General features: G+C 39.9%; 43 protein-coding genes (1 of these 43 running past the window's edge). 24 read left to right on the forward strand and 19 right to left on the reverse strand.

The genetic code is table 11. The annotated features are described in order from the left end of the window. Positions 1-132: 132 nt before the first annotated feature. Positions 133-564, reverse strand: coding sequence for a fimbrial protein (locus tag PR809_RS05610; RefSeq protein WP_336298713.1), 432 nt, complete (start codon positions 562-564; stop codon positions 133-135). 770 nt (positions 565-1,334) lie between these two features. Here PR809_RS05610 and PR809_RS05615 point away from each other — a divergent pair. The 4 genes from PR809_RS05615 (at position 1,335) to yjiA (ending at position 5,668) form a co-directional block, all read left to right on the forward strand. Then, positions 1,335-1,787, forward strand: coding sequence for a WG repeat-containing protein (locus tag PR809_RS05615; RefSeq protein WP_166265755.1), 453 nt, complete (start codon positions 1,335-1,337; stop codon positions 1,785-1,787). A 431-nt stretch (positions 1,788-2,218) separates the two neighbouring features. Continuing rightward, positions 2,219-4,372: a carbon starvation CstA family protein gene (locus PR809_RS05620; RefSeq protein ID WP_102139446.1), complete on the forward strand. Its 2,154-nt coding sequence runs from the start codon at positions 2,219-2,221 to the stop codon at positions 4,370-4,372. A gap of 101 nt (positions 4,373-4,473) precedes the next feature. Then, on the forward strand, positions 4,474-4,677 hold the full coding sequence (locus tag PR809_RS05625; RefSeq protein WP_004260586.1) for a YbdD/YjiX family protein: 204 nt from the start codon (positions 4,474-4,476) through the stop codon (positions 4,675-4,677). 22 nt (positions 4,678-4,699) lie between these two features. Beyond that, a complete protein-coding gene (gene yjiA, locus PR809_RS05630) occupies positions 4,700-5,668 on the forward strand; it encodes a GTPase (protein WP_102139437.1) in 969 nt (322 codons plus the stop codon). A 233-nt stretch (positions 5,669-5,901) separates the two neighbouring features. On the opposite strand, the gene PR809_RS05635 is transcribed toward yjiA, so the two are convergent. Both PR809_RS05635 and PR809_RS05640 read right to left on the reverse strand, forming a co-directional pair. Then, positions 5,902-7,224: an L-cysteine desulfidase family protein gene (locus PR809_RS05635; protein ID WP_206276231.1), complete on the reverse strand. Its 1,323-nt coding sequence runs from the start codon at positions 7,222-7,224 to the stop codon at positions 5,902-5,904. 208 nt (positions 7,225-7,432) lie between these two features. Further along, positions 7,433-8,779, reverse strand: coding sequence for an MATE family efflux transporter (locus PR809_RS05640; protein ID WP_102139434.1), 1,347 nt, complete (start codon positions 8,777-8,779; stop codon positions 7,433-7,435). Between the two features lie 199 nt (positions 8,780-8,978). Here PR809_RS05640 and PR809_RS05645 point away from each other — a divergent pair, with 199 nt between their 5' ends. The 3 genes from PR809_RS05645 (at position 8,979) to PR809_RS05655 (ending at position 11,472) form a co-directional block, all read left to right on the forward strand. Then, entirely contained in the window at positions 8,979-9,875 is an 897-nt protein-coding gene (locus tag PR809_RS05645; protein ID WP_102139433.1) for a diaminopimelate dehydrogenase, read from the forward strand. Between the two features lie 171 nt (positions 9,876-10,046). Continuing rightward, the gene (locus PR809_RS05650; RefSeq protein WP_102139432.1) at positions 10,047-10,769 is read left to right on the forward strand and encodes a hypothetical protein; all 723 of its coding nucleotides are present in this window, start codon (positions 10,047-10,049) and stop codon (positions 10,767-10,769) included. Between the two features lie 4 nt (positions 10,770-10,773). Next, a complete protein-coding gene (locus PR809_RS05655; RefSeq protein WP_195697629.1) occupies positions 10,774-11,472 on the forward strand; it encodes a hypothetical protein in 699 nt (232 codons plus the stop codon). 55 nt (positions 11,473-11,527) lie between these two features. Here PR809_RS05655 and PR809_RS05660 read toward each other — a convergent pair whose 3' ends face one another. Both PR809_RS05660 and PR809_RS05665 read right to left on the reverse strand, forming a co-directional pair. Beyond that, entirely contained in the window at positions 11,528-12,355 is an 828-nt protein-coding gene (locus PR809_RS05660) for a phosphoenolpyruvate hydrolase family protein (protein WP_206276232.1), read from the reverse strand. Positions 12,356-12,367: 12 nt separating this feature from the next. Beyond that, positions 12,368-13,585: a Tm-1-like ATP-binding domain-containing protein gene (locus PR809_RS05665; RefSeq protein ID WP_195697628.1), complete on the reverse strand. Its 1,218-nt coding sequence runs from the start codon at positions 13,583-13,585 to the stop codon at positions 12,368-12,370. Between the two features lie 376 nt (positions 13,586-13,961). Here PR809_RS05665 and PR809_RS05670 point away from each other — a divergent pair, with 376 nt between their 5' ends. Together PR809_RS05670 and PR809_RS05675 are read left to right on the forward strand one after the other, a co-directional pair. Continuing rightward, on the forward strand, positions 13,962-14,585 hold the full coding sequence (locus tag PR809_RS05670; protein ID WP_102139428.1) for a TetR/AcrR family transcriptional regulator: 624 nt from the start codon (positions 13,962-13,964) through the stop codon (positions 14,583-14,585). A 221-nt stretch (positions 14,586-14,806) separates the two neighbouring features. Further along, positions 14,807-15,856, forward strand: a complete 1,050-nt coding sequence (locus PR809_RS05675; RefSeq protein ID WP_102139427.1) for an AbrB family transcriptional regulator — start codon at positions 14,807-14,809, stop codon at positions 15,854-15,856. Between the two features lie 59 nt (positions 15,857-15,915). Here the strand turns inward: PR809_RS05675 and PR809_RS05680 are convergent, their stop codons facing one another. Further along, the gene (locus PR809_RS05680; RefSeq protein WP_102139426.1) at positions 15,916-16,263 is read right to left on the reverse strand and encodes a YacC family pilotin-like protein; all 348 of its coding nucleotides are present in this window, start codon (positions 16,261-16,263) and stop codon (positions 15,916-15,918) included. A 240-nt stretch (positions 16,264-16,503) separates the two neighbouring features. Here PR809_RS05680 and cueO point away from each other — a divergent pair, with 240 nt between their 5' ends. Together cueO and hpt are read left to right on the forward strand one after the other, a co-directional pair. Further along, positions 16,504-18,135 carry a multicopper oxidase CueO gene (gene cueO / locus PR809_RS05685; RefSeq protein WP_206276233.1) on the forward strand — a complete coding sequence of 544 codons (1,632 nt, stop codon included), beginning with the start codon at positions 16,504-16,506 and terminating at the stop codon, positions 18,133-18,135. 126 nt (positions 18,136-18,261) lie between these two features. Then, complete coding sequence (gene hpt / locus PR809_RS05690) at positions 18,262-18,798, forward strand: hypoxanthine phosphoribosyltransferase (protein ID WP_102139424.1); 537 nt, start codon at positions 18,262-18,264, stop codon at positions 18,796-18,798. A 99-nt stretch (positions 18,799-18,897) separates the two neighbouring features. Here hpt and can read toward each other — a convergent pair whose 3' ends face one another. Continuing rightward, positions 18,898-19,551 carry a carbonate dehydratase gene (gene can / locus PR809_RS05695; protein ID WP_102139423.1) on the reverse strand — a complete coding sequence of 218 codons (654 nt, stop codon included), beginning with the start codon at positions 19,549-19,551 and terminating at the stop codon, positions 18,898-18,900. A 257-nt stretch (positions 19,552-19,808) separates the two neighbouring features. Here can and PR809_RS05700 point away from each other — a divergent pair, with 257 nt between their 5' ends. Then, the gene (locus PR809_RS05700; protein ID WP_004913716.1) at positions 19,809-20,750 is read left to right on the forward strand and encodes an ABC transporter ATP-binding protein; all 942 of its coding nucleotides are present in this window, start codon (positions 19,809-19,811) and stop codon (positions 20,748-20,750) included. Next, positions 20,747-21,517, forward strand: coding sequence for an ABC transporter permease (locus PR809_RS05705; protein WP_004913713.1), 771 nt, complete (start codon positions 20,747-20,749; stop codon positions 21,515-21,517). Before PR809_RS05700 ends, PR809_RS05705 begins: the two co-directional genes overlap by 4 nt. A gap of 125 nt (positions 21,518-21,642) precedes the next feature. Here the strand turns inward: PR809_RS05705 and panD are convergent, their stop codons facing one another. The 7 genes from panD to sfsA all read right to left on the reverse strand — a co-directional run bounded on the left by panD (position 21,643) and on the right by sfsA (position 27,928). Next, positions 21,643-22,023, reverse strand: a complete 381-nt coding sequence (gene panD / locus PR809_RS05710) for an aspartate 1-decarboxylase (RefSeq protein WP_102139422.1) — start codon at positions 22,021-22,023, stop codon at positions 21,643-21,645. A 215-nt stretch (positions 22,024-22,238) separates the two neighbouring features. Then, a complete protein-coding gene (gene panC / locus PR809_RS05715) occupies positions 22,239-23,102 on the reverse strand; it encodes a pantoate--beta-alanine ligase (RefSeq protein WP_206276234.1) in 864 nt (287 codons plus the stop codon). A gap of 30 nt (positions 23,103-23,132) precedes the next feature. Further along, complete coding sequence (gene panB, locus PR809_RS05720; protein WP_206276235.1) at positions 23,133-23,924, reverse strand: 3-methyl-2-oxobutanoate hydroxymethyltransferase; 792 nt, start codon at positions 23,922-23,924, stop codon at positions 23,133-23,135. A gap of 58 nt (positions 23,925-23,982) precedes the next feature. Next, positions 23,983-24,474, reverse strand: coding sequence for a 2-amino-4-hydroxy-6-hydroxymethyldihydropteridine diphosphokinase (gene folK, locus PR809_RS05725; RefSeq protein ID WP_102139419.1), 492 nt, complete (start codon positions 24,472-24,474; stop codon positions 23,983-23,985). A 17-nt stretch (positions 24,475-24,491) separates the two neighbouring features. Continuing rightward, the gene (gene pcnB / locus PR809_RS05730) at positions 24,492-25,838 is read right to left on the reverse strand and encodes a polynucleotide adenylyltransferase PcnB (RefSeq protein WP_206276241.1); all 1,347 of its coding nucleotides are present in this window, start codon (positions 25,836-25,838) and stop codon (positions 24,492-24,494) included. A gap of 728 nt (positions 25,839-26,566) precedes the next feature. After that, the gene (dksA, locus tag PR809_RS05735) at positions 26,567-27,022 is read right to left on the reverse strand and encodes an RNA polymerase-binding protein DksA (RefSeq protein ID WP_004260494.1); all 456 of its coding nucleotides are present in this window, start codon (positions 27,020-27,022) and stop codon (positions 26,567-26,569) included. Positions 27,023-27,217: 195 nt separating this feature from the next. Continuing rightward, positions 27,218-27,928, reverse strand: coding sequence for a DNA/RNA nuclease SfsA (sfsA, locus tag PR809_RS05740; protein WP_166265731.1), 711 nt, complete (start codon positions 27,926-27,928; stop codon positions 27,218-27,220). Between the two features lie 99 nt (positions 27,929-28,027). On the opposite strand from sfsA, the gene hrpB reads away from it, so the two are divergent. After that, entirely contained in the window at positions 28,028-30,487 is a 2,460-nt protein-coding gene (gene hrpB, locus PR809_RS05745; protein ID WP_166265728.1) for an ATP-dependent helicase HrpB, read from the forward strand. Positions 30,488-30,669: 182 nt separating this feature from the next. Further along, the gene (mrcB, locus tag PR809_RS05750) at positions 30,670-33,195 is read left to right on the forward strand and encodes a bifunctional glycosyl transferase/transpeptidase (RefSeq protein ID WP_206276236.1); all 2,526 of its coding nucleotides are present in this window, start codon (positions 30,670-30,672) and stop codon (positions 33,193-33,195) included. A 456-nt stretch (positions 33,196-33,651) separates the two neighbouring features. Here mrcB and hemL read toward each other — a convergent pair whose 3' ends face one another. After that, complete coding sequence (gene hemL, locus PR809_RS05755; protein ID WP_102139445.1) at positions 33,652-34,941, reverse strand: glutamate-1-semialdehyde 2,1-aminomutase; 1,290 nt, start codon at positions 34,939-34,941, stop codon at positions 33,652-33,654. Positions 34,942-35,154: 213 nt separating this feature from the next. On the opposite strand from hemL, the gene erpA reads away from it, so the two are divergent. Further along, positions 35,155-35,499 carry an iron-sulfur cluster insertion protein ErpA gene (erpA, locus tag PR809_RS05760; RefSeq protein WP_004260480.1) on the forward strand — a complete coding sequence of 115 codons (345 nt, stop codon included), beginning with the start codon at positions 35,155-35,157 and terminating at the stop codon, positions 35,497-35,499. Between the two features lie 314 nt (positions 35,500-35,813). Here the strand turns inward: erpA and btuF are convergent, their stop codons facing one another. Together btuF and mtnN are read right to left on the reverse strand one after the other, a co-directional pair. Next, on the reverse strand, positions 35,814-36,644 hold the full coding sequence (btuF, locus tag PR809_RS05765; RefSeq protein ID WP_241098661.1) for a vitamin B12 ABC transporter substrate-binding protein BtuF: 831 nt from the start codon (positions 36,642-36,644) through the stop codon (positions 35,814-35,816). 68 nt (positions 36,645-36,712) lie between these two features. Continuing rightward, positions 36,713-37,405 (reverse strand): 5'-methylthioadenosine/S-adenosylhomocysteine nucleosidase, encoded by a 693-nt coding sequence (gene mtnN, locus PR809_RS05770; RefSeq protein WP_102139413.1) that lies wholly within the window; start codon positions 37,403-37,405, stop codon positions 36,713-36,715. Positions 37,406-37,662: 257 nt separating this feature from the next. On the opposite strand from mtnN, the gene dgt reads away from it, so the two are divergent. The 8 genes from dgt (at position 37,663) to PR809_RS05810 (ending at position 55,786) form a co-directional block, all read left to right on the forward strand. Continuing rightward, positions 37,663-39,189: a dGTPase gene (gene dgt, locus PR809_RS05775; protein ID WP_166265719.1), complete on the forward strand. Its 1,527-nt coding sequence runs from the start codon at positions 37,663-37,665 to the stop codon at positions 39,187-39,189. Between the two features lie 174 nt (positions 39,190-39,363). Beyond that, a complete protein-coding gene (gene rlmD, locus PR809_RS05780; RefSeq protein WP_272524483.1) occupies positions 39,364-40,695 on the forward strand; it encodes a 23S rRNA (uracil(1939)-C(5))-methyltransferase RlmD in 1,332 nt (443 codons plus the stop codon). A gap of 16 nt (positions 40,696-40,711) precedes the next feature. Beyond that, positions 40,712-42,943, forward strand: coding sequence for a GTP diphosphokinase (gene relA / locus PR809_RS05785; RefSeq protein WP_206276240.1), 2,232 nt, complete (start codon positions 40,712-40,714; stop codon positions 42,941-42,943). A 444-nt stretch (positions 42,944-43,387) separates the two neighbouring features. Then, the gene (gene mazG, locus PR809_RS05790; RefSeq protein WP_166265710.1) at positions 43,388-44,182 is read left to right on the forward strand and encodes a nucleoside triphosphate pyrophosphohydrolase; all 795 of its coding nucleotides are present in this window, start codon (positions 43,388-43,390) and stop codon (positions 44,180-44,182) included. Between the two features lie 690 nt (positions 44,183-44,872). Next, positions 44,873-46,510, forward strand: a complete 1,638-nt coding sequence (gene pyrG / locus PR809_RS05795; protein ID WP_102139408.1) for a glutamine hydrolyzing CTP synthase — start codon at positions 44,873-44,875, stop codon at positions 46,508-46,510. A 65-nt stretch (positions 46,511-46,575) separates the two neighbouring features. After that, positions 46,576-47,877, forward strand: a complete 1,302-nt coding sequence (eno, locus tag PR809_RS05800; RefSeq protein ID WP_102139407.1) for a phosphopyruvate hydratase — start codon at positions 46,576-46,578, stop codon at positions 47,875-47,877. Positions 47,878-48,097: 220 nt separating this feature from the next. Beyond that, positions 48,098-54,019, forward strand: coding sequence for a TcdA/TcdB pore-forming domain-containing protein (locus PR809_RS05805; RefSeq protein ID WP_272524484.1), 5,922 nt, complete (start codon positions 48,098-48,100; stop codon positions 54,017-54,019). Positions 54,020-54,400: 381 nt separating this feature from the next. Continuing rightward, complete coding sequence (locus PR809_RS05810; protein ID WP_102139405.1) at positions 54,401-55,786, forward strand: SLC13 family permease; 1,386 nt, start codon at positions 54,401-54,403, stop codon at positions 55,784-55,786. A gap of 70 nt (positions 55,787-55,856) precedes the next feature. Here the strand turns inward: PR809_RS05810 and PR809_RS05815 are convergent, their stop codons facing one another. Then, entirely contained in the window at positions 55,857-56,792 is a 936-nt protein-coding gene (locus PR809_RS05815; protein ID WP_206275915.1) for a two-partner secretion domain-containing protein, read from the reverse strand. A 327-nt stretch (positions 56,793-57,119) separates the two neighbouring features. Next, positions 57,120-57,671, reverse strand: the final stretch of a protein-coding gene (locus PR809_RS05820) for an efflux RND transporter permease subunit (RefSeq protein ID WP_102139403.1). Its footprint extends 2,607 nt past the window's final position; only the last 552 of its 3,159 coding nucleotides appear in the window; its start codon lies beyond the right edge, outside the window — the gene reads right to left on this strand; the stop codon is at positions 57,120-57,122.

Below are 57,671 nucleotides of genomic sequence, written 5' to 3' on the forward strand. Positions count from 1 at the left end.
GGCTAATGGTGTTTGATTGATACTAATAACTCGAGTCCCATCTAATAATTGGACACCAATCACTCCGTTAGGGTCATCATTAAAGAAATTATTACTGCCTGCATTACTAGCTAAACTAACGGACGACTGTTATTAGTCGTAAGCAACACTGAAGGTTACTGGTACGTTTAAGTTTTGAGCGACAGCATCAGTTGTTGTTGCATAAAGACCTGCAACTATTGGGATGATGTAATCACTTTGACCAGTAACTTTCAGGTCTGCAACTTCAGTTGTTGTGTTAGGCTTAACCGCAACTTTATCTTTACCAGCTGCTAACTTAACACTGATTTGTGATGCTTGAGCATCTGCAAACATGTCTGAATGGCCAGTTAATGCTTCACCTGTTGCTAAGATAGAAACAGTAGTTGCTTTTCCAGCTTCGTTATCGCTACCAGTGGCAGCGTCATAGACTTTAGTACAGTTATTTAAAACTAAATTAAAGTTTGCTTCTGATAATGCTTTAGCTGTATCAATTTTTTCGTTTGAGTGAGTTCCTAAGCTGATTAAGTCTTTAGAAGCGCTAATATTACAAGTTGCAGCAACTAAACGTGCATTAAAGTTAACAGTTGCATCTTGAGCAGCAAAAGCTTGAGAAGAAAGAGTTGCAACAGTGAAGCACCAATCAGAGCAAGTTTATTTAATTTCATAATCATAGTTCCTAAGTATATGGGAAAATTTTAATTTTGTTTTTAAATTAATATATATTTAAAGTTTCATATTTCAGATTAGGTTTTTATTCTATTAATAAATATTAACAACCCGACAATCATTATTTAAGAATCTATTAATAAAACGAGTTTATTAATATTAGATATTTAATAAATAATTTACTTCTTCATAAAAACTTAATTTTAAATGTCTTAGTATTTATTTAGTGAACACAGGTTCACCGGAGAACGTGATTAACATTAATTCTACTCACGTAGGTTGCCAAACAGGCAGAAAATGCATTTTTCTGTTTTTTTAATTGATTTATAATTGTTAATTCTTATTTGTTTCAATTGGTTATGTGGTTTTTCATTGTCTTAAGTGATATCGATAGTTGGTTTTTGGTCTTATATGTTATATGGGTGAATAGGTTTGATAAATAAGCATGGTATGTTACCCCATCATTTCTAGTTGATGACTCAATTTCAGTCTTGAGATTATTCTTATATAAGACTTTGTTTACCGTTATTCCTAGTTTCATTGAAAGGGATATCAGCTATCTTTATTAAGTGAGTATTCAATAGAACAAATCAGATAAGCTTGGTTTCTTATCACCTATTAGGCGTAAAAGTAGAGCAAGGAAAGTTATGAAGATTCATTATGTAGTGGGTTTAATGTCTCTAGGATTAATATCTGTTTTATCAACAGCGCAAAATCTTGAACAACAATTTAGTTTATGGGTAGAGAACGAAAAAGATAAAATTGCGTGTTTTGAGCAACAATCTTCATTTAAGTATTGCTTAGGAAAATCACCTAATAAAGGTTTGGCTGTTTTTAACCAAAAAGGAGAAGAGATTTACCAACTTTACTATTTTGATAATTGGCCTGATGAAGCACAAGACGGGGTATATCGAATACGCAAAGAAGATAAAATTGGTTTTGCAGACGCAATAACAGGAGAAATTGTGATTGATGCAATTTATGATTGCGCGTATCCATTTGAAGCAGGAAAAGCAAAAGTCGGTATCGGATGTGAAACACAAACAGACGGTGAACACAGTTGGTGGGTTGGTGGTAAATGGACAACGATTACACGCTAATAGTAAATAGGTATTATACAGTTTTAGATAAACCACTTTTGAATTTTACGTTATTAATGAGATTTATTTACAATAACTCTCATTTTACTCACATTAAATTTATTTTTTAACTTATTGAAAACAAAATAAAATAGTTATATAGATCACACTTTTGGCCGTATCTAGCCCCCCTAAAAACCATTCAAAGTAAAAAACAAACCGCTTAATTCCTTATGTCACCACTTAGCCTAACTTTAGTCATTTGCAGAGTGTAATTTCATACCATATAGACCATGGCAGAGCTCAATTTTTTAATGTAATACAGTTCAACCACTGCCAATTAAAAAGCCATCAACGATAAATGATAAGCAATGAAAACACAGCGATATCGTTTTTTATGGTGGTTAATACAAAATCAATGGCATGTTCGTTTTACCTCAGAAGGGTGTTCTATGAACAAAAATGGTATTTTAAAGCACATTCCGTGGATGATCCTAGGAATAATCGGTGCGGTCTGCTTGGGGGTAGTCGCACTCAGACGTGGTGAGCACATCAGTGCTCTGTGGATTGTCGTCGCTTCTGTGGCGGTGTATCTCATCGCATATCGGTATTACAGCTTATATATTGCTAAGAAAGTGATGAAGCTGGACGAAACACGTGCGACTCCAGCCGTCATTAATAATGATGGGTTAAACTATGTTCCGACAAATAAAAATGTTCTATTTGGTCACCACTTTGCCGCGATTGCAGGGGCAGGGCCATTAGTCGGACCGGTTCTTGCGGCTCAAGTCGGCTATTTACCCGGCACCTTATGGTTGCTTGCGGGGGTTGTGTTAGCCGGTGCGGTGCAAGATTTCATGGTGTTATTTATTTCATCACGCCGTAATGGTGCATCATTAGGGGAAATCGTTAAAGAGGAGCTTGGCCCAATTCCGGGAACGCTGGCGCTCTTTGGGTGCTTCCTAATTATGATCATTATCCTTGCTGTATTAGCATTGATAGTGGTGAAAGCCTTGGCAGAAAGCCCATGGGGTGTCTTCACCGTTGTGTCAACGGTGCCTATCGCATTGTTTATGGGGATATATATGCGATATATCCGGCCGGGACGCGTAGGTGAAGTTTCTGTTATCGGTATTGTTCTGTTAGTGGCTTCTATTTGGTTTGGTGGCGTGATTGCTCACGACCCATACTGGGGCCCAGCACTGACATTCAAAGACACGACAATTACTTATGCATTAGTGGGTTATGCGTTTATCTCAGCATTATTACCTGTATGGTTGATTTTAGCGCCTCGTGACTACTTAGCGACCTTCCTGAAAATTGGGGTTATCGTTGGTTTAGCGATTGGTATCGTTATTCTAAACCCTGAATTAAAAATGCCAGCAGTCACACAATTTGTTGATGGCTCCGGCCCTGTTTGGAAAGGTACTCTATTCCCATTCTTATTTATTACCATCGCTTGTGGTGCGGTATCCGGTTTCCATGCGTTAATTTCTTCAGGTACTACACCTAAGTTATTAGCAAACGAAAAAGATGCGCGTTACATCGGTTATGGTGCAATGTTAATGGAGTCATTTGTTGCGATTATGGCACTGGTAGCGGCTTCTATTATCGAACCAGGTCTGTATTTTGCAATGAATACACCACCGGCAGCGTTGGGTATTACAATGCCTAACTTGCATGAGTTGGGTGGCCCAGATGGCGCAGCTATCATGGCTCAGCTCAAAGATGTATCTGTTCATGCAGCTGCTACAGTGAGTTCATGGGGCTTTGTGATTTCACCTGAACAAATCATGCAAACAGCTAAAGATATTGGTGAGCCGTCGGTGTTAAACCGTGCAGGTGGTGCGCCGACATTAGCAGTAGGTATTGCGTATGTTTTCCATGAAATCATGCCTGCGGCAAATATGGGCTTCTGGTATCACTTTGGTATTCTGTTTGAAGCTCTGTTTATCTTAACTGCATTGGATGCAGGAACCCGTTCTGGCCGCTTTATGCTGCAAGATTTATTAGGTAACTTTGTTCCGTTCTTGAAGAAAACTGATTCACTGGTTGCGGGTATCATCGGTACAGCGGGATGTGTTGGCCTGTGGGGTTACTTATTGTATCAAGGCGTTGTTGACCCACTGGGCGGTGTTAAGAGCCTATGGCCTCTGTTCGGTATCTCGAACCAAATGTTAGCCGCTGTTGCTTTAATCTTAAGTACAGTTGTATTGATTAAGATGAAACGCAGTAAATACATTATGGTGACCGTCTTACCTGCGGTATGGCTATTAATCTGTACAACTTGGGCATTAGGACTGAAATTATTCAGTGATAACCCACAACTGGAAGGGTTCCTATACTTAGCGAAATCTTATAAAGATAAGATTGCGGCAGGTGGTGCAGAATTAACTGCACAAGAAATTACTAATATGAATCACATTATTATTAATAACTACACCAACGCAGGCCTGAGTATTCTATTCTTAGTGGTTGTCTACGGTATCATTTTCTACGGTATCCGTGTTGGGATGAAAGCATACAAAAACCCAGAGCGTACAGACAAAGAAACACCTTATGTTCCTGTACCTGAAGAGGGCGTGAAAGTTTCATCTTCACATTAAGTTACCCTTCAACGAATTTGAACATCGAAAGGTGTTTGATAAATGAAAGGTCGCCCTACATTGTGTACTCATGATGTAGGGCATTTGTATTGGAGAGGCTGATGTTTGGAAATCTCGGCAAAACAGGAAAATACCTCGGGCAAGCCGCACGAATGTTAATTGGTATTCCTGATTATGATACCTATGTACAGCATATGAGTGATAATCACCCAGATAAACCCGTGATGACATATAAAGAGTTTTTTCGCGAAAGACAAGATGCACGGTATGGTGGTAGTGGTAAAGGCGGATTTCGCTGCTGTTAATCAATGAAGTGTGAGGGCAATAATGAAACCTATTAGCGTAACAATTTTAACCGGTTTTCTCGGTGCAGGTAAGACGACTCTCCTTAGCCATATTCTTCATGCTGAGCATGGTCATAAAATCGCAGTGATTGAAAATGAGTTCGGTGAAGTCCCCATTGATAACGCAATAATTGGTGATCGTGCGACACAAATTACTACATTAAGTAATGGGTGTATTTGTTGTAGCCGTTCGAATGAATTAGAAAATGCCTTATTAGACCTATTAGATGGCCTTGATAGTGGAAAATTAGACTTTGACCGTCTAGTCATCGAGTGCACTGGCATGGCAGATCCAGGCCCGATCACTCAAACTTTTTTTTCCCATGAAGTCTTATGTGAACGTTATGTATTAGACGGCATTATTACCTTAGTGGATGCTGTCCACGCTGATAAACAATTGAATGATTTCGCCATTGCCCAAGCGCAGATTGGCTATGCAGACCGTATTTTATTGACCAAAACCGATATTGAGCCAAATAATGAGGCTTTAATTGAACGTTTACAACGTATTAATGCGAGGGCACCGATTTACCCCGTTATTCACGGTGATATCGACCTGAATTTATTATTGGACATCGAAGGCTTTTTATTGGATTCACAATTGAATGTCAAACAACCGACATTCCGTTTCGCCCCTAAACAACAAAATGAAGTGGGCTCGATTGTCCTTGAATTTAATTACCCTGTTGAACTGATGGCAGTTTCTCAGGTAATGGAAGAATTATTACTTGGTTTTGCTGATAATTTACTGCGTTATAAAGGAATACTTTCCATTGTGGATGAGCCAAAGCGGTTGCTATTCCAAGGTGTTCAGCGCCTTTACAGTGCGGATTGGGATAGAGACTGGGACGTTGATGAACAACGCCGCAGTGTATTAGTGTTTATTGGTATTGACCTACCAGAAGAGATGATCCGCGAAAAATTCGCAGCCCTAGAAGTTAATTCTAAATAGAACAATTCAAAAAAAGAAATTCAAAGTCATTAGCGGCGTAGCAAGGCGGCAAAAGAGCCAATTCCTAGGAGCATACACAAGTATGTGACTAGGGTTGGCGAATGTAGCCAACAACGCTACGGCGTTAAGGACGAAGAATTAGCGACGTAGCAAGACGGCAAAAGAAATAATCCCTAGGGGCATACACAAGTATGTGACTAGGGTTGGCGAATGCAGCCAACAACGCTACGGCGTTAAGGGCGCGCTTTAGCGGCCATAATTTCAATAATCTGCACGTCAGTATGCTTCATAGACCCCGCTGCTAGAGAACATAAGTTGGCAATGGACTGGTCGACATCATCAGAAACGATACCATCCGACCCTCTAACACAGCTATTATCTAATGCCATCAACACGGCTTTATAAGCGGCACTCGCACTGGTTGACACCTTCATGGCACAACTGTTTGACGCACCATCACAAATCATACCGCTAACATCACCAATCATACTGGAAATTGCCATTGCAACGACTTCATATCGGGACTCGAGTAACCAGGCGATGCCTGCCGCAGCCCCCATCGCTGCGGTTGTCGCGGCACACAGTGCCGATAATGCAGGGAGCTGATTATGAATATAAATCGCCATTAGGTGCGACAACATTAAGGCGCGAGCCAGTTGTTCTTCGGAAGATTGTAAATAATCAGCCGTGACAACCACTGGCATGGTTGCAGCGATACCTTGGTTACCTGATCCTGAATTACTCATGGCTGGCAATACAGCCCCTCCCATTCGAGCATCAGAGGCCGCAGAGGTACGGATCATAATTTCTGACATTAAGTCTTTTGAAAGCAGGCCACGATCTCGCTGGGTTTGCAATGTTTTACCAATATGTAAACCATAAACATTGCGTAAACCTTCTTGAGATAAGGCTTCGTTTAAATGGGCCGCTTCAAGAATAAAACGAATATCTTCTAATGGCGCTTCGGTAGCAAATTGATAAACAGATTTAGCGGTGACTGGCGGCAGTGGGATGTCTGCCGCACAGTCAACAGGAGATTCATGATGAGGTTGAGCTGTCGTGGCATCAAATACGGTATGATTGTTGTGGATCATTTTAACAATATTCGTATGAGACCCCGCAATGATAACGGTTGCGGATCCAGTTTGTGTGTATACCGTGGCTTCGGAGTATATGACATCATCACAAGGGTGCTTGATATTAACGGTAATAGCCCCTTGAGCTAACATGCTTTTACTCAATGCAATAGCATCCGTAGATGCTGATTTTAATACTTCTAAACCCGCTTCAGGATCACCGCCAATTGCGCCAAGGGCTGCGGCAATAGGTAAACCAACCATACCTGTTCCGGGTACAGTTACACCCATGCCATTTTTCATGAGGTTAGGGGAGACAAAAGCACAGACACGGATCACGGCTCCATCAAGTAATGAAGCGGCTTTGGCGGCAGCATATGCCAATGAAATCGGCTCAGTACAACCTAAGGCAGGTTTTACTTCTTGTTTTACTGCGTTGATAAAATATTGCCAAAGTAGTGGTTGTGATTGAGCATGCATGGCAAATCCCCTTAATAAAATCTTTTTCAATTTTATTATTTTAAACAACAGTCTGGAGAAAAACTTCACTAAGTTAGGGGATTTAAAGAGAGTGGGGAGAAATATTATCTCTAATTTGAACTATAAAAATGAAATATTTCTAACTTTGAGCTTTGTCACAAAAGTCCTGCCTATGAAATTCGACAGGACCAAGTGATAATTGAAAAGGTTAGTTTTCTACATCAAGGCGTTTACTTTGCCACTTACGTGAGCGCCAGCGCCATGCATTGGTTAAGCCGCGCAGCCATTCATCAGCAAAGAAACCTAGCCAAATGCCTAAGAGACCCATCTCCATTTTTATGCCTAAGAAGTAGCCTAATGGGATAGCAACGCCCCACATAAAAATAATGGCAGTACATAGCGGAAAGCGAGCATCGCCAGAAGCACGCAAGGCATTTACCATCACGATATTAATTGTCCTGCCAGGCTCTAAGAACACCGAAAGTAAAAATAATGGCAGCAGTACCTTAATAATACCTTGGTCATCCGTAATATTATTTAAGATAGGATCGCGGAATAACCAAAAGGCGATAACGACACCAATTGTTACGTAAAAACCCATTTTAAGGCTTTTTACACCGCGCCTATAGGCATCTTCAAAGCGCTTTGCGCCAACAAGGTGACCAACCATAATTTCATTACCAATGCTGATAGAGATCCCAAACAACATGATAAACAATGACAATTGGAAATAGAGCGTTTGTGCCGCGAGGGACGTTTCCCCCATTAAACCGATAAATGCAGATGCGGTCATGAAATGGAGGATCCACACGAGATTTTCCCCCGCAGAGGGTAATCCAATGTGTAAAATTTTCCCCAATATTTTCCGTGACCAGTGTATTAACATCATTGGGACAAATTTAATTCTCAGCCCATAAAACAGTAGGCAGAAAAGTAAAATAACGGCAACAATACGCCCTACGACAGTTGACCAAGCAACGCCTTCCAGCCCATATTGAGGTAAGCCGAAGAAACCATAAAGCACAATGATGTTACCAAATACGGTAATTACATTAGCGATTAATGTGACCCACATTGCAGGCTGCGCTTTACCATAAACCCGCAAGCATGCTGCTAAAATAATTGAGATTGCTTCTGGAATTAAACAAATCCCTAATATACGTAAATAAGTATAACCATCAGCCATTAAATGTGATGGCATATTCATGATAGTTAGAATGCTATAGCCAAAAAATAACGCAACTAATGCGCTGGAAAAGCCAAGAATAAAGTTAAAAGCGATTGAAATATGAATTGCTTGGCTGGCTTTTTCTCTACGCCCTGCCCCAAGGTACTGGGCAATAACAACGCTACACCCCACACTAATAAAGTTAAAAATAGTGATAAATAGATCAAATACTTGGTTTCCCACCCCCATAGCAGCAAGGTAGGCAGTAGAAACGTGACTGACCATATAGGTATTAATTAATAATGTGGCCAAATGAAGAAAAATATCGATAAAAATTGGCCAGCTGAGCGAAAAGAGTGACCGCTCAGTCACATCGGATTGATGCATTGAGAACCTTTATATATTCATGAATGTTAGGGAAAGCTTTCTGAGTGGCTAATTCTACATGGATTTCAATAATGAAAATAGGGTTAAAATGCGTCTGATTTAATTAGGCTAATGTTTTGTTTACTTTTAATTATTCTGTTAAATTCAATTTCGCTATAAATAATTTAATAAGCAACATCAGAACTGTATAGGAGCAAAAATGACAAAAATTAAAGCAGCAATAGTGGGCTACGGTAACATTGGTCGCTATGCACTAGAAGCTGTTCTGGCCGCTGAAGATTTTGAGTTAGTCGGGGTAGTTCGTCGTAATACACAAGATATTCCTGCAGAACTTTCAGCCTACAAAGTGGTTGATGATATTGAAAAATTAGGAAAAGTTGATGTTGCGCTACTCTGTTCACCTACGCGTGCAATCGGCCCATTAGCAGCAAAAATTTTAAGTTTGGGAATTAATACGGTTGATAGCTTTGACGTACATTCGGATATTGTGGCTTTAAAACGTAGCTTAGATGATATCGCGAAGCAGCATAATAGCGTGGCGGTTGTTTCTGCCGGATGGGATCCCGGTTCTGATTCGATTATGCGTACATTGATGTTAGCAATGGCACCAAAAGGGGTAACTTATACGAATTTTGGTCCGGGGATGAGTATGGGGCACAGTGTGGCCGCTAAGGCTATCAATGGCGTAAAAGATGCACTTTCTGTCACAATTCCATTAGGAACAGGGGTTCATCGTCGTATGGTTTATGTTGAATTAGACGGTGGCGCTAAGTTCGATGAAGTGGCTCAAGCGATTAAAGCAGACAGCTACTTTTCTTCTGATGAAACACATATTCGTCAGGTGGATAGCATTGATGCACTAAAAGATGTTGGGCACGGTGTGCACATGACTCATAAAGGCGTTTCAGGGGCAACACATAACCAGTTGTTCGAATATTCAATGCGCATTAATAACCCTGCACTGACGTCTCAATTTATGGTTTCTGCCGCACGAGCGACGATGAAACAAGCCGCAGGCGCCTATACTGTGATTGAAATTCCACCGGTAAATTTCTTACAAGGTGACTTAGATACGCTGATCGCCAAACTGGTTTAATTTCCATTTAGTCTATCTGTGGCATGGCGTTTCTACGTTCATGCCATCTTGTCGATATTTTTTACACTTTATCCTGTCTCGAGTCTATCATTCAGACTTTAACCACTGTTTATTTTTTGTATTATCAAGTAGCTTATTAATAAAGTGGTATTGATGGCATGGAGTGAGGTAATGGTAAAGCCACCAAGGAGTGGGAAAGATAAAAGCCAAGGTTTTTTCCCAAAACAATCTTCAGTAAAAAGTGTGAAGGAGAATTCGCACTCTTTCAGTATTCTTCGTGCTTTTTCTAAAATAATAAACTACGGTTTTTCATTATTTTATGTTGGTTTTATTTTATCGGTATGGTTTTTTCCTGAATACTATACGGTAGAAATTATTTATAACCTGACATTGATCCTGATTTTTGAATTTATTTTAGTTCACTCGGGCGTCTTTATGGCGGTATTTCGTGATTGGAGAATATTAACGTTATTTGCTCTTTTCTATGGTCTTTTTGCACTGGCCATTAATATGTCAGTATTAGGTGATTCCCCATTAATTTTATATTTATACAGTGCCACTGTTGCAAATCGAATGCTTTTTGGTTTAACCAGCCGAACAGAGCAAGAACGTTCAGAAAATATGGGCTATTCAGCATTAATGGCACTTAATTTTATGTTCTGTATTTTCTCAGTGTTAATTTTATCTTTCCTCGTGCCTTATGGCGGGTTAACGCCTGAATATTTAAGGTCTATTGGCTATTATTCGAGTATCTCTAGCGGTGGTGAATTCCCAGATAAACCCCATGTGGCTTTTGCCTTTGGCGTGCTCTACTTTGGTATGCCTGTATTTATGGCTTGCTTAATGCATTTTTTATGCAAAGGGCATTCTATTTACCAGGAAAAAGGGAAATAACTTTGTGGCTAGAAAGATAAAAAAAAGGAAAACTCCTCGCAAAAATACGTCGACTATAGGGACGAACAAAAAACATTATTTTCTTGAATCAGAAGAACCGCAAGGAATAATGGGGACGTTGCCAACATTGGTTGAGCACGGGCTCACTATTTTTTATATTGTATTTTTGTTGTCACTTTGGTTTTCACCTCAATGGTCTGGGGTGGCTGTTATTTACAACATGGTATTGATTTTATTATTTGAATTTATTTTGATTCATATGAGCACCATGATGGCTGTTGTGGCGAAAGGTTTTTTCTTTATTGTGATTGCCGCGATTTTAGGTTGCGTTGCGTATATTTTTCATACCACACAAATTAACTCCTCTGCGATCCTCTATATTTATGCCGCAACATTAATTAATCGTATTATTATTGGACGAAAACAGGCTAATGATATGAATAGCCATTTTAATGCTTTTGATGAAGGCATTGCCAAATTACGTCATTATGTCGCGTGTTTTATTATTATCATGCTGCTTGGTCGTTATTTACCGCAAGGTGGGTTAACGGAACAGTATTTGGAGCAAAATAACTATTATGGCATGCTCAAGATGACTGGAGCGACAGAAAACCCATTAATGGTTATCCAATTTGGGGTTTTATATTATTCGACATCATTACTCTGGGTGTTATGGCGCTATTTAAACCCAGCTAAAAAATAAAAAAAACGCCTACCGAAGTAGGCGCCTGGTGTTGGCAAAACATAAAGTAAAAAAACTAACGTGTAATTGATTTAAATTTTTGTGTGGTGGCAGTTAATGCTACTTCTGTTGGTAAACGCTCCATTGAGCTGGCACCATAGAAACCATGGCAATCAGGGCAGTTGGCTAAAATGTATTCAGCATCTTCAGGGGTGGCTATCGGGCCACCGTGGCACAGAACAATCACATCTTCGCGTACTGCTTTTGCCGCTTTTGCCCATTCATTGATTAGTGGAACGCAATCCTTGAGCGTCAGTGCGGTTTCAGCTCCAATATTTCCCCCGGTCGTTAACCCCATATGTGGCACAATAATGTCAGCCCCGGCTTTAGTCATTGCAATTGCATCTTCAGCACTAAAAACGTAAGGCGTAGTGAGTAAATCTTTCTCATGAGCGAGGCGGATCATCTCAACTTCTAACCCATAGCCCATTCCTGTTTCTTCTAAATTGGCGCGGAAGTTACCATCAATTAGCCCGACGGTAGGGAAATTTTGTACCCCTGCGAAGCCTGTTGCTTTGATGTCATCGAGGAATTTATCGAATTGGCAGAATGGGTCTGTTCCATTCACACCGGCAAGGACAGGAGTATGTTTCACTACGGGCAAAACTTCTTTTGCCATATCCATAACGATTTCATTTGCATTGCCATAGGCTAATAAGCCTGCAAGTGAACCTCTACCTGCCATGCGATAACGGCCTGAGTTATAGATAACGATTAAATCGATACCGCCCGCTTCTTCACACTTAGCTGATAGCCCTGTTCCTGCGCCACCACCGATGATTGGTTCTCCCCGAGCAATCATGTCTCTAAATTTTTTTAATAAATCTGCGCGGTTATGTTTCATAGTTAACCTCTATTATTTGTTCAAAATTTCCTGGTGAAGCTGAATAACCTGGTCACAAAACTCGGAGGAGTTAATATGATAAGGACTCAAAATAAGCTGTCTTTTCTCTGTTATGATTAGATTTTCGGTTAAAGCATCAATGAAGGCTTGGTCTGCGATAGGATCCCAAAATGGAGCACCGTCAATATCTAATGCCGAAAACCCTGCTGTTGGAATAATAAAGCGCACTTCACCGTGACAACGATTTAATTTTTCTGCAATCCAACGACCCATTTGTTGGTTTTCTTCTTTGGTCGTTCTCATTAAAGTGACTTGAGCATTGTGGTGATAAAACAAGCGATCTTGACAGTGTTCAGGCACGCTGGAAGGACGGCCGAAATTCACCATATCCAAGGCTCCACAAGACATCACACAAGGGGTCTGAGTACGCTCAATAGCACCGAAACGGTCTTCATCACAAGCCAATACGCCACCAAATAAGTGGTCACACACTTCGGTGGTTGTAATGTCTAAAACTGAATGCAGTAATTGGCTATCAATCAGTTTTTCCATGGCTTTACCACCACTGCCTGTCGCATGGAAAACTAGACAGTCATATTGCGCCTCTAACTGTGTTGTAAGTTGTTGTACGCATGGGGTCGTTACCCCGAACATGGTGAGTGCAATTGCTGGTTTTAAGTCATGCGGTTGTTCTTCGTCATCAAACCAAACAGCTCCTGCGATTTGATTGGCTGCATTTTTTAATACTTTGCGAGAAATGATATTCAAACCTGATACATCAGTGACGGAATACATCATTGAAATATCACTCGCACCGATATAACCAGAAATGTCCCCTGAAGCCATAGTGGAAACCATTAATTTTGGAATACCCACAGGCAATACTTGCATGGCCGGTGTGATGAGAGCTGTTCCTCCTGACCCGCCTAAGCCAAGAATAGCGGCAACATCTGTTTGTGCGGCAAGATAAAGGCTGAAAGCATGTGCCATGGCTTCAATGGCTTTACCACGGTCACCGCAGAAAACGGCTTCAGTGCCGAGCGGATGAAAACTTGCAACGGTATGTGCGCTGATATCTGCGTTTTTTTCTAATTGCGTTGGCTGTGTTGTCAGGTCAACGGTACGTACCGCTAATCCGGCGTTTTTGATTAATTCACTGACATAAAATAGTTCAGCACTTTTAGTGTCAAGCGTCGTTACAACATAAATAAAACCCGGATGTTTTTTCATAGAACAACCCTTTCAGAGTAAAACGAGCGTTGAATTTTCCATCATAATGAGACCATGGTATCATTTGGTTTAGTTTTAAAATGAGACCGCAGTCTCATTTTTTGTTTTATTGTGAAAGACATTGGTTGCTAGTATTCATATCCTATTGATAAAATGTAATAAATACTTATTAATAATCTTGAATTACTTCGAATACATGTAGAAGATTAAAAGATTTAAATGTGATTGTTATGATTTTTGCTATTATCGTTGAAATCACCTCCATAGATAAATCTTTTCAAATTATCAATTAAGTATATTTACCTGTTTACACTTATGTGTTTTCATTAACGCTAACTGGCCTTATAGTAAGTGACAGTATTTTAAGGATAAATTAATGTCTAAAACTCACTCACTCTCAGAATACAAAGGGACACGAAAACGGACCTATGTATTATTGGTTACGACAGCTTTAGATTTATTTGAAAAAGGGGCGATGCCTTCTGTTTCTGAATTGGCAGTTGAGGCGGGAGTTTCTCGTGCGACAGCATATCGTTATTTTCCGACACAAGCCGATTTAATTACCGCAACGGTTAATGAAAGTTTAGGTCCTATTTTAACTTGGCGGCCACAAAGTGAGCAAACCGAAGAGCGTATTGGCGAGCTATTAACCTATGCTTTTCCACGTATGTTTGAACATGAAGGTGTTTTGCGCGCCGCGCTGCAAGTATCACTACAGCAATGGGCACAGGGGCGAGCTGCTCCACAAAATATTAAAGATAAGCCTCTAGAACGCGGAAATCGTAAAGAAATTCTTGCGATGGTGACATCGCCAATGAAATCAGAATATCCGCAAGAAATTATAGACAGAGTCATTCGAGCCTTTTCTGTTATTTATGGTTCTGAAATATTTTTAGTATTAAAAGATATTTGGAAAATGGATGATGCTCAAGTAACAGAATTAGCCCAATGGATGTCCAAAGCGATTATGAATCAAGCTCGCGCTGATAATATAAAATGAAGAAAACAGTTAAAGTGAAAAATAGTTTTGTTACTATGCTATGTTAATTTGTGTTAGAGAGATTTTTTCAGACTAAGTTAAAATAACTAGATCAAAACCTAATAAATGAATAAATACTGGTAGATGTCACTAAGGGGATAAATAATTAAAAACTAAAGCCATATTGCTTAAATAATGTGATATAAATTAGGGCTATAAAAAGACTTAATGGTTAATACCATATGATGAAATTATTAAAAATGATAGGTGGAATTTCCATCTGTGCTTTAATCGGTGGTGGGCTTACTTATCTTGGAATTCCCCTTGCATTGATGTTTGGCCCGATCATTGCGATTATCATTTTTCATCGTTTTGGTATTTCGTTCGCAATTCCTAAACATACCATTACCTTTGTTCAAGTCACACTGGGAACCTCTGTCGGCTTGATGTTCAATCAAGTATCTCTTAATGAAGCAGACAATTTATTTCTTTTACTATTAATGCTAGTTGTCTGTTTGGCCGTGCAATTTTCGTTCAGCTTTTTTTGGTTTTACCGAAAAGTCGGTTGGACAAAACAAGAGGCAATGCTAGGCTCTGTCCCCGGTGCGATGGCTGCAATTCTCGCATTAACTGACCATACCCATACACCACCCCAAAAAATTGTTATTTCCCATACAATTCGCTTAATTATTCTTATTTTATTAGCAGGTATTGTTGTTGGTAGTGATGGTGATCCGCAACCGATAATCGAATTTCCAGAACTCACATTAGTTTCAACGGGATGGCTACTGCTTATTATTGTTGTTGGTGTTATTTCAGGGATAATTTTACAGCGTTTAAGAGTCCCTGCGCCTTTTATGTTAACGTCATTAGCAGCGGCAACACTCATTCAAGGTTGGGTTGATATCCCATTGAATTTCCCACTGATGTTGACTGAACTCAGTATGGTATTGATCGGGATGAATATTGGTAACCATTTCATTGTTTTTCCACTTTCATCGTTGATTAAAAATATATATTCTTCAGCCCAAGTTGTGGTGGTAAATATCGTGCTGACTTTTCTTATCACGGTATTTGCATCTTGGATGACAGGCTATGATATTTCAGTATTATTGTTAGCTTGGGCGCCGGGGAGTATGGAAGCAATGACATTCGCAGCAATTACCATGAATTTAGATGCGGGCTTTGTGATGTCAAATCATATTATCAGAATGGTGATTATTCAAAGTATTCCATCGATAGCCCTGTTTTGGCAAGAACGAAGGCAAAAAAGGAATAATAATTTAGAGTAAAGAAAGAAAACATGCAGACTATATTTGGGCATGTTTTCTTGATGGGCTTTATCCTCCGCTTATTTTACGTAAGCAAAAAGGCCTAGCGAATCGCGAGCAAGGGACTGACATTTAAACTCGGTGGTAAGTGGTATTCCTTTTAGGTCACTATAACTTTCTTTGTTAAGAGCGGTCATTTTTTCCGCATTATAGTTACTAAGATCCCATTTGTTGCTTTTAGCAAAGTAAACGATAGCACGTTCAATTTCTCTATCAGGGATTTGTGAATACCCACAATCATATTTTAGATAAATAAAAACGGCCGTAAGATCAGCAAGATCTTCAGCTTCGTTGGTAGAAAGAGCTCTGGCAGAATTGGTTATCCCTAACAGAGTCATTAAGCATGACATCAATATAAATTTGCGCATTCGTTATTCTATCTGTTTTCTATGTCAAGTTACGTTAGCATAAGAATAGAATTGTTAGTCAACTATATTTTTCTTAAATCCATGTAATAAACCCACATTTATAGAGTGGCTTTATTGACCTTCCTGTAAGGGGAGGCTTTATCATACCTTCATTAAACCATGTTTTGCTTCGAAAGTGTAATTTGCCATAAATTACCCCTCTGATGATTATTAATTTGATAAATAAAAGGAAGGTTATCAATGCTACGTCGCGATTTTTTGAAATTAAGTGCTATCACATATGCTGCAAGTGCGCTGCCTATTTGGAGCCGCATCGCGGTCGCAGCGGGAAACTACCCTGAACTGGCAATCCCTCCGCTAGTTGAGCCAGATGCACAAGGCAATATTCAGCTAGCTATCCAACAAGGTATTTCGCAGTTTATTCCAGGAAAGAAAACAACGACATGGGGTTATAACGGAAATTTATTGGGCCCTGCGATTAGCTTAAAGAATGGGCAAAGCGTTAATATCAATATTGTGAATCAATTGGCTGAAGATACAACCGTTCACTGGCATGGCTTAGAAATTTCAGGTGAACAAGATGGTGGGCCTCAAGCGATAATTCAGCCGGGAGCAAGCCGTAAAGTGAATTTTACGGTAAACCAAAGTGAAGCGACATGTTGGTTTCATCCACATACTCATGGAAAAACGGGTTATCAAGTCGCAATGGGCTTAGCTGGTCTTGTATTAATTAAAGATGAAGACAGCACAAAGCACGGCTTACCAAGTGATTGGGGCGTTGATGATATTCCTGTCATTTTGCAGGACAAACGCTTAAAAGATGATGGTCAAATTGACTACCAGCTTGATGTGATGAGCGCGGCAGTGGGGTGGTTCGGAGACATCATGTTGACGAACGGAGCTGTTTACCCTAAACATGTTGCCCCAAAAGGTTGGCTACGCTTAAGGTTATTAAATGGCTGCAATGCGAGAAGTTTAAACATTTCCACCAGTGATGGACGTAAAATGTATGTCGTTGCGAGTGATGGTGGTTTACTAGCCGAGCCAGTTGCCGTAACAGAATTACCTATCTTGATGGGAGAGCGCTTTGAAGTCTTAATTGATGCCTCCGATGGTCGCGCATTCGATTTGGTTACGCTACCCGTCGGGCAAATGGGCATGACGATCGCACCATTTGACCAGCCTTTGCCTGTATTGCGTATCGAAACAACGTTGACGAAGGGAGAAGGTGACTTACCATCAACACTTGCAGCAATGTCTGCTATTCCTTCTCTTGCTGGCTTAAACCGTCGTCGTTTCCACTTAATGATGGATATGCGTTTGGACATGCAAGGCATGATGATGTTACGTGAAAAATATGGCGACCAGGCCATGGGTAATATGGGCGGTCATGGTGCAATGATGGGCAATATGAACCACGGTAACATGAATGCAGGCAATATGAACCATGGAAATATGAACCATGGAAATATGAATGGCAAAATGGGAAGTGGCGGCCACTGTGGTTCAGGTTCTGATGGTTTAGATATTCATAACGCGAATACCATTAATGGACAGGTTTTTTCAATGACTCATCCTGCATTCAATGCTCCTATGAATCAACAAGAAATATGGGTCGTTTCAGGGCGTGGCGATATGATGTTGCACCCATTCCACGTTCATGGAACACGTTTTCGTATCCTAAAAGAAAATGGCCAAGCCGTAGAGCCTCATCGCCAAGGTTGGAAAGATATTGTTAAAGTGGAAGGGCAGGTGAGTGAAATTTTAGTCGAATTTAAACACCCTGCAACTCAACAACATCCTTATATGGCTCACTGCCATCTCTTAGAGCATGAAGATACCGGAATGATGTTGGGCTTCACTGTAAGTTAACAGCCACATTTATTTTCAGATAAAATGCAGTGTGAAATTTTAGCACTGCATTTTCCTTTATTAGTATATGCGTGCTGCCTATGTTAAAATTACGTGCTTTCCATTCCCATAGATGCGTAATAGACGATGAAACATACCCTTGAAGTAATGATCTCTGAAGAAGAGATTGCTCAACGAATCAGTGAATTAGCCGATAAAATTAGCGCTCATTATCAAACACTTGATGGTGAATTAGTCCTTGTTGGTTTGCTGAAAGGTTCATTTATTTTTATGGCTGATTTATGTCGTAAGATTGATGTTCCTCATGAAGTCGATTTTATGACCGTTTCAAGCTACGGCAATGCGATGACATCAAGCCGTGATGTTAAAATTGTCAAAGACTTGGACGAAGATATCCGTGATAAACACGTATTAATCGTTGAAGATATTATCGACTCTGGCAATACCTTAAATAAAGTTCGTGAAATTTTCGAATTACGCGGCCCTAAATCTGTTGCTATTTGTACATTGCTGGATAAACCTTCACGCCGAGAAGTACAGGTTCCTGTTGAATGGATTGGTTATTCGATTGAAGACAAATTTGTGGTGGGTTACGGTATTGACTACGCTCAGCAATATCGTCATCTGCCTTATATTGGGCACGTAACGTTATTAGAAGACTAGATCTTCTGAATAAAACGACCAAAAAAGGACAGCATTGCTGTCCTTTTTTGTTGTGCATAGAAGCTCTTATGTCTAAGAGCTTCGAATTAATAATTTAATTTATTTTTTTTGAGTTAATGTTGAAATAGCTTCACGGTAACATAACTCAAGTTTTTCTCGGCTGTCAGCAGTAATATGTAAGTCGTGTAACCGGCCATTATTAATCCCATATACCCAACCGTGGATCATCACTTTCTGGCCTCGTTTCCATGCAGATTGCATGATGGTTGAATGCCCTAAATTATAAACTTGCTCAACGACATTTAATTCGCATAAACGGTTAAGACGCTCGCAAGGTTTTAGCTCACCTAACATAGAGCTATGTCTGTACCAAATATCTCTTATGTGTAATAGCCAGTTATTAATTAAGCCAAGTTCGGTGTTATCAACCGCTGCTTCAATACCACCGCAGCCGTAGTGGCCACAAATAATGATGTGCTCAACTTGTAAGACATCAACGGCATATTGAATGACTGATAAACAGTTTAGGTCAGTGTGAATAACTAAGTTGGCAACATTACGGTGCACAAAAAGGTCGCCAGGTGCCGCGTTAATTAATTTTTCTGCAGGTACTCGGCTGTCAGAGCAGCCTATCCATAAGAATCTCGGCTTTTGCGCTTTTGATAATTCTTTGAAGAATTCGGGATCTTGTTCATTGACTGATGCTGACCATGCTTCATTGTTAGCAAACAGCTCTTCGATTTTTCTCATCATGACTTATAGCCTAGTTGTGTTACTTTGCGATAAAATCTTATACAACATTTATTGATTAATTAATAATTAGTTATACTAATTTCAACATCCTTATGATGAACCTGTCTTTTAGGCAAGACAACCCTAAATTCATAACATATTGAATTATATTGTATAAACTAATTATCTCTTTTCTGCATAACATAGTGCAGAAAAAAGTGGCATCATGATGATATATTGCCTTCAAATCGTCCTAAGAATAAAGGTTTTTTTTACATATGACATATGCACTTGAGTTATCGCAATTAACCAAAACCTACCCAGGTGGTGTAAAAGCCCTGAAAGGGATTGACCTGAGCGTTGAAGACGGTGACTTTTACGCATTGTTGGGGCCAAATGGCGCGGGTAAATCAACCACGATCGGGATCATTAGCTCGCTGGTGAATAAAACGAGCGGTTCTGTAAAAGTATTTGGTTATGATTTAGAAAAGCAAGTTGTGCAAGCAAAGCAGCAACTTGGATTAGTGCCTCAAGAGTTTAATTTCAACCCATTTGAAACGGTATTACAAATCGTTCTTAACCAAGCCGGTTATTATGGGGTCACGCGCTCTGTTGCTGTACAACGTGCAGAGCAGTACCTGACCCAGCTTGATTTATGGGAAAAGCGTGATGAGCGGGCTCGTAATTTGTCCGGTGGTATGAAACGCCGCTTAATGATAGCCCGTGCGTTGATGCACCAACCAAAGCTATTAATTTTGGATGAACCCACCGCGGGTGTTGATATTGAACTTCGCCGTTCAATGTGGACATTCTTAAAGAATCTTAACGCTCAGGGAACGACAATCATTTTAACCACTCACTATTTGGAAGAAGCTGAAATGTTATGCCGTAATATTGGTATTATTCAACACGGTGAATTAGTTGAAAATACAAGTATGAAGCAATTACTGAGTCAATTAGAATCAGAAACCTTTATTTTTGATTTAATGCCAAAAAGTCCGATCCCTCAATTATTAGGGTATGAATCACGTTTGATAGACACCTCAACACTTGAGGTAGATGTCAAAAGAGAGCAAGGTCTAAATAGTGTTTTTAGCCAATTCAGTGAGCAAGGTGTTCAGATTTTAAGTATGCGAAATAAAGCAAATCGGTTAGAAGAGTTATTTGTTAACTTAGTCAAAAGAGAAAGTAATGCAACCGAGAAGGAGATTGCAAGATGATCTCACTATATTGGGTCGCATTAAAAACCATTTGGATAAAAGAAGTCACGCGGTTCGGCCGTATTTGGATACAAACATTATTACCACCTGTGATCACCATGTCGCTCTATTTTGTGATTTTTGGTAACTTAATTGGTTCAAGAATTGGTGATATGGGCGGTGTGGATTATATGCAGTTTATCGTCCCCGGGCTGATCATGATGGCGGTGATCACTAATTCATATTCAAATGTTTGTTCTTCTTTCTTTGGCTCTAAATTTCAGAAAAATATTGAAGAATTACTCGTTGCCCCTGTTCCGACGCATATTATTATCGCAGGTTTTGTTGGTGGTGGTGTTGCTAGAGGGATTTTAGTCGGCTTTCTCGTCACATTGGTATCGTTATTTTTTATTCCATTGCAAGTCCATTCATGGGCAATGGTAGTCATAACGTTATTACTAACCGCAATTGTGTTTTCCCTTGCTGGTTTATTAAATGCCATCTTCGCTAAGACATTTGATGATATTAGTATTGTTCCTACCTTTGTATTAACACCATTAACGTATTTAGGCGGTGTGTTTTATTCGTTGTCACTGCTCCCCCCGTTTTGGCAAGCCGTCTCTAAACTGAACCCAATTGTGTATATGATCAGCGGCTTTCGTTATGGCTTTCTGGGAATAGCTGATGTTTCTATCGCGATTACATTAGGCGTCTTAATGATTTTTTTAGTCGTCTTTTATGCATTAACATGGTTCCTAATTGAGCAGGGTCGAGGCCTCAGAAGCTAAGTTTTAGGGATGAAATTGTGTTAAAAAAACGGCTTTTGATACTGAATGTAATCAAAAGCCGTTTTTTATTGAAATGTATATAAATGGTGTTATTAATCAATTTATTGGGTAAGCAAAGACCCAAATTATGCCACTTGGACTGGAACCGCTTTTGCTAGGCGACTCATTTTATTATTTTCATCAAAGTAAGCTACTTTTGGTTTATGTAAGCGAGCGTCTTCATCTTCTATTTGCACATAAGAGCAAATAATCAGTTTATCACCAACCGCAGCGCGGCGTGCAGCAGCACCATTAACCGAAATAATTTTTGAACCACGTTCGCCCGAAATTGCATAAGTTGAAAAACGTTCACCGTTATCAACGTTGTAAATATCAATGGCTTCGTATTCAATGATCCCAGCGGCATCCATGAAGTCCTGATCTATTGCACATGAGCCCTCGTAGTGTAGGTCTGCTTGTGTAACAGTGACTCGGTGGAGTTTGCCTTGTAACATTCTTCTTAACATTTTTTCTTCCTCATTTGGCTCACAGCGTTGTTGGTGGCGCTCACTCACCCTAGTCACATACTTATGTATGCTCCTAGGGACTCGTTTACTTACCGCCTAGCTGTGAACCAAATGAGTTTGAAAAAAATAAAAGCCATTCGGAACACAGACATTGAATTAACGCTATAAACACTGTAATTGCAGTGTGTTATTTCATTTTTATAATTGATTTATTTTTATGCAATATCGCGTTGCAGGTCAACTTGTAAATTGTCAATAAGACGCGTTTGACCTAACCATGCAGCCATTAAAATAACCGCACGTTTACTCGGCTCACCAAGTGGTAATAATGTATCTGCATCGCGAATAAATAGCTCATCAGGGGTAAAACCGGCTTCACGTAAGCTATTATTCATCTCTTCTATAATAACCTCAGATGCGTTAGGCTCAGCGACTAATTTTTCACCCGCTTGTTGCATAATTTGATACAGTTTAGGCGCTGTTTTTAGCTCTTCCGCTGACAAATTGTTGTTGCGTGAACTCAATGCTAAGCCATTTTTGGCTCTAACCGTTGGGACACTAACAATTTGAGTATCAAATGATAAGTCAGCGACTAATTTGCGAATTAATTGCGACTGTTGGTAATCTTTTTCACCAAACAAAGCAATATCGGGCTGTACTAAGTTGAACAGCTTAGTGATAACCGTTGCGACACCTCTAAAATGACCGGGACGGCTTGCGCCTTCTAACATCGTCGATAACTCGGGAACGTCAACAAAAGTCTGTTTTTCCATCCCTTCTGGATAGAATTCTTGCGGGGAAGGGGCAAAAACTAAATTGATATCACGACGCTTTAATTTTTCGCAATCTTCTTGCAAAGTCCGTGGGTAATTGGCTAAATCAGATTGCCTATCAAATTGCATTGGGTTTACGAATACACTGGCAATCACAATATCAGCTTGTTTTTTCGCTTGGTCAATGAGTGTTAAGTGACCATCGTGTAAATTACCCATCGTAGGGACAAGTGCAATACGTTTACCTTCTTGTTTCCAGCGGCGAATTTCACGGCGTAAGATAAGTGCCGTTTCAACGATAAGCATACGTGAGTTCCTTATAATTACTGGCATCAATTAAGAAAAAGAATGTGCTTCACTTGGGTAAATGCCATCTTCCACTTCTTGGATATACATACGAATAGCATCATGAAGGTTGCCTGCTTGAGCTAAAAAGTTTTTAGCAAATTTAGGCGCTCGTGCGGTAATACCCAGTGCATCATGCATAACAAGGATTTGTCCATCAGTTCCATTTCCTGCGCCAATACCAATCACCGGTAATAACAACTCTTCAGAAACATGACTTGCTAAGGCAGTTGGAACACATTCGAGAACCAATAATTGGATACCTGCATTTTCTAGTGCAATCGCATCTTTGAGTAATTGATTTGCCGTGACCTCATCGCGTCCTTGGACTTTATAGCCGCCAAGAACGTTGACGGCTTGTGGTGTTAAACCGAGATGACCACACACAGGAACAGAGCGTTCTTCTAGCATTCTTACGGTATCACATAACCAACTGCCACCCTCAATTTTCACCATGTTTGCACCGGCTTGCATCAAAATTGCTGCATTAGCACAAGCTTGTTCTGGTGTGGCGTAACTCATAAATGGCATATCTGCAATAATGAAGGCGTTTGGTGCACCTTTGCGAACGCATCGGGTGTGGTAAGCAATTTGCTCGACAGTAACTGGTAAAGTAGATGATTCACCTTGGATCGTCATTCCCAGTGAGTCTCCAACGAGCATCACTTGAATACCTTGCTCATAAAATAATTGAGCAAAGCTTGCGTCATAGGCAGTCATAGTTGCAAATTTGTGTTTGTCTTTTTTAAACTGACATAAATCAGCCAGAGAAATTGGTTTCATTATAATAACCTCCGGAAATGATCTCCCTGCGACCATACCTCATAAGAGGTTGAACATTTTAGGCTGGAATATCCCAAAATGTTAGGCCATTTCGAGGGACTTGTGTGAGTCTTTCTGAAAGCTTTTCGCCATCAGGAAAAACAAGGGAAGGGGCGATTTCACTAAGCGGATACAACATAAACTCACGCTCTTTTAGCCCATAATGTGGAACAATTAACCGTTCAGTATTGATAATACGGTTACCAAAAAGCATGATATCGAGGTCAAGAGTTCGTGGACCCCAACGTTCCTCTTTGCGAACACGACCAAGCTCAAGCTCGATTTTTTGTGTGTGGTTGAGGAGTATTTCTGGCTCAAGACTTGTTTCGAGTAGTACAGCCAGATTCAGAAAATCTGGCTGGTTTTGTGGACCTAGTGGTTTAGTTCGGTACACAGAAGAGGTAGAAACAACACGGCTATTGGGAATCGCATCTAATGCTGCAATAGCTTGTTGTGCCTGTAATAGCGGCTCACCAAGGTTACTTCCTACAGCAATATAGACTTGTTCCATTGTATTCTCTCTATCAATTATGACTTATTCGACCGGCGTGCACCTGTTCCACCTTGTGATGAACGTGGGCGATGGCGACGGCGAGTGGGTGCGTTGCCTAATTCCGAAATCATTTCACGCTGTTTGGTATTATTCGCTTGTTGAAAATCAGCCCACCATAATGCTAACTCTTGTAGCTCGTTGCGGTGCTCAACATTGGCCCTTAACTCTAATAAATCAAACGCGGCACGGAATTTCGGGTGCTCCATTAATTTATTGGCACGACGACCTTGGCGACGAGGTAAACGTAACTGCAGCAACCAAATATCACGCATCGTGGTTGTAATGCGTTTTGGGATCGCAATCGAACGGCACTGTTCGTCTAAAATATCATTCATCGCAAGGGCAAAGGCATCATAATAGGCTAGCCCGCCTTCTTGAGAGAGCTTTTCAGCATGCTCTGTAACTGGGTACCATAACATAGCCGCAAATAAAAAAGCAGGGTTAACACGCTTATCATTTTTTAATCGGAAGTCAGTATTTTTAAGGACTTGCTCAATGATTTTTTCCATTGGCGAATCACTGTTATCCGTAAAGCGGCTTGCGACAACAGGGAAAAGCTGCTCAAACAAACCATATTTTTTGAGCATTTTATAGGTATCGTAACCTTGGCCTGCTTGTAGTAATTTGAGTGACTCTTCAAATAACCGAGCAGATGGAATTTCTCTCAATAAATGAGCAAGTTGGTAAATTGGCTCTGCAGTTTTTGGTTCGATGCTCATATTTAATTTGCAGGCGAAACGTACCGCTCTTAGCATTCTGACTGGGTCTTCACGATAGCGTGTTTCTGGGTCACCAATTAGACGAATAACGCCAGCTTTGAGGTCAGTTAAGCCATTAACGTAGTCACGTAATGTGAAGTCTTCAATATTGTAATATAGGCTGTTAACGGTGAAGTCCCGACGGATCGCATCTTCCTCAATGGAACCAAAGATGTTATCGCGTAACAACATGCCATTTTGTGCTTGTGCAGATAAGTTTTTGTCATCTGATGCACTTTGGTCATGGTGGCCACGGAAAGTTGCAACTTCAATAATTTCGGGGCCAAACATAATGTGTGCTAGGCGGAAACGGCGACCAACTAGACGGCAATTACGAAATAATTTGCGGATCTGTTCTGGTGTTGCGTTTGTCGTAATATCGAAGTCTTTAGGTTTTTGGCCTAAAAGCAAGTCACGCACACCCCCACCGACTAAATAGGCTTCAAAGCCACTCTTATTTAAGCGATACAGCACTTTTAACGCATTGTCACTGATATCACTGCGTGAAATAGGGTGTTCGGAACGCGGGATAACAGTAATGTTTTCTTCGTTTACGGTTGTCATTGTAGGGCGCTTCTCAGGTGGTGAATCGGCACGTTGAGATTGACGAACCGTTTTTCTAATAGGGGTTGTTTTATGGGGTTGAACGGTGTTCTGCTCTTTAGATGCGGTTTGCGCATGAGCAGAATGAGTGACTGGCCTTTTACCGGCTGCCTGACTATCTCGCGAAGGATCACGATGTTTTACTACATCTTCAGGAGATGCATCTGTATTGCGAGATAAAATATTACGGCAGAAATTTGCTACTCGGTTAAAAATAGTACACCTCGATGTCATTACCAATATTCATTAAACAAAATAAGCGGCTAATCATAGCTCACAGAAGTTTCTTTGAGAATGGTTAAACGAATAAAAGTCGTCTCTAATTATAAACGTTACCAATAAAATTTACGCAAAATAATAGCGCAAAAAGCTTTCTTGCTATAGGTGTATAGGGTTAGAAGCCTTATTTTAAGCGTTTTTTTGTTATTAGATTATCGTTCAAATTCACACTATGGGGTTAAAAGATAGCATAAGCTATTTCCGTAAAAAATTACGCGAAAGTAAATATTTATCTTATTTAAAGGAACATGATAGGACGTTATCGCCAGCCAATTGGCAAAAAGATGCGAGAAGGATAGATTTTACGTGATAGCTAACGCAAGGAATAGGCTCTGAGCGGAACATAACAGAATGTGGAGTTCCCTTGTAACGGCGCAGTAATATGCGCCGTTCAGGACTCCATACAGACACTAGCCAGCCATTTGCTTTTCGCGAATTTCAGCTAATGTTTTACAGTCGATACATAAATCAGCGGTAGGACGGGCTTCCAAACGACGGATACCAATTTCTACACCACATGATTCACAATAGCCAAAGTCGTCATCTTCAACTTTTTTCAGCGTTTTTTCGATTTTCTTAATCAGTTTACGTTCACGGTCCCGGTTACGTAATTCAAGGCTGAATTCTTCTTCCTGAGCGGCTCTATCAACGGGGTCTGGAAAGTTAGCTGCCTCATCTTGCATATGAGTAACAGTCCGGTCCACTTCATCTCTGAGTTGATTGCGCCATGCTTCGAGAATGAGCTTAAAATGCGCCAACTGGGCCTCGTTCATATACTCTTCGCCAGCTTTTTCATGATAGGGTTCAACCCCAGCAATGGCGAGAATGCTTAAGGACGATGTCTTACGTTTTTGCCCTTCTTGCATAATGCTTCTCCTACACACGCAAATTTTACAAAAACCCCAAGGGGGAAAAATTAAGGTCGCTATAAATAGCAGAAGACTGCTCTCTTGGCAATCGTTCCTGCAATGAGTTTTGTAATGCTGTGAGGGCGAGCGTGTTTATTCCCTTTTTAGCGCCCAGAACTCTGCGGCCTCGTATAAAAATCGGTTAAAAAAACTTTATTTAATAGAGTTAAAGTGAATCTGCTTACTTAACACCATTTGTTGAACAGTTATATCAGCTTGATAACAAAGCACTTCAACACCACTTTGTCTCGCTTCCTCCAATAATAGCGCATAATGTTTATCAATATGTGCCGCTGCAGATGCTACGTGAATACCTGTGTGTAAAGCAACAAACAATAGTATGGCTCTTTTTCCTTCTTTCGCAATATACATTAGTTCTCTTAAATGTTTTTGGCCCCTAAGTGTCACCGCGTCAGGAAAAAAACCTTGATTATTTTCGAGTAAAGTTACTGATTTTACTTCGATAAAGCAATCGGGTAATCCATTTTGCGTGAGATAGAAATCGATTCGGCTATTTTCTGTGCCATATTTGACTTCAGGTTTTATTACGCTGTATTCGGATAATTCTGGAATGTGTTTTTCGGTTAAGGCTTGCGCAACTAATTGGTTCGCACGAAGGGTATTAATGCAAATAAAATGACCATTTGCTGTTTGGGTTAACTCCCAGCTATACGGGTATTTGCGTTTTTTATTATCGGACGTTGAATACCAGATGGTATCACCCGGGGTTGCACAACCTGTCATAGCGCCCGTATTCGCACAGTGAATTGTTATTTCTTCACCGCTCGGTAAAGTCACATCAGCCAAAAAGCGCTTGTACCGCTTAATTAAAGTGGCAGGTTGTAAGGCGGGTTCAAATTCCATGGGATCTCCGCTAGGGTATCGGTAATATGCTTACTGGCAAAAGAGGCTAATGCTACAATGTCTGACAGCAAAAGTTAAATATATGGAGTGATAGCCCCAGTGTTACCGATATTCGAAGTTTGTGAGGACATACTTACCGCGTTAATGGCTTCACCTCAAGTATTGCTTCATGCACCTACAGGTGCGGGTAAATCAACCGTTTTGCCGCTAGAAATATTAAAGAGTGGAGTTATTAATGGACGGGTTATCATGTTGGAGCCTCGTCGCTTAGCAGCACGTTCAGTGGCGGCTCGTCTTGCACAGCAACTTGGCGAAGAAGTCGGTCATACCATTGGTTTACGTATGCGCTCTGAAACTAAAGTTAGCCGCCACACTCGTCTTGAAGTGGTGACCGAAGGCGTACTGACCCGCTTACTGCAAAATGATCCCATGCTTGAAGGGGTTGGTTTAGTCATTCTAGATGAGTTTCATGAACGAAATTTACAGGCAGACCTCGGCCTAGCCTTGTTAATTGATTCACAGCAAGCCTTACGTGAGGATTTACGTATTCTGTTGATGTCAGCGACACTAGATAATCAAGGGCTGTCCCAGCTGTTTCCTGATGCTCCGGTTATCACTTCTCAAGGGCGTACATTTCCCGTCATACGTGAGTATCATCCAATTAACCCAAATAAACTCTTTCATAAAGAAGTCGCATTGGCGGCTTGGCAATTATTACAGCAAGAGCATGGGTCTTTACTATTATTTCTTCCAGGTATGGGGGAAATCGAGAAAGTAAGAGCAGAACTCGCTTCGATGGTAAGTGAGGACATACTTTTATGTCCTTTATACGGAGCATTAACCCTACAAGCCCAGCAACAGGCGATACAGCTGGCACCAGAAGGAATGCGGAAGGTCGTATTAGCCACTAATATTGCGGAAACCAGTTTAACGATAGAAGGCATCCGCCTTGTGATGGACAGTGGTTTTGAACGTGTGGGTCAATTCAACCCAAGAACAGGGCTGACAAAGCTAATTAAACAGCGAATCAGCCAAGCATCGATGGCGCAGCGAGCTGGTCGAGCTGGCCGTTTAGAAACGGGTGTTTGTTGGCACTTATTGAGTGAAGAGCAGGCTGAGCGTGCGGCACAATTTAGCGAGGCCGAAATTGCGCAAAGTGACCTGAGCAGCTTATGGTTATCTTTATTACAGTGGGGGTGCCACGATGCAGCCCAGCTGAATTGGCTGACTTTACCCCCGAAGCCTGCAATATCTGCGGCAAAAAATTTACTGGGTAAATTAGGTGCTATTGATGCAGCTGGTAAGTTAACGCCTTTTGGGCTGCAGATGGCGGAGTTAGGTAGTTCAGTACGAACAGCGGCAATGTTATGCAAAGCACAACAAAGCCAAAATCAGCATGTTATTCAATTAGCTGCACTACTGGTGGCGATTATCGAAGAACCTCCTCGTCAACAAGATGCGGATCTTCGCTATTGCATAGAAAGGCCAACAGAGGGGTGGTGTAAGAGAGCATCAGCACTTTGCGAACAAAAAGTGCCGAGTACCATTGGTCAGCGAGATGCGCTCATTAGTGAGTGGTTACCAACGTTGCTGGCTACAGGGTTTCCCGACTACATAGCGAAATCTCGAGATAACCAACAACGTTACCAATTAGCGAGTGGCTTAGGGGCGACGTTGGGTGAGTCAGATAGACTAATGGGGACTCCGTGGTTAATAGTGGTGTCTTTATGGCAACCTGAAAATACAGCGGATGCGCGTATTTCTTTGGCTTACCCTGTAGAGATTGACAGGTTACAAGCAGATTGCCCATCACTGTTTAACAAGCAAGAAACGGTCGAATGGGATGAACAAAAAGGGACATTATTAGCTTGGAAGCGCTTGCAATGCGGTCAATTAGTGGTGAAATCAGAACGTTTAAGCAACCCAGATAAGACTGAGGTTCGCCAAGCGTTGGTGTATTGGTTGAAGCAAAATGGCTTACAGCAGCTAAATTGGCAGGAAGATGCATTACAATTATGTGTCCGTTGTACGTTAGCTAAGCAGTATTTTCCCGATGTTGACTTGCCAGATTTTGATGATACAGCTCTATTGGATTCGCTGGGTGAATGGCTTGAACCCTATCTTGATGGCATAACAAATAAGCAAAAACTACAGCAAATTGATTTAGCTTCTTTATTAATCAATCGATTGGATTGGCAGCAACAGCAGTGGTTAGAAAGTATGTTTCCGAAAACTTATCGAGCGCCATCTTTACATGATGTAAGTATTTACTACGCGTTAGATAAGCCACCAGTGGTAGCGATTCGTATGCAAGAGATGTACGGGGAAAAAACGAACCCGACAATAGCACAAGGAAAAATAGCAGTAACGATATCTCTACTGTCTCCTGCCATGCGGCCGTTGCAGATCACGCAAGACCTTGGTGCGTTTTGGCAAGGCAGCTATAAAGAGATACAAAAAGAGATGAAAGGGCGTTATCCAAAACATTTATGGCCGGATGACCCCGCAAATACTGCGCCAACAAGGCAAACAAAAAAAGCGATGATGGGTGCGAAATAGCCTATTTTTATGCTCTAATAGCGAGTTTCCTTATTCAGCCAATTGATAGACTAAACTGAGTAAGGAAATGTAATTAAGAGCTTTCTTTGGTGAAATCTCTGAGGTTATGGGCCAAAATTAACCACTAAACTGGCATAACGAGTGAGTTATTAAGATATTTTGTAAGGTGATATGGAGCGACCATGTCAGGTAAAGATTTTGAACCAATCGGCAGACGTAACAAAAAAACTGCTGGGAAAAAACAATCTTCATCCCGCCGTCGTAGAGACCGCGATGACTATGATGATGAAGATTTATTCGAACATGATGATATTGATGAACAATATCTCGATGATGAAGATGAAGAAGAAGAGCAAATGGCTAAAAAAGGCTCAAGAAATAACAAGCCTCGAAAGGTAAAAAGTAAATGGCGTTGGTTTTGGCTGCTCGTCAAACTGATGATCGTGTTTGCTGTTCTACTCGCGGCATATGGTTTTTATTTAAATCAACAAATTAAAGAACGCCTTGATGGTAAGGTGTGGGATTTACCCGCAGCCGTATACGGCCGAATGGTTAACCTCGAGCCAGGTATGGACTACAGCCAGGCAGAAATGGTTCGCCTACTTGAAGGCATGCAGTACCGTAAAGTGAGTAAGATAACAACGTCAGGCGAATTTGTGGTGCGCGGTAATAGCATCGAAATCTTACGCCGGCCGTTTAATTTCCCTGATCAAAAAGAGGGGCAAATACTTGCTCGAATGGTGTTTGAAAATAATGCCTTGAGCAAAATTGAAAATATGGAGAACGGTCGCTCATTTGGCTTTTTCCGTTTAGACCCGAAACTGATCACGATGATGCAGTCGGCGAATAATGAGCAACGGTTAGTTTTACCGATATCTGACTTCCCCGAATCTCTAGTTAAAATCTTACTAGAAACCGAAGATCGCAACTTTTATGAGCATGATGGCGTCAGTTTGTACTCTATTGGCCGTGCTGTTGTTGCTAACTTAAGTGCAGGACGCTCCGTTCAAGGGGGAAGTACATTAACCCAACAGTTAGTCAAAAACTTATTTTTAACTAATGAACGCACATTAAAGCGTAAAGCTAATGAAGCGTATATGGCGATTTTACTGGACTACAACTACAGTAAAGAACGTATTTTAGAGCTGTATTTAAACGAAGTCTTTTTAGGTCAAAATGGTAATGACGAAATTCGTGGTTTCCCATTAGCAAGTTTGTATTACTTTGGTCGACCAATCAATGAGTTAAGTTTTGACCAACAGGCTTTATTAGTGGGGATGGTGCAGGGGGCATCAACATATAACCCTTGGACTAAGCCACAAAATGCGATTAAACGCCGTAATATCGTGCTGAAAATCTTGGAAACACGTGGCGTGATTGACCAAGAAATGTATCAGGTACTCAGCGCAAGGCCTCTTGGGGTGAAAAACAAAGAAGGGCTGGTGGCTTCTCAACCTGCCTTTATGCAAATGGTTCGTTTAGAACTCAATGAGAAATTGGGCGATAAAGTTAAAGAACTCTCGGGCGCGAAAATTTTTACTACCCTAGACCCAGTTGCTCAAACTGCGGCTGAAAATGCAGTTGAAAATGGTGTCGCTGATTTACGTAAATCTCGTAAATTGGATGATATCGAAGGGGCAATCGTGGTGGTTGATCGCATTAATGGCGAAGTACGCGCGATGGTTGGCGGTTCTCAACCGCAGTTTTCAGGTTTTAACCGCGCGTTAAATGCACGACGTAGTATTGGTTCCCTAGCAAAACCACCTGTCTACCTCGCGGCATTAAGTGAACCAGACCGCTATCGGTTAAACACATGGCTAAAAGACGAGCCACTAACAGTGAAGGTTGGGAATCAAAACTGGAGCCCAAGAAACTACAGCCGCAATTTCAACGGCCGGATGATGTTAGTAGACGCTTTGGCTAAATCACAGAATATCCCAACGGTAAATCTAGGTTTAGAAGTTGGCTTAGACCAAGTGTTTAACACCTTTGTACGCTTAGGGGCTCCTGCAGCGGCTATGGAAAAAGTTCCCGCTATGTTCTTAGGTGCGGTTAACTTAACACCAGCGGAAGTTGCCCAAGTATTCCAAACCATTGGCGGTAATGGTAATCGTGCGAAATTGTCGGCATTACGTTCAGTCATTGACGGAGATGGTAAAGAGATTTACCAAAGCTACCCATCTGCTGAGCGAGCAGTACCTTCTCAAGCGGCATACCTCACATTGTATGGTATGCAACAAGTGGTTAAACAAGGTACGGGCAGAGTCTTATTGTCTAAATATGCGAAGTATAATTTAGCCGGTAAAACAGGGACAACTAACGACCTACGTGATAGCTGGTATGCAGGGATTGACGGCAAAGAGGTCGCAATTGTGTGGGTTGGCCGTGACAATAATGGCCCAACACAATTAACAGGAGCAACAGGCGCACTGAAAGTGTACCAACGCTACTTAGATAACCAAGCGCCATTAGCACTTATCAACCGCGCACCAGAGGGAATTGTTGATATGCAAGTCACAGCTGATGGCCAATTAAGTTGCTCAAACTTTGGCGGCGGTAGAATGTTGCCGATTTGGACGGATAACCCAGAAGGGTTATGCCAAGCGTCTGAAAGTGAAGCTCCAGTTTGGGATCTAAATGGCAATAATGGCGAGCAGCAAGGTGATGCGCCGGATTGGGTTAAGGATATGTTTGGCAATAACCCCTAAATTCTCGTCATATTTCAAGTTGTGACTGTGTTGGCTTCATTCGTCAACCCTAGTCACATACTTGTGTATGCTCCTAGAGATTTCCTTATTTGCCGCCTTGCCACAACTCGAACTATTTAGAGAATTAATTAGTTGGTGAGTTGCTTATTTGAAAGGCTAATTATTTGAGTGCTAATTAGTTAGGGCGTTGTGGTGTAAGGCTCTTCTCGTCATATTTCAAGTTGTGACTGTGTTGGCTTCATTCGTCAACCCTAGTCACATACTTGTGTATGTTCCTAGAGATTTCCTTATTTGCCTCTTACGACAACTCGAACTATTTAGAGAATTAGCTGGTGAATTAATTATTTTAAAGGCTAGTTAGGGAACTGTGGTGTCGAACCTAGAGTTATCTATTCTTAGCTATAAAAAAATAGAGGTGAAATTGGATAAATTTCACCTCTATAACATCAATGTGAATTAATTCTTTTTAATTTTCATCAATGCAGTTTCTGCGGCTTTGATCGTTTTCTCAATGTCTTCATCGCTGTGTGCGATAGACATAAAACCTGCTTCAAAAGCAGAAGGTGCGAGGTAAATACCTTGCTCTAACATGTAATGGAAAAATTTCTTAAAGCGCTCAACGTCGCATTTCATCACATCTTGGTAGCAAGTTACGGTTGGGGCGTCGGTGAAGAAAATACCAAACATGCCACCGACGTGATTGATAACCATCGGGATACCTTGCTCTGCGGAAACACGTTTTAAACCACGAGCTAACTTTTCTGTTAATTCATTTAAACGTGAGTGAACACCCGGTTGAGAGACTTCTTTTAAGCAAGCAAGACCTGCAGCCATCGCGACAGGGTTACCAGATAAGGTCCCTGCTTGGTAAACAGGCCCAATTGGTGCTAGTTTTTCCATAATTTCAAGGCGGCCACCGAAGGCACCAACAGGCATACCACCACCGATGATTTTACCTAAACAGGTTAAATCAGGCTGAACGTCATAGTAATCTTGTGCTCCACCTAATGCGACACGAAAACCTGTCATAACTTCATCAATGATGAGTACGGCATTGAATTCATCACATAATGCACGTAAACCGGGTAAAAATTCAGCTGTTGGTGGTACGCAATTCATATTTCCAGCAACTGGTTCAACAATCACGCATGCAATATCTTCTGGGTAATTTTCAAATGCTTTGCGAACTGAAGCTAGGTCATTATAGGTACAAGTTAATGTGTGTTTTACAAAATCTTCAGGTACACCCGGGGAGTTAGGTTCACCCATAGTAAGTGCGCCAGAGCCCGCTTTGACTAATAAGCAGTCTGCATGGCCGTGGTAACAACCTTCAAATTTGATGATTTTGTCACGGCCAGTGTAACCGCGCGCCAGACGAATTGCGCTCATGGTGGCTTCAGTACCTGAATTCACCATACGTACCATATCCATAGAGGGTACTAATTCACAAACTAATTCAGCCATTTCAACTTCGGCGGCAGTCGGTGCACCAAAACTTAACCCTTTATGAACAGCTTTGATCACGGCATCGCGGATCTCAGGATGGTTATGGCCTAATACCATCGGTCCCCATGAGCCAACGTAATCCACATAGGCTTTACCATCAACGTCATAAATATAAGCGCCATCCGCTTTTTCAATAAATAATGGGGTTCCACCAACACCATTAAAAGCACGAACAGGGGAGTTTACACCCCCAGGAATTTGTTCTTTTGCTTGTGCGTAAAGTTTTTCAGATTGTGACATCGCAGGGCTCCAGAAAGAGGCTAAGAAAAAAATTGCTCTCATTCTAAAGCACCACACCAATTAAACCAAATGTTGAAACGAAGATATGCACAATGTGTCTAATTGCGTAACAGCACTTGAACGATTTAGTCAAGTGACGGATAATTAGGTTAATTGATCTGAGTAGGCTTTTGCCTACACATGAATTTACCGGTCACCGGTTTGGAGTAAAAAATGAGTGATGATGCAGCTCTGCCATTGCAATTTACTGATGCGGCAGCAATTAAAGTTAAAGATTTAGTCTCTGATGAGGACAACCCAAATCTGCGTCTGCGTGTTTATATCACTGGTGGCGGATGCAGCGGTTTCCAATATGGTTTCACCTTCGATGACCAAATCAACGAAGGCGATATGACCATTGAAAAGCAAGGTGTTGCTCTGGTTGTAGATCCAATGAGCCTACAGTATTTGGTAGGTGGAAGTGTTGATTATACTGAAGGCTTGGAAGGTTCGCGTTTTATTGTCACTAACCCGAATGCTAAGTCTACTTGTGGGTGCGGTTCGTCCTTTAGCGTCTAATTTTCGTCATATTTCAAGTTGTGACTGTGTTGGCTTCATTCGTCAACCCTAGTCACATACTTGTGTATGCTCCTAGGAATTTCCTCATTCACCGCCTTGTCACACCTCGAACTATTTAGAAAAATCTTTTCGTCATATTTCAAGTTGTGTCTGTGTTGGCTTCATTCGTCAACCCTAGTCACATACTTGTGTATGCTTCTAGGAATTTCCTCATTCACCGCCTTGCCACACCTCGAACTATTTAGAAAAATCTTTTCTCCATATATAGCTTCTAAACTTATTAATTTTTACTTTTTGATTTAAGACGTTATTTTTCAGTTTGGTAGTGTGTTTAGTTGGTCGCATAGCTGCTCGGTGGCATTGATGATACGGGGGCCTGCACGGTGAAACCAATCTTCATTTAATCGGATAATTGGGACATTCATCTGAGAGTGCCAAAATTCTTTCACTACTTTTTCCTGTTCTGGCGAGCCTGTCATGATAATTACATCTGGTTTGCGAGTGAGTACCTGCTCACGGCTGACTTGTGGCCATTGAACTGCACTATTTACAAAAACATTTTCACCGCCACAAAACTCTACGATATTATTTTGCAGCGTGTGGTTACCCGCGCTAAATAAAGGCTGAGTACCGAGTTGAATGAACACTTTTTTGGGTTTGTTATTAGAAATTTTTTTATTTTGATAAGGGGCAAGCTTAGCGCGCATTTTTTCCACATTTTGCTGTGCTAACGCTGGGTTTGGGCTGTATTGCGCTAATTCAATAACTGAATTGATGACATCATCAATGGTTTTAGGATCGAAATAAATAATTGGAATGCCAAAACCCGCAAGTTGATCAAGGGGACGCTGGGGGTTGCCTCCTCGCCATGCGAGGATTAAATCAGGTTTAAGCGCGATAATACGTTCTACATTTAAACCTTGCCAATCAGAGACTTGTTCTAATTTTTTTGCTTGTTCTGGGTAATCGGAGTAAGCACTGACCGCAATTAAGCTATCCCCAAGCCCTGCAGCATAAGCTAGTTCAGTATTGGCTGGTGATAAACTAATAATACGCTGCTTTGCTGCTCCTAGGGCAGAAAAAGCCACTAATAAAGCACATAATAAGGTAACAGTAAGAGAAAAATAATGCGTTATTCGTTTCATAACAAAACTCATCGTAGAATTAATTAAAAGGCATAACTAACAAATGGCTATACCTTTTATGAAAATCATTAAGCGAGTTTAGCTAAAATGGCTGTGATCATCAGTGAGGATTGACGGGCAGCGACAGGTAAGAACTCATCGAAGCTCGTATGGGATTCCTTATCTGCCACATCCGAAATAGCACGAACGACGACAAACGGGGTGCCAAATTGGTGACATACTTGGCCAATCGCGGTAGCTTCCATTTCTACTGCCGCAACTTGCGGGAACATGGCTTTAATGCGTGCCAGTGGCTCAGCACCATTAATAAAAGCATCACCGCTACAGACTAAACCACGAACAGCATTCATATCCAATAACTTAATGCACTGCTCAGCAACTTCAATCAGTTTAGTATCAGCAACGAAAGCGGGTGGGCACTGTGCCATTTGGCCAGGTTCATAACCGAATGCTGTCACATCAGCATCATGATAACGAACTTCCGTAGAAACCACGATATCGCCAACATTTAAACGAGGGTCTAAACCACCTGCGGAACCCGTGTTAATCACGACATCTGGTTGGCAATGCTCTAATAACAGTGTTGTACCGATTGCGGCTGCGACTTTACCAATACCTGATTTTAATAAGGCGACGTCAACGCCATTAATTTGACCTGTGTAAATTTCACAGCCAGCGCGGCTAATGGTTTGGCAATTTTCTATTTGTGAGCGCAAAATCGCCACTTCCTGTTCCATGGCACCAATTATTCCAACTTTCATTTTGTCTCCTTTTCCCTGCTCAATTTGCACTATTAATGTCAATATAGTGTCAATATTTTGACTAGGGACGATAATGTTTTATTGTGTTATTGCTGTATTTTTCGAGCAGGTTCGCAATTTTAATTGCAACAACTCGGATTTAGACAACGAAATTACAAAGGTGCACGAAGTGTAACATTGAAAGGTGAGCCGTGAAGTATTTTTCCTGTATTTAGGCTATATAATGAAACATCAATCGAGATAGGGAAGGTGGCAGAGTGGGTGAGATTAATTTTGTTAAAAAGCTAAACTTTCAGCGTAACTATATGAGTAGTGCGAAAAACCAAAAAATTTCACCTAAAGATGAAGATGCGGTTAATCGCTTATTTGAAAGTGACCGTGGGCGGATCATTAATTCGGCTGCCATTCGCCGCTTACAACAAAAAACACAAGTTTTTCCCTTAGAGCAAAACGCAGCAGTGCGGAGTCGCTTAACTCACTCACTAGAAGTCCAGCAAGTTGGCCGCTACATCAGTAAAACGGTTTTAGGTGAATTAAAAAAGAAAAAATTGCTCGAGCCCTATGGGTTAGATGAACGTTGTGATGCTTTTGAAAGCTTAGTCGAAATGGCGTGTTTAATGCATGATATCGGAAATCCTCCATTTGGACATTTTGGTGAGGCCGCAATTCAGCGATGGTTTACCAAATTATTGTCGCCAAGTTACCTGTTTACACCGAATTCCCCTGACCCATGCAAAATACCTGCATTACAGTTAACTGGGAATGAAAAACAAGATTTATTCCGCCGCCAATTAAAGCAGGATTTATGCTCATTTGAAGGTAATGCGCAAGGGCTGCGTATGGCGCATCGCTTACTTAAATTAAACTTAACCTATGCGCAAGTTGGTTCTATCTTAAAATATACGCGTGGTGCTTATGATTTGGAGCCAATTCCACCTGAGTTTGATTATTTGATGAAAAAGCCAGGCTATTATTGGTCTGAGGTGGACTTTGTTAGTGAGTTAACCAAAAAGCTCGATATGGAGAAATATTGTCGTTTTCCGCTGTCCTATATTATGGAAGCGGCTGATGATATTTCATATTGTATTGCTGACTTGGATGATGCCGCGGAAAAAGGCATTTTTACTGTTGAACAGCTGATTGAATATTTGAAAGCAGAGTGGGGAGATATTGTACAAAATGATTTGTTCGATCAAACCATTATGCGAGCTTTCAATAATATCAGTGACAACCACACAAGGCGTATTCAGCAAGATCAGTTCTTTATGTATTTGCGCGTGAATATCACAGGGAAATTGTCTCATTACAGCGCACAACAATTCATTAAAAATCTGCCCGAAATTTATAATGGCACTTTTAACAGTGCGTTGCTAGAAGATAAAAGTCCAGAACATAGGTTATTGAAAGTACTGAAAACAGTGGCTTTTAAACATGTATTTAACCACCATGAAGTTGAAGAGTTAGAGTTACAAGGCTACCGAATTATCAGTGGGTTATTAGATTTCTATAGCCCATTATTGATGATGGATAGGCAGGATTTCGCTGATCTTGTTGAAAAAAATTATCACAAGCACTTTTTCATTGAAACGAGGTTATTTCATAAATTATCTAATAAGCACCGCTTATCTTACACGGAAGCACTTGAGAAAATCTCCGCAACGAATGAATCAGATAAATCTATTCTAGAGTTTTATTATCGAGCTCGTTTGATTCAAGACTATATTAGTGGCATGACCGACCACTATGCTTATGAAGAATATCGTAAATTTATGGTTAGTAACTAATATACTACTTGAATGGAATGATAAAAATAGAAAAGTAGTCAATCAAATGATAGGAAAATAGGTATAATGGTATAGGTCGTTTTTCTTAATTAATTAGCGAAAAAAACATCGCACTAAAATTGGAAACTCGACAATCATGATTTTTATAACTTAATACTCTGTAGTGACTACTTTATGGCTCAATTTTACTCTCCTGTTCGTCGTACCTCTTCACGCCGTCAAATCACGGTTATTGCTGACAGCCTTGATGCCGCAGGGCAAGGTGTCGCCCGTATCGAAGGGAAAACCATTTTTGTAACAGGTTTATTGCCTGGGGAAGAAGCACATATTGAATTGACGGAAGAGAAACGACATTTTGCTAAAGGAAAGGTGGTTAAGCGTTTGAGCACTAGCCCCCAGAGAGTAAAGCCTCATTGCCGTTATTTTAATCAATGTGGAGGATGCCAACAGCAGCATGTTGACATTGCACTGCAAAGAGAAAGTAAAGCTCATGCATTAGCTTACCTGATGCAGCGCGAAACATCGCTAGATATATCCGTTCCTACGGTGATTAGTGGTGAGCCATATGGTTACCGCCGTCGAGCTCGATTAGGGCTACAATATCAGTCTAAAAGTAAAAATGTCATTATGGGGTTCCGTCAACCTCAATCTAACACATTGGTTGATATAAAAAATTGCCCGGTACTTTCCCCTGAATTGGATATCTTATTAAAGCCGCTTTCTGAATGTATTAACCAGCTCAGTAATAAGGCAAAACTGGGTCATGTAGAACTTATTCGTGCAGACAATTGCAAGATTGTATTGATTCGTTACTTAACGCCTTTTTCGTTATCAGATACTCAAAGGTTGAGTGATTTTGAAAATCAGCACGGAGTGTCTATCTGGTTAGCGGGGAATGATGAAAACTTACAAGCTTTGTCAGCAATTTCTCCACAGCCTGAATATCAAGTTGCTGGGGAGATACTAAAATTTGATCCATTAAATTTTATTCAAGTGAACGGGCAAGTTAACCAGCAGATGGTAGAACAAGCATTAGCATGGTTAGATCTAAACAGTGAAGATAGAGTATTAGATCTTTTTTGTGGAATGGGTAACTTTACGTTGCCAATTGCACGGTTAGCGAAATCCGTTGTGGGTGTTGAAGGTGTAGAAAATTTAGTCGAACAGGCTCGAAACAATGCACAGCTCAATACTATTTGTAATGCAACCTTCTATAATGAAAACTTAGAAGCTCAGATACACACACAACCTTGGGCGGCTCATGGCTTTAATAAAGTGTTATTAGACCCAGCGAGGGCTGGAGCAGCTGGTGTTATGGAACATTTAATTAAACTGATGCCAGAAAAAATTGTCTATGTTTCATGTAACCCCACAACATTGGCGAGAGATAGCAAAGTTTTACTTGATGGGGGCTATCAATTATTACAGTTGCGGATGCTAGACATGTTTCCGCAAACTAGCCATTTAGAGTCAATGGCGTTATTTATCCGTCGCCCAGAGGTTTAATAGGTAGGGAGAATATATGGTTGCAGTAAGAAGTGCGCATCTTACCCCAGCAGGTGAGTTTGCCCCAGAAAAGTGGGTTAACGGCCTGGGATTGAGCAATAAACAATCAGAAGAAAAGCTCATCCATACCTGGCAATATTGTCACGATAAATTAGCCGGACAAGAAATCGCCCCTCTATTACTGTGGCGTGGTATTGAAATGACCGAAATCCTATCGACATTAAGTATGGATATCGGCAGCTTACAAGCGGCTTTACTTTTCCCCTTAGTGGAAGAAGGGAAGTTAGAAGAACAAGAAGTTATTGATGAATTTGGCAAATCCATTCACGAACTTGTGAAAGGTGTGCTGGAAATGGATGCAATTCGTCAACTCAAAGCAACACAATCGAGCGAAACAAGCTCGACACAAGTCGATAATATTCGTCGTATGCTATTGTCGATGGTGGAAGATTTCCGCTGTGTTGTCATTAAATTAGCGGAACGAATTGCCCATTTACGTGAAGTTAAAGATGCGACTGAAGACGAACGCGTTTTAGCCGCAAAAGAGTGTTCCAATATTTATGCACCCTTAGCAAATCGTCTTGGAATTGGGCAATTGAAATGGGAGTTAGAAGACTTCTGTTTTCGTTATCTACATCCTGATGAATATAAAAAAATTGCAAAGCTCCTCCATGAACGTCGTATTGACCGTGAAGAGTATATAGATACTTTCGTTACAACCTTACGTAAGTACATGTTAAAAGAGAGTATTCAAGCAGATATCTACGGCCGACCTAAGCATATTTATAGCATTTGGCGTAAAATGCAGAAAAAATCATTGGCATTTGATGAACTGTTTGATGTGCGAGCAGTGCGCATTGTCGTTGAACGCTTGCAGGATTGTTATGCTGCATTAGGGATCGTTCATACCCATTTTCGCCACCTTCCTGATGAGTTTGACGACTATGTGGCGAACCCGAAACCTAATGGCTATCAATCGATTCATACTGTGGTGTTAGGCCCTAACGGTAAAACCCTTGAAATTCAAATTCGTACCCGCCAAATGCATGAAGATGCAGAACTGGGGGTTGCCGCGCACTGGAAATACAAAGAAGGCGCGACTGGCATTGGCAAGGGCAGTAGTTACGAAAACCGTATTGCGTGGTTACGTAAGCTGATTGCATGGCAAGAAGAGATGGCAGATTCTGGCGAAATGCTAGATGAAGTTCGTAGCCAAGTGTTTGATGACCGCGTGTATGTCTTTACCCCTAAAGGGGATGTGGTGGATTTGCCAGCAGGCTCGACGCCGCTTGATTTCGCGTATCACATTCACAGTGATGTCGGCCACCGTTGTATTGGTGCAAAAATAGGTGGGCGTATTGTCCCATTTAGCTATCAATTACAAATGGGTGACCAAATTGAAATTATTACACAAAAGCACCCAAACCCAAGCCGTGACTGGTTAAATCCTAACTTAGGGTATGTAACAACCAGCCGTGGGCGAGCCAAAATCCAAAATTGGTTCCGTAAACAAGATAGAGACAAAAACATCCTTGCCGGGCGCCAAATTCTAGATAGTGAATTATCACAGCTTGATATCAGCCTGCGAGAAGCAGAGAAACTGCTAATCACGCGCTATAATGTTCATTCATTGGATGAAGTTTTAGCTGGAATTGGTGGTGGTGATATTCGTATCAACCAATTAGTGAATTTCCTGCAAAGCAAATTTAATAAAGCCACTGCGGAAGAAGAAGACCGCGCGGCAATGAAAACATTGGAAAGTAAGTCTTCACTCCCAAGAGCGCCATCCCATGGCAGCGGCCGAGTGGTGGTTGAAGGGGTTGGTAACCTAATGCACCATATTGCACGTTGCTGCCAACCAATTCCAGGGGATGAAATCGTTGGTTTTATCACCAAAGGACGAGGCATTTCCATTCACAGCGCAGATTGTGAGCAATTAGCCGAATTACAAAGTCATGCACCAGAACGTGTCATTGATGCGGTTTGGGGTGAAAACTATTCCAGTGGCTATTCTCTGGTGGTTAGAGTTGTCGCCAATGACCGTAGTGGTCTACTACGTGATATCACGACAATATTAGCGAATGAGAAGGTTAATGTGCTAGGCGTCAGTAGCCGCAGCGATGTGAAGCAGCAATTGGCAACGATAGATATGACAATTGAGCTGTATAATATTGAGGTGCTGAGTCGGGTGTTAGCAAAATTAAATCAGTTGCCGGATGTTATTGAGGCAAAACGCCATTCCCAGTGATTTTCTTCATATTTTGAGTTGTAGGGGTGTTGGCTGCACTTAGCTACTCGGGTCACATACTTATGTATGCTCCCCGAGATATCTTCGCTTGCCGCCTACCTACAATTCAAACTATTTTGAAAATAGCTCTGTTATATTGTCGGTGATTTTCTTCATATTTTGAGCCGCAGCGTTGTTGGCTGCGTGCTCTCACCCTAGTCACATACTGATGTATGCCCCTAGGGTTTCGTTTACTTGCCGCCTAGCTGCAACTCAAACTATTTTGAAAATGGCTCCGATATATTCTAAAAATCACATTTTCCGAGTTACCTAGAATTGTTTTTTAATTGTTATTAATCAGTGAAAATGGCTTTTTCCTGAAAAATTTGTTGAACGGGTGTCATTTCTGATAAGTTTGAGATAAAGATGACAATTAGAAACAAAAGAAAATCAAAGGTTAATACAATGAGTCAGGAAAAACCCCAAATCGAACGCTTACTATCCATTATGGCACAGCTGCGTGATCCACAAACAGGTTGTCCATGGGATAAGGTACAGACATTTAAAACTATTGCGCCTTATACGCTTGAAGAAACTTATGAAGTACTTGATGCGATAGAACGAGAGGATTTTTCTGACCTAAAAGGTGAACTGGGGGATTTATTGTTTCAAGTGGTTTTCTATGCGCAAATGGCGCATGAAAAATCATTGTTTGATTTTAATGATATTTGCCAAGCGGTGAGCGATAAACTCGAACATCGTCATCCACATATTTTCGATTCCAATAACACACTGAGTAGCTCAGAAGTGATTGATGGTTGGGAAAAACGTAAGTCAAAGGAACGAGCTGAAAAATCGCAGTTTTCAGTATTAGATGATATCCCGAATTCACTACCTGCATTGATGAAAGCGTATAAAATCCAAAAGCGTTGTGCTTCAGTAGGGTTTGACTGGGATACGCTAGGGCCAGTTGTTGGGAAAGTCCATGAAGAGCTTGAAGAGGTAATGGAAGAAGCCACGCAAGTGGTCGTTGACCAAGCTCGCTTAGAAGAAGAAATCGGTGACTTATTGTTTGCAACGGTGAATTTATCCCGTCATTTAGGTCATAAGCCTGAAATAGCGCTGCAAAAAGCTTGTAAGAAATTCGAAGGTCGTTTTCGCCAAATCGAAAAAAGCCTCGCAGAGAGTGGCAAAACGACAGAAAGTGCTACACTTGATGAGATGGAAGGGCTTTGGCAGCAGGTTAAGAACCAAGAATAAGATGGCTCGTCATATTTCGCACTACAGCGTTGTTGGCTGCGTTCAGCTACTCAAGTCACATACTGGTGTATGCTCCCCGAGTATCCTCTCTTGCCGCCTAGCTGTAGCACGAACTATATAGAGCCAATGCTCGTTGGGTTTCGCACTACAGCGTTGTTGGTTGCGCTCGGCTACTCGGGTCACATACTGGTGTATGCTCCCCGAGTATCCTCTCTTGCCGCCTAGCTGTAGAACGAACTATATAGAGCATGAATGGATATATAGAACGAAGCAGCTACAGAGAAATTCGATGCGATTGGTTTGTTCTAAAATCACCTCATGCAATGGTTCCAAACAAAGCTTCAAAAATAATAAGCAGGTTGAAGTTTTCGAGGGTTAAATGTGGAGAGTTGGAGTAAATAGTTATTCAAAATCAAAGTTAGTGCAGAATCGCATTTTTTATGCCATACAATGAGCTGAAAGGATTTAGCTTTTATCATTGAACTGTGTTAATCTATAAAAATAGATAAAGATGACTAATTTTGAAGCGATAAATATTTTTTCGCTTTTAACTTGCTGATAATATTAGAGTATTGATGAAATTTAGCCTTATTATGCTTAGAACATTTGTAGCGAAATTAAGGTTCGGGTATACTGTTTTCCCGTCCTGTTATATCCATCATCTTTTAAACCTAAACTTTCAGGTTCAGCATGAAAACTAATTATATTTTTGTGACCGGCGGGGTCGTATCCTCTCTGGGTAAAGGCATTGCCGCAGCCTCTTTGGCGGCTATACTCGAAGCCCGTGGACTCAATGTGACTATTATGAAACTGGATCCCTACATTAACGTAGACCCAGGCACAATGAGCCCAACCCAACACGGGGAAGTTTTCGTTACAGAAGACGGCGCTGAAACTGACTTAGATTTAGGTCACTATGAGCGCTTCATTCGTACTAAAATGACTCGTCGTAATAACTTTACGACCGGCCGTGTTTACTCTGAAGTTCTGCGCAAAGAGCGCCGTGGCGACTATTTAGGCGCGACAATTCAAGTTATCCCACATATCACTAATGAAATTAAAGACCGCATCATCCGTGGTGGCGAAGGCCATGACGTTGTTTTGGTTGAAGTTGGTGGCACAGTAGGTGATATCGAATCCCTACCATTCCTTGAAGCAATTCGTCAAATGGCGGCGGAAGTCGGCCGTGAGCGCACATTATATTTGCACTTAACCTTAGTGCCATACCTTGCAGCGGCTGGTGAAGTGAAAACTAAGCCAACTCAACATTCAGTGAAAGAATTGCTGTCAATTGGTATTCAACCAGATGTGTTAATTTGTCGTTCAGACAGAGTGATCCCGGCAAATGAGCGTGCAAAAATTGCACTGTTCTGTAATGTGCCAGAGAAAGCCGTTATTTCTCTCAAAGACGTTGATTCAATTTATAAAATCCCAGCCTTATTGAAATCACAAGGCTTGGATGAATATATCTGTAACCGTTTCCGTATTGATGTGCCAGAAGCTAATTTAGCTGAGTGGGAACAAGTTATTTACGAAGAAGCCAACCCTGCTGGTGAAGTTACCATTGGAATGGTGGGTAAATATGTTGAGTTACCTGATGCGTATAAATCGGTAATTGAAGCATTAAAACACGGTGGCTTGAAAAACCGTTTAACCGTGAACATCAAATTGATTGATTCACAAGATATTGAAACTCGCGGTGTTGAGTTATTAAAAGGTTTAGATGCTATTTTAGTACCAGGCGGTTTTGGCGAGCGTGGTGTTGAAGGTAAAATTCTGACCGCTCAATATGCACGTGAAAACAAGATCCCTTACTTGGGTATTTGTTTGGGTATGCAAGTCGCATTGATTGAATTTGCACGTAATGTGGCCAATATGGCAGATGCAAACTCAACAGAATTTAAAGCGGATTGTAAATTCCCTGTTGTTGCGCTGATTACTGAATGGCGTGACGAAGAGGGTAACCTTGAAGTGCGTACAGAAGAGAGTGACCTTGGTGGAACAATGCGCGTTGGTGGGCAACCATGTCATTTAGTGAATGGCAGCCTTGTGCGTGAGATGTATGGTTCAGAAACTATCATTGAACGTCACCGCCACCGTTATGAAGTGAATAATTTACTACTGAAACGCATTGAAGATGCAGGTCTAAAAATTGCAGGCCGTTCAGTGGATAATAAGCTGGTGGAAATTATTGAAAACCCTAATCATCCATGGTTTGTGGCTTGTCAGTTCCACCCAGAGTTCACCTCTACACCAAGAGATGGTCATCCGTTGTTTGCAGGTTTTGTTAAAGCCGCTGGTAAGTACCAGAAAGGTGAGTTGAAATAAGATATGGGGAAGTCGGCGCAGGTGCACCAACTTCCCAAAATTTAACTTGTACTGAGGAAAACCTAATGTCCAAAATTGTTAAAGTGATCGGTCGTGAAATCATTGACTCTCGTGGTAACCCAACTGTAGAAGCTGAAGTTCATTTAGAAGGTGGCTTTGTTGGTTTAGCAGCGGCACCATCAGGTGCGTCAACAGGTTCTCGTGAAGCTCTGGAACTGCGTGACGGTGATAAAGCACGTTTTCTGGGTAAAGGTGTTCTGAAAGCAGTTGCAGCGGTTAATGGTCCAATCGCAGAAGCGCTGATTGGTAAAGATGCTAAAGACCAAGCTAACATCGATAAAATCATGATTGATCTCGATGGCACTGAGAACAAATCTAAATTTGGTGCAAACGCAATTCTCGCTGTATCTTTAGCAAGTGCTAAAGCAGCAGCAGCGGCGAAAGGTATGCCTCTGTATGAGCACATCTCTGACTTGAATGGTACTCACGGTCAATACTCTATGCCTCTGCCAATGATGAATATCATCAATGGTGGTGAGCACGCAGATAATAACGTTGATATCCAAGAATTCATGATCCAGCCTGTTGGCGCGCCAACGCTGAAAGAAGCGGTTCGTATGGGTTCTGAAATCTTCCACCACTTAGCAAAAGTACTGAAATCTAAAGGTATGAACACTGCGGTAGGTGATGAAGGTGGTTATGCACCTAACTTAGAGTCAAACGCAGCAGCATTAGCAGCAATTAAAGAAGCGGTTGAACAAGCGGGTTATGTATTAGGTAAAGACGTAACTCTGGCGATGGACTGTGCAGCATCTGAGTTCTATAACGCAGAAACAGGTAATTATGAGCTGAAAGGCGAAGGCAAAACCTTCACTTCACAAGAGTTCACTCATTATTTAGAAGAGCTGACTAAACAGTACCCAATCGTCTCTATCGAAGATGGTCTGAATGAGTCTGACTGGGATGGTTTCGCATACCAAACTAAAGTTCTTGGTGACAAAATCCAACTGGTTGGTGACGACTTATTCGTAACGAATACTAAGATCCTGAAAGAAGGTATTGATAAAGGCATCGCTAACTCTATCCTGATCAAATTCAACCAAATCGGTTCTTTAACTGAAACTTTGGCTGCAATTAAAATGGCGAAAGATGCAGGCTACACAGCTGTTATCTCTCACCGTTCAGGCGAAACTGAAGATGCGACTATTGCAGATTTAGCAGTAGGTACAGCAGCAGGTCAAATCAAAACAGGTTCTATGAGCCGTTCTGACCGTGTAGCTAAATATAACCAACTGATTCGCATTGAAGAAGCATTAGGTAAAAATGCACCATTCAATGGCTTAAAAGAAGTTAAAGGCCAAGCATAATTTATTTTTGTTTAGCTAAATTAGTTAATGGGAAGCGTTCGCTTCCCATTTTTTGTTTGAATCAATTATATTTCCCCCCAATAAACATATAAAACAACTTTATTGTTAAATAGAAGTATGTCTGAAATTAGAAGCCAGTGGTGGTTTTTCTATTAATAATAAACTATTTTTATTTTTCGGCTCTTCCCTTCACTTATACAATATATTCAAAGGAATGAATATGAATAATGATAAAACTAAATTACTAAAAACGATTACGGAAAATAATATTACTCGTAGTAATGAAATTGCTAATTTAACAAAAATGTCAAAAAAATCAACGATAGACACAAGCGAGTTAATAAATTCGAGTGGTATTACTGAAAAAGGAAAAGTGGAATTTATTAAAACAAAAGATGATCGCTATGTGGTAAGGTATTTAAATGATGATAATAAAAGTAAATTATCAATTAATAGTTATTTTTTGAGTTATAATAAAACTGACCAAAGTCATTTTTATCCATACTATATTGATATCCCTAAAGAACCATTAGACAGTTTTTTTCTATTTACAGATACGCTAGATAAACATTCTTTAATTGTCACTGATTATGATAAAGATCATTATCGGGTATACAATGACTGTCGTATTAATAGTTCTATATTATATGATAATGTTGTTATGGCTGTTGATTATAAAGATTATCGTATTAAAGGGAAGGATAGTGGCAATGCAACGGCTTATATGCAGTATGTTAATAATGAATGGCAATTATTCTATCAAAAGCAAGAAACAAAATATTATGAAGGTAAAAAAAATTTAATATTAAACGGAAATGGCAGGTTAGTGCAAAACTCACCTAGCAAAGAAATTAATAATAAAAATGAGTTTATAAAGTATAGAGAAGCAGTACACCAAGATATATTATCATTAGCAAATGAGCTGAATATTGAAGTAAAGAAAATAGATAGTGGTCTCTTTATTCAAGATAAAGATTTACCTGAAAGTTCCATAAATAATACATGGAGAGATTTGAATACAGTAATCTATAAAAAATTGAATAGAAACATTTCAATATTAGATGAAGTGCAAAATAGGTGGAGGAATAAAATAAAACAACTATATAAAACCTCAGCCAGTGAAAGCGTAAAAATAAAGGTTCTACAACAAAAAATAATACAGAGTGATATATACATTAACCTTTATCAAAACCGTTACAGTAAAGCCCTGGTAGAAGCCCGGCAAGTTGAACGTAGTTGGCTATGGTGGCAGCTAAAAGAAAAATATGGAATGAGCGCGGTTGTAAAGGCAGGGGAACAGATTATTCAAGGAGGAAGTGATGAAAACAAGAAAACGGTAAATGAGCGCTATGAAAATTTAGTTTTTGTACATAAGAATTCAAACAATATGCCATTTAGACGACGTTTTAGCGAAGGTATGGAAGATTTCAATGAAGTGAATATTTCAGGTATTAATAGAAAAATGTCGTCTTTGGAATTAAAAAAGCTGTACTTAACATTAGAACTTAGCCCAATAGAGCGTGGGGCATTGTATCAACGAATTAGCAAAGTCAGCCATGAAGAATACATAAATTATATATTGAGTGAAGCAGGTAAAGTCAGCAAGCTGTTTTATTCCTTTAATAGTCAATCAAATCGGTTAATTCCACAAGACTTCTATTTGTCACTTATGGGAGGAGAAACTAAGGGGCGATGTTATCCATTAGTAAGGGCAATGTCTGTAGCATTAGCTAAAGATGGGGAAAATGGTGCTGATGTATTAATTAATAAGCTATTTATTGCCTCTGCGAATCCAAAAGATAAAGACTCAATACTGCTTAAATCAGCGTTAGAGAAGCTCCATTCAAATATTGATGCGGTTGAAGCTTCTTTTTCGCATGGCCGAATGGGAATTGAAGAGACGCAAAAATTATTGGACGCAGGGGAAAAAACAGTAATGTTTGCTATTAATAGCCAAAACCACTCAATGCTGATTGGGAAAACGGTAGGGAATGACCAATCACATTACTATTTTTATGATCCTAATTTTGGGCTATTTACATTTAATAATAGTCGAGAACTCTTCATTGCTTTTAAAATGTATATGGTTGAACACAAAATGGCTGACTTTTATTCGGCATTTGGTAGCGCTAAAAAACCTCATTTTGAGATTATTACAATTTCAACGGAAGATATGGCGATTGTCTCTGTTGGTAATGGCTTAAAGGTAGGTAACTTAAGTGATTCAAATGAACTTAGTCAGTTAACTAAAAGGGAGCAAGAAAGTCGTCGAGTCATTGAAAAACAGAATACAATAAAAAATGACCTACAGTTACAAGGAACTCTCAGCATTTTAGAGGCAGAGCAATGGGGGGATAGGCTAGATAATTCAATCAAAGGTTTGTTATTTGAGTATCAAATGACTAAAAAATGGGTTCCTATTTTCTCTACTTTACAAGAAACTAAGAATGGCAAATATCGCCTACAGTTCGTTAATTATGACGACCCAGAAAAAAGTCATTGGGTAGAAACTGAAGATACCACTTTTTTAGAGTTCAACCATTACTATAATAAAAAGATGGAAGAATTTAAAGAGTATTCCCATGTTGAAGAACGTGATACTAAACTTAAAGAGTTTGACAATGATATTCACTCTTTTGATGGATTAAATACGGGAGTTGCTGTTCAATCATTAATCCAATGGTATTCTGATGAAAATAATAATATTAAACCAATGGAAACAGATGATTTTAATTTAGCACTTGCTCTAAAGATTCATGGTTATATTAATTATGGCATGATCTCACACGGTATAATGAGTGATTTATCTAAAATTGTAGGGGTTGTTCGAAAAGGATTGAAAAATAATTTAATAGTAGAGTCTAAAGCCATTAATATTTTTTCTTCCTCATTGGCTCGAACTGCGAATGAAAGTACAGCGATATTATTCAATGGTGCATTAGTTGGTATTGATGTATATGAGCTATCCCGTGCAAAAAGCGAGCCATATAAGATCATCTTCGGCACACAGCTTGCTTTTGACTCAGCAAACTTGATCACTGGTGGCGCGAGTTTAGGTGCTGGGCTTTTAGGGGCTAGCGGTGTATCAACCTTTATGAGTGGGGCTGGCGTTATTTGTGCGGGTTTGAGTATTGGCTTCACGAGTTTAGCCCGTAATTTTGTAGTTATTGGAGAGGATGCAAAATCGGTTGGTCATTATTTTTATATGTTAGATCAAGCTTATCAAAGTAATGGATATGATTATTTGACTAAAAGAAAAATAGCAACGCCAAAATTTGGAGCAGTGTTCAAAAAAATAGATCTTAAAAATAACCAGATAGAGTTTGATAGCCAGTATATTTATAGAACAACTCCGCATTCTGCGGGTGGAGGACGGAAAAATTATATTTTTTGGGCCGGTAATTTCCCTACAATGCTTCATGATCGGCAACAAGCACTAAATATACGCCAAGGTATTGGTTATACAAATAGCTACAGAGCTTATGATTATTTAGAGGCTGAAATAATTGTTTTACCAGTGACACCTAAATCTTACATTAAATATAATTATAATCTGTGGCCTGGTGCAACAACACGTCATGATAATGGATTTGATATTATTCGTCGCTTAGAAAATACAGATAAATTTGACTATGACTTTTATATTTTTCCAAGTGAGAATACGATAACACAAATATTCCATGAGTATGTGGATACATCAATAGAAGTAAATTTAGATGATAAGTATCGTTATGTGGTTGTTCCTAAAATCCCTAATGAATGGTACGGTAAGTTGAATTATTCTATTAAAGGAAATGGTGGGGTATATAGAATAGCACCTCAATTAGGAACTAAAATTACATTGTTTGATGAGTCTGGTTCTACATCACCTTCTAATTGGTTGATTGATGGAGCATTTTTTGAAAATGATGAAATAATAATTCACCATGATAAAGTTATTATTTCTGGAGTGGAAGTTTATTTTTCATCCTCAATGCCTAAAGATAATATATTGTATATTAATAGTCAAAATGAAATTTATAAGATTGATTGTTTGAATTTAACTTACTATCTAATCAGTGAAGATGGTAATAAGTGGATAGGTAAAAGTGATAGATTATCTGAACATTTGGATGAATTAAATTCTCAACACAAGTTTAATAGTCAATATATAATAATTGAAAACTATCAATATAATGGAAGGAATGTGGGGCGTGCATTTTATCAAACATCTACAGGTCATTATATTTTCACTCATTATTCTGATGATAAAACGAATAGTGCAGACTCTTTTGTTATTCTTGGTGATTCGTTTTATTTTTATTCTAAAAAATACAATTTAATATGGGTAACTGGCTCTGATAATAAAATAAAATGCAAATATATGCTAGTTAATAATCAGGGTAAGTCTTTTGAATTAATAAATATATGGGAAAATAATGGAGCTGTTTATTTTTCATGTCGTTATCAAGCTCATGATTTACCGGAAGTTGTGACCTACATGATTGATGGTGATAGTATTATATTTATTGGCGTTTTTGTCGATGAGTTAACACACTACCAATTATCTGAAGGGCAAGATAAAATACCTAAAAAAATGTTAGAACAGGTTTTAGATAAGTATATTCTGTCAGTGAGTGATCATGAAAAACTAGTTACTGATAATAATGCAAACTCATCAAATTTTGCGGAAATAATATTAATTACCGGTGTTGATAAGAATAATAACGTTTATCATTATTGGTTAAAATATGAAGATGGCACGGTTATTAAGTCAAATGTCATTTCCTATTTAGACTCTATTGACAAAAAAAACGTTAACTCCAATAAATTAAATCAACCTAAAGATATTATATTAGTCGCTAGTCTAATTGATGAAGAGGGTAATGATGTATTTTATTTTTATAGTCGAGATAAGAGCCGGATTTATCGTCAGGTTGGTGCGTCTCCTAATATATCTCAAATAGTTGAACAACAAGTTAAGTGCATTGAAGTTTCTAATGTAGATAGCATTGTTTTTTCTCACGGGATACTCCTTGTTATTAATAAAGATGGTATTGTTAGCCAAGTTTCAGCTAAAGGAGAAATGAAAAATTTTGCTATAAATGAAAACTGGTTTGATAAAAAAACGATTTGGTGGGAAAGTTTAAAAGAAGTAAATAATAAGAATGGTTTATATTTATTACTTGGGATTAAAAAGTTGCATAATAATGAGGTGATACCTGCTTGGTATGATAATGGAAATATTATTATAGCTCACCAGTTATCTTCTAAAAATACACTACAATATTTAGGAGTAGATGAAAAATCTTCTGCTGCTATTATTTATGATATGTCAAGTAAGCGACTTTATTGGCAACCTTTAGCAACGACTCAAGAGTTAGATAAAGCCTTTACTGGAAATAAAATGTATAACCCTGCTTCATTACCATCTTTGTATGAAATATACCCTAACATGAGATTTGAAACAGTTAAAAGATTAGCAAGTGGGTTGATCATGTATACTTCAAATAATGAAATCTTATATCACGACAGTTCTATGGCTCATGCAGAAGGTAGTAAAAAAGAATTTCTTTCTTCATTGCTTATCAAAGGCGGGAATCAAAAAGATATTATTAATCCTCCTGTTATTGATAATGTCAAAAATATTGTCTTGAGTGCTGGAAATGAACAAGATAGCTATATTATTTCCCGAGCGGCTTGGCTACATTACCAAGTGATTATTATTAACAATCATGCTAGTGATTATTTAACTGATACTCTCGTTTTACCTGTAGATGATATGGAAACATTAGTTGTAAGCCGTTTTGACGATGACCTTATTCTTACTGATATCAATACTAATAGTATGTTATTAATTAATAAGGCTTTTGAACCAAATACTGAAGAGTATCAGCATCTACAACTACGTTTTTTAAATTCAACAGAAGAAATCAAAGTAAAAACGATAGTAGAAAGCTATGGGCTTACTGATGGTTTTTTGTCCGAAACCAGTAAGTTTGATAAAAGTAGTGAAGAAATAGCACTGAGAAATGAAAATCAATTGTTACAACTGGCAGACACAGCAGTGTCGTTGAATACTGATGAGAGTACATTTAGCAATCAGCGTATTGTTCAATCCCCTTTAACAAATCCCCCTCTTCACATCGGACATATACTATAAATTATTATAAATTAGCCCGCCATCAGTGCTGGCTAATAAAACGGCTTAATTTGAATTAAAATATCTACTATGTAGCTTAAGTTTTTATTTTGTTTTTTAATTCGCTTTTTTTTAATTGTTTATTGGTGGTTAGGACTGAATATTTAGCTTTGTAGTCTTTTGTGTCGCTAGGGATACACTTATCTTGGTTTTTGTAAGGAAAATGAAGCATTTCTTGTTGGTTAAATCAAAAATGAATTAAATTGCGCGGGGTAGATCGCACTTTTAACTTATCCACATTTTCATCTCAATAAATTAACTCTATATTTCACAGCTTATAAATAACTATTAACAATATGCACGCGCTAAAACTAAACTTGCTTCCAAAGCTATGGAGTAAACATGGACGCTTCAGAATCGTTAACACCATCAGTGAGCCCAACGCCCTCGAACAAACGAGGGTGGATAATCTTAGCTGTTGATATCGTACTATTAATTCTATTACTAAAATATTTACCATTCGATGACAAAGCGAATGCAGGTCTTGCAATGATGGTTTTCATTGGTGTGCTTTGGTTAACTGAAGCTATCCACGTCACCATTACTGCATTGTGTATTCCTATCTTAGCAGTCGGCTTAGGGTTGATGAATACAGGGGATGCATTGAAATCATTTGCAAACCCAATCATTTTCTTATTCTTCGGTGGCTTTGCGCTAGCGACAGCTCTACATATCCAAGGCCTTGATAGGCTAATTGCAAATCGCTTACTCATGGCTGCTCGTGGGCGCTTATCAGTAGCGGTATTATTACTGTTTGGTGTAACCGCATTGCTGTCTATGTGGATTAGTAACACAGCGACCGCAGCAATGATGCTGCCATTAGTATTAGGTATACTGTCTAATCTCGATGTCCGCCACGAGCGCAACACTTTTGTGTTTGTTCTATTAGGTGTTGCTTATAGTGCAAGTATTGGTGGTTTAGGTACGATTGTCGGTAGTCCACCAAACGCAATTGCAGCTGCAGCTTTAGGTTTAGATTTCTTATCGTGGATGAAATACGGTATTCCAATCATGGTAGTGTTGCTGCCAATGATGTTTGTATTGATGTACATGATGTTACGCCCTAACCTGAAACACCGTTTTCAAATTGAGTTAGAACACGTTGAGTGGAATGGCAAACGTATTACCGCAATGACGATTTTCCTTTTAGCCGTAGTTTGTTGGATCACAAGTACGTTTATCAGTGATGCATTAGGTGGCGTAAAAGATTTAGATACAATTATTGCGATGAGTGCTGCCATTTTAATCGGTATAACAGGTGTTGCTAGCTGGTCTCAAATTCAAAAAAATACTGAGTGGGGCGTATTGATGCTGTTTGGTGGTGGTTTAACACTGAGCGCAATCTTGAGTTCTTCTGGTGCAAGTAAGATCATGGCAGACTGGATGCAAATGACATTTGGTGAAAGCCACTGGTTTGTTATTATTCTAGCTGTTACTACCTTTATTATCATTCTAACTGAGTTTACCAGTAATACGGCGAGTGCAGCTTTATTAGTACCTATTTTTGCAACAGTTGCTGAAGCATTAGGTATGCCTGTCATTGTCTTAACCATGATTATCGGGATAGGTGCATCTTGTGCATTTATGTTACCTGTCGCTACACCGCCAAATGCGATTGTGTTTGGTTCAGGTTATATTAGGCAGATTGAGATGGTACGTGTCGGTGCGGTATTGAACGTGGCCTGTATCCTAGTTATTTCATTGTTTGCTTGGTTTGTCTGGATGTAACCTAGTATCAATTCATCTTAACTTAACGGCCTCTTTTTGAGGCCGTTATTTTTTGCACTCCAAATGGAAATTAGTGCGCCGTTTTAGCAATAAGAGCTTGCTGGTTTTTCCCTATTTTTATTATGCCTTTATCTGAAAATGTAATGTCTGCATCCCCGCGTACAGAGAAACTCATCGTATTTATAACCCCTTGAATATCTATTTTATTTTGAGGGCAAAGAAAATTGTCTTTACATTGATATTGGTGGCTTTCAAGCACAATGTTACGACCTGTCAATTGAGTCTGTTCATTTAGCTCTAACTGATTACCTTGAATATATGGAATATCAGTTTTGAATTTTGAACTGTATTTGATAACGCCTTCACTAGGGGAAAGGGTGCTATTGCCAGATGCGCTGATATAATTTTGTATGGCAGAGTGGATATTAAGGGAGTTTTGCAGCTTTATTTGGTCTGCAACTACATTTAGCTTTGATAGTTGAATTGGGTTTCCTTGTTGCTGGCTAATACTGATTTGGCTAGCTGGCTGAGTTGAAAACTTCAATTGGTTATAGTCCTCCAATTTTTGGAGTTCTAGTTGGTTGTCTTTATCTTTGTTTTTCACATATTTTTTTTCAAACTTACCGGCAATTAAGGATAGGCTATTAATATTATCAACGGTGCCGTCTTTCCATGAAATACCATTAGGATTCGCGATAACAAGGTTAGCGCGTTGCCCTTTAATACCTAATATTCCTTGCAAGTGGCTTACTTCAGTTCCTGTGACTTCTGCAAAAATAAGCCTTGCTGCTTTATTATTAAGCTTAGTATTACTGTTAATGTCATTATTGAAAATTAAGCCATCGTCATTAGATGAGAGACTTTCAAATGTATTAAATGAAATGTTGTTCTTTAGAGGGGCTTCTATATTGATGACTTTTGCCTTAGAGATATCAGGGGATTCGGCCAATGATGCATTGTGATACAAAGTACAAGTTAATAGAGTGAATAATATGGTTTTCTTCATTTTTAGTAGCTCCTTGCTGTAAAAATTCCTTTTATGATTAAAAGTATAATGCACCGAGTTGATTATTTTACTAATCAAAAATTAGCTGGGTTTAATAAAATATGATACGCAGACCCTCATTGTCCTAGATGAAACACGATATTTTCATTCTAGCCGCACTAAGGGGCGTTTCTATTTTGGTTATCAGACGTCTCTATTTGGGTTATCAAGAGAGCGAAGGCACAGATACTGATTAGCTTGAAAGGGGAGGCGGTCTGCAGCAAGTTAGAATTAATACACAAAAAAAAGAGCCACTTATGTGGCTCTTTTCAATTTACCTATCAGCAATTATTGTGCTGTTGGTGGATGGCTGTGTTCAATATCCTCTGACTTCTTGGTAAAGCGGCGACGGATCACCACGAAGAAGACAGGCACGAAGAAGATAGCCAATGAGGTTGCGGCAAACATTCCCCCAAGAACACCAGTACCTACTGAGTTCTGGGATGCAGAACCTGCACCGTTACTAAACACCAGTGGGATAACACCTAACATAAATGCTAAAGATGTCATCAGAATTGGTCGTAAACGCATTTTAACTGCATTCAGCGTTGCTTCGACTAACCCTTTACCTTCTTTCTCCATCAAGTCTTTGGCGAATTCAACAATCAAGATTGCGTTTTTCGCCGAGAGCCCAATGGTTGTTAAGAGACCCACTTTAAAGTAAACGTCGTTGTCTAGACCACGAACACTGGTAAACAGTAACGCACCAATAATACCTAATGGAACGACTAACATAACTGAGAATGGAACTGACCAGCTTTCATAGAGAGCCGCCAAACACAGGAAGACCACTATCAAGGAGATTGCGTACAGAGCAGGGGCTTGGTTACCTGCTAAGCG

It is taken from the genome of Providencia sp. PROV201, from assembly GCF_028479545.1.
In the GTDB taxonomy this organism is placed as follows: Bacteria; Pseudomonadota; Gammaproteobacteria; order Enterobacterales; family Enterobacteriaceae; genus Providencia; species Providencia huaxiensis.

Bases quoted from the DNA above. Each gene is read 5' to 3' on its own strand.
- PR809_RS05615 (WP_166265755.1), top strand. From the start codon at position 1,335: ATGAAGATTCATTATGTAGTGGGTTTAATGTCTCTAGGATTAATATCT.
- PR809_RS05620 (WP_102139446.1), top strand. From the start codon at position 2,219: ATGAACAAAAATGGTATTTTAAAGCACATTCCGTGGATGATCCTAGGA.
- PR809_RS05625 (WP_004260586.1), top strand. From the start codon at position 4,474: ATGTTTGGAAATCTCGGCAAAACAGGAAAATACCTCGGGCAAGCCGCA.
- yjiA (WP_102139437.1), top strand. From the start codon at position 4,700: ATGAAACCTATTAGCGTAACAATTTTAACCGGTTTTCTCGGTGCAGGT.
- PR809_RS05635 (WP_206276231.1), bottom strand. From the start codon at position 7,224: ATGCATGCTCAATCACAACCACTACTTTGGCAATATTTTATCAACGCA.
- PR809_RS05640 (WP_102139434.1), bottom strand. From the start codon at position 8,779: ATGCATCAATCCGATGTGACTGAGCGGTCACTCTTTTCGCTCAGCTGG.
- PR809_RS05645 (WP_102139433.1), top strand. From the start codon at position 8,979: ATGACAAAAATTAAAGCAGCAATAGTGGGCTACGGTAACATTGGTCGC.
- PR809_RS05650 (WP_102139432.1), top strand. From the start codon at position 10,047: ATGGTAAAGCCACCAAGGAGTGGGAAAGATAAAAGCCAAGGTTTTTTC.
- PR809_RS05660 (WP_206276232.1), bottom strand. From the start codon at position 12,355: ATGAAACATAACCGCGCAGATTTATTAAAAAAATTTAGAGACATGATT.
- PR809_RS05665 (WP_195697628.1), bottom strand. From the start codon at position 13,585: ATGAAAAAACATCCGGGTTTTATTTATGTTGTAACGACGCTTGACACT.
- PR809_RS05670 (WP_102139428.1), top strand. From the start codon at position 13,962: ATGTCTAAAACTCACTCACTCTCAGAATACAAAGGGACACGAAAACGG.
- PR809_RS05675 (WP_102139427.1), top strand. From the start codon at position 14,807: ATGATGAAATTATTAAAAATGATAGGTGGAATTTCCATCTGTGCTTTA.
- PR809_RS05680 (WP_102139426.1), bottom strand. From the start codon at position 16,263: ATGCGCAAATTTATATTGATGTCATGCTTAATGACTCTGTTAGGGATA.
- cueO (WP_206276233.1), top strand. From the start codon at position 16,504: ATGCTACGTCGCGATTTTTTGAAATTAAGTGCTATCACATATGCTGCA.
- hpt (WP_102139424.1), top strand. From the start codon at position 18,262: ATGAAACATACCCTTGAAGTAATGATCTCTGAAGAAGAGATTGCTCAA.
- can (WP_102139423.1), bottom strand. From the start codon at position 19,551: ATGATGAGAAAAATCGAAGAGCTGTTTGCTAACAATGAAGCATGGTCA.
- PR809_RS05700 (WP_004913716.1), top strand. From the start codon at position 19,809: ATGACATATGCACTTGAGTTATCGCAATTAACCAAAACCTACCCAGGT.
- PR809_RS05705 (WP_004913713.1), top strand. From the start codon at position 20,747: ATGATCTCACTATATTGGGTCGCATTAAAAACCATTTGGATAAAAGAA.
- panD (WP_102139422.1), bottom strand. From the start codon at position 22,023: ATGTTAAGAAGAATGTTACAAGGCAAACTCCACCGAGTCACTGTTACA.
- panC (WP_206276234.1), bottom strand. From the start codon at position 23,102: ATGCTTATCGTTGAAACGGCACTTATCTTACGCCGTGAAATTCGCCGC.
- panB (WP_206276235.1), bottom strand. From the start codon at position 23,924: ATGAAACCAATTTCTCTGGCTGATTTATGTCAGTTTAAAAAAGACAAA.
- folK (WP_102139419.1), bottom strand. From the start codon at position 24,474: ATGGAACAAGTCTATATTGCTGTAGGAAGTAACCTTGGTGAGCCGCTA.
- pcnB (WP_206276241.1), bottom strand. From the start codon at position 25,838: ATGACAACCGTAAACGAAGAAAACATTACTGTTATCCCGCGTTCCGAA.
- dksA (WP_004260494.1), bottom strand. From the start codon at position 27,022: ATGCAAGAAGGGCAAAAACGTAAGACATCGTCCTTAAGCATTCTCGCC.
- sfsA (WP_166265731.1), bottom strand. From the start codon at position 27,928: ATGGAATTTGAACCCGCCTTACAACCTGCCACTTTAATTAAGCGGTAC.
- mrcB (WP_206276236.1), top strand. From the start codon at position 30,670: ATGTCAGGTAAAGATTTTGAACCAATCGGCAGACGTAACAAAAAAACT.
- hemL (WP_102139445.1), bottom strand. From the start codon at position 34,941: ATGTCACAATCTGAAAAACTTTACGCACAAGCAAAAGAACAAATTCCT.
- erpA (WP_004260480.1), top strand. From the start codon at position 35,155: ATGAGTGATGATGCAGCTCTGCCATTGCAATTTACTGATGCGGCAGCA.
- btuF (WP_241098661.1), bottom strand. From the start codon at position 36,644: ATGAAACGAATAACGCATTATTTTTCTCTTACTGTTACCTTATTATGT.
- mtnN (WP_102139413.1), bottom strand. From the start codon at position 37,405: ATGAAAGTTGGAATAATTGGTGCCATGGAACAGGAAGTGGCGATTTTG.
- rlmD (WP_272524483.1), top strand. From the start codon at position 39,364: ATGGCTCAATTTTACTCTCCTGTTCGTCGTACCTCTTCACGCCGTCAA.
- relA (WP_206276240.1), top strand. From the start codon at position 40,712: ATGGTTGCAGTAAGAAGTGCGCATCTTACCCCAGCAGGTGAGTTTGCC.
- mazG (WP_166265710.1), top strand. From the start codon at position 43,388: ATGAGTCAGGAAAAACCCCAAATCGAACGCTTACTATCCATTATGGCA.
- pyrG (WP_102139408.1), top strand. From the start codon at position 44,873: ATGAAAACTAATTATATTTTTGTGACCGGCGGGGTCGTATCCTCTCTG.
- eno (WP_102139407.1), top strand. From the start codon at position 46,576: ATGTCCAAAATTGTTAAAGTGATCGGTCGTGAAATCATTGACTCTCGT.
- PR809_RS05805 (WP_272524484.1), top strand. From the start codon at position 48,098: ATGAATAATGATAAAACTAAATTACTAAAAACGATTACGGAAAATAAT.
- PR809_RS05810 (WP_102139405.1), top strand. From the start codon at position 54,401: ATGGACGCTTCAGAATCGTTAACACCATCAGTGAGCCCAACGCCCTCG.
- PR809_RS05815 (WP_206275915.1), bottom strand. From the start codon at position 56,792: ATGAAGAAAACCATATTATTCACTCTATTAACTTGTACTTTGTATCAC.